The sequence below is a fragment of the Candidatus Pantoea formicae genome, from assembly GCF_011752625.1.
In the GTDB taxonomy this organism is placed as follows: Bacteria; Pseudomonadota; Gammaproteobacteria; order Enterobacterales; family Enterobacteriaceae; genus Pantoea; species Pantoea formicae.
The window spans coordinates 576,717-634,387 of the sequence record NZ_VWXD01000004.1; the positions used below are offsets into that span (position 1 = coordinate 576,717).

At 52.6% G+C, this 57,671-nt stretch carries 56 protein-coding genes and 1 pseudogene (2 of these 57 cut by a window edge); 21 read left to right on the forward strand and 36 right to left on the reverse strand.

Annotation, left to right across the window (positions count from 1 at the left end):
* From murP to gltP, 5 genes are all read right to left on the reverse strand, one after another.
* Positions 1–1,052, reverse strand: partial view of a PTS N-acetylmuramic acid transporter subunit IIBC gene (gene murP, locus F3J38_RS15225; RefSeq protein WP_167139715.1) — the 5' portion only. 388 nt of this gene lie to the left of the window's left edge; 1,052 of the gene's 1,440 nt are visible here — the first part of the coding sequence; it begins with the start codon at positions 1,050–1,052; its stop codon lies beyond the left edge, outside the window.
* Positions 1,052–1,963, reverse strand: coding sequence for an N-acetylmuramic acid 6-phosphate etherase (gene murQ, locus F3J38_RS15230; protein WP_167139717.1), 912 nt, complete (start codon positions 1,961–1,963; stop codon positions 1,052–1,054). Before murQ ends, murP begins: the two co-directional genes overlap by 1 nt.
* 148 nt (positions 1,964–2,111) lie before the next feature.
* Positions 2,112–2,516: a type II toxin-antitoxin system HicB family antitoxin gene (locus F3J38_RS15235; RefSeq protein WP_167139719.1), complete on the reverse strand. Its 405-nt coding sequence runs from the start codon at positions 2,514–2,516 to the stop codon at positions 2,112–2,114.
* Positions 2,517–2,624: 108 nt separating this feature from the next.
* Positions 2,625–2,801, reverse strand: a complete 177-nt coding sequence (locus F3J38_RS15240) for a type II toxin-antitoxin system HicA family toxin (RefSeq protein ID WP_097118966.1) — start codon at positions 2,799–2,801, stop codon at positions 2,625–2,627.
* A 224-nt stretch (positions 2,802–3,025) separates the two neighbouring features.
* Complete coding sequence (gene gltP / locus F3J38_RS15245; RefSeq protein WP_167139721.1) at positions 3,026–4,327, reverse strand: glutamate/aspartate:proton symporter GltP; 1,302 nt, start codon at positions 4,325–4,327, stop codon at positions 3,026–3,028.
* 581 nt (positions 4,328–4,908) lie between these two features.
* On the opposite strand from gltP, the gene acs reads away from it, so the two are divergent.
* The 3 genes from acs (at position 4,909) to actP (ending at position 9,140) form a co-directional block, all read left to right on the forward strand.
* Entirely contained in the window at positions 4,909–6,864 is a 1,956-nt protein-coding gene (gene acs, locus F3J38_RS15250) for an acetate--CoA ligase (protein WP_167139723.1), read from the forward strand.
* 297 nt (positions 6,865–7,161) lie between these two features.
* Complete coding sequence (locus F3J38_RS15255; RefSeq protein WP_167139725.1) at positions 7,162–7,491, forward strand: DUF485 domain-containing protein; 330 nt, start codon at positions 7,162–7,164, stop codon at positions 7,489–7,491.
* Complete coding sequence (gene actP, locus F3J38_RS15260; protein WP_167139727.1) at positions 7,488–9,140, forward strand: cation/acetate symporter ActP; 1,653 nt, start codon at positions 7,488–7,490, stop codon at positions 9,138–9,140. Before F3J38_RS15255 ends, actP begins: the two co-directional genes overlap by 4 nt.
* Before the next feature lie 82 nt (positions 9,141–9,222).
* Here the strand turns inward: actP and F3J38_RS15265 are convergent, their stop codons facing one another.
* The 3 genes and pseudogenes from F3J38_RS15265 to F3J38_RS15275 form a co-directional block, all read right to left on the reverse strand.
* Positions 9,223–9,768 (reverse strand): YfaZ family outer membrane protein, encoded by a 546-nt coding sequence (locus tag F3J38_RS15265; RefSeq protein ID WP_100704310.1) that lies wholly within the window; start codon positions 9,766–9,768, stop codon positions 9,223–9,225.
* A gap of 120 nt (positions 9,769–9,888) precedes the next feature.
* Positions 9,889–10,583 (reverse strand): annotated as a pseudogene (locus tag F3J38_RS15270) (LrgB family protein).
* The gene (locus F3J38_RS15275) at positions 10,576–11,001 is read right to left on the reverse strand and encodes a CidA/LrgA family protein (RefSeq protein WP_034826883.1); all 426 of its coding nucleotides are present in this window, start codon (positions 10,999–11,001) and stop codon (positions 10,576–10,578) included. The pseudogene F3J38_RS15270 and the gene F3J38_RS15275 overlap by 8 nt, the downstream one beginning before the upstream one ends.
* A gap of 105 nt (positions 11,002–11,106) precedes the next feature.
* On the opposite strand from F3J38_RS15275, the gene F3J38_RS15280 reads away from it, so the two are divergent.
* Positions 11,107–12,009: a LysR family transcriptional regulator gene (locus F3J38_RS15280; protein WP_167139729.1), complete on the forward strand. Its 903-nt coding sequence runs from the start codon at positions 11,107–11,109 to the stop codon at positions 12,007–12,009.
* A gap of 182 nt (positions 12,010–12,191) precedes the next feature.
* Here F3J38_RS15280 and F3J38_RS15285 read toward each other — a convergent pair whose 3' ends face one another.
* From F3J38_RS15285 to soxR, 5 genes are all read right to left on the reverse strand, one after another.
* Entirely contained in the window at positions 12,192–13,841 is a 1,650-nt protein-coding gene (locus F3J38_RS15285; RefSeq protein ID WP_167139731.1) for a Na+/H+ antiporter, read from the reverse strand.
* 139 nt (positions 13,842–13,980) lie between these two features.
* Positions 13,981–15,330 carry an NCS2 family permease gene (locus F3J38_RS15290; protein WP_167139733.1) on the reverse strand — a complete coding sequence of 450 codons (1,350 nt, stop codon included), beginning with the start codon at positions 15,328–15,330 and terminating at the stop codon, positions 13,981–13,983.
* 192 nt (positions 15,331–15,522) lie between these two features.
* Entirely contained in the window at positions 15,523–15,930 is a 408-nt protein-coding gene (locus F3J38_RS15295) for a hypothetical protein (RefSeq protein ID WP_167139735.1), read from the reverse strand.
* A 326-nt stretch (positions 15,931–16,256) separates the two neighbouring features.
* Positions 16,257–16,919, reverse strand: coding sequence for a glutathione S-transferase family protein (locus F3J38_RS15300; RefSeq protein WP_167139738.1), 663 nt, complete (start codon positions 16,917–16,919; stop codon positions 16,257–16,259).
* 42 nt (positions 16,920–16,961) lie between these two features.
* Positions 16,962–17,438, reverse strand: a complete 477-nt coding sequence (gene soxR, locus F3J38_RS15305; protein ID WP_084936088.1) for a redox-sensitive transcriptional activator SoxR — start codon at positions 17,436–17,438, stop codon at positions 16,962–16,964.
* A gap of 100 nt (positions 17,439–17,538) precedes the next feature.
* Between soxR and soxS the strand changes: the two genes are divergently transcribed.
* Complete coding sequence (gene soxS / locus F3J38_RS15310) at positions 17,539–17,967, forward strand: superoxide response transcriptional regulator SoxS (RefSeq protein WP_167139740.1); 429 nt, start codon at positions 17,539–17,541, stop codon at positions 17,965–17,967.
* A 258-nt stretch (positions 17,968–18,225) separates the two neighbouring features.
* Positions 18,226–18,507: a YjcB family protein gene (locus F3J38_RS15315; protein WP_167139742.1), complete on the forward strand. Its 282-nt coding sequence runs from the start codon at positions 18,226–18,228 to the stop codon at positions 18,505–18,507.
* A 55-nt stretch (positions 18,508–18,562) separates the two neighbouring features.
* Here the strand turns inward: F3J38_RS15315 and F3J38_RS15320 are convergent, their stop codons facing one another.
* Together F3J38_RS15320 and F3J38_RS15325 are read right to left on the reverse strand one after the other, a co-directional pair.
* Positions 18,563–19,513 carry an ATP-grasp fold amidoligase family protein gene (locus tag F3J38_RS15320; RefSeq protein WP_167139743.1) on the reverse strand — a complete coding sequence of 317 codons (951 nt, stop codon included), beginning with the start codon at positions 19,511–19,513 and terminating at the stop codon, positions 18,563–18,565.
* Positions 19,514–19,521: 8 nt separating this feature from the next.
* Positions 19,522–20,778 (reverse strand): MATE family efflux transporter, encoded by a 1,257-nt coding sequence (locus F3J38_RS15325; protein ID WP_167139745.1) that lies wholly within the window; start codon positions 20,776–20,778, stop codon positions 19,522–19,524.
* A 527-nt stretch (positions 20,779–21,305) separates the two neighbouring features.
* Between F3J38_RS15325 and F3J38_RS15330 the strand changes: the two genes are divergently transcribed.
* Positions 21,306–21,701: a transposase gene (locus tag F3J38_RS15330; RefSeq protein WP_167139747.1), complete on the forward strand. Its 396-nt coding sequence runs from the start codon at positions 21,306–21,308 to the stop codon at positions 21,699–21,701.
* An 899-nt stretch (positions 21,702–22,600) separates the two neighbouring features.
* On the opposite strand, the gene F3J38_RS15335 is transcribed toward F3J38_RS15330, so the two are convergent.
* Complete coding sequence (locus F3J38_RS15335) at positions 22,601–23,554, reverse strand: DMT family transporter (RefSeq protein WP_167139749.1); 954 nt, start codon at positions 23,552–23,554, stop codon at positions 22,601–22,603.
* A 72-nt stretch (positions 23,555–23,626) separates the two neighbouring features.
* On the reverse strand, positions 23,627–24,457 hold the full coding sequence (locus tag F3J38_RS15340) for an AraC family transcriptional regulator (RefSeq protein WP_167139751.1): 831 nt from the start codon (positions 24,455–24,457) through the stop codon (positions 23,627–23,629).
* 124 nt (positions 24,458–24,581) lie between these two features.
* On the opposite strand from F3J38_RS15340, the gene F3J38_RS15345 reads away from it, so the two are divergent.
* The 3 genes from F3J38_RS15345 to F3J38_RS15355 all read left to right on the forward strand — a co-directional run bounded on the left by F3J38_RS15345 (position 24,582) and on the right by F3J38_RS15355 (position 26,083).
* Positions 24,582–25,109, forward strand: a complete 528-nt coding sequence (locus tag F3J38_RS15345; protein WP_167139753.1) for an isochorismatase family protein — start codon at positions 24,582–24,584, stop codon at positions 25,107–25,109.
* Positions 25,110–25,181: 72 nt separating this feature from the next.
* Positions 25,182–25,625, forward strand: coding sequence for an Xre family toxin-antitoxin system antitoxin (locus F3J38_RS15350; RefSeq protein ID WP_167139755.1), 444 nt, complete (start codon positions 25,182–25,184; stop codon positions 25,623–25,625).
* A complete protein-coding gene (locus F3J38_RS15355; protein ID WP_167139757.1) occupies positions 25,622–26,083 on the forward strand; it encodes an RES family NAD+ phosphorylase in 462 nt (153 codons plus the stop codon). Before F3J38_RS15350 ends, F3J38_RS15355 begins: the two co-directional genes overlap by 4 nt.
* A 138-nt stretch (positions 26,084–26,221) precedes the next feature.
* Here the strand turns inward: F3J38_RS15355 and ssb1 are convergent, their stop codons facing one another.
* Positions 26,222–26,773, reverse strand: a complete 552-nt coding sequence (gene ssb1 / locus F3J38_RS15360) for a single-stranded DNA-binding protein SSB1 (protein WP_034826920.1) — start codon at positions 26,771–26,773, stop codon at positions 26,222–26,224.
* A 222-nt stretch (positions 26,774–26,995) separates the two neighbouring features.
* Between ssb1 and uvrA the strand changes: the two genes are divergently transcribed.
* Positions 26,996–29,827, forward strand: coding sequence for an excinuclease ABC subunit UvrA (uvrA, locus tag F3J38_RS15365; RefSeq protein WP_167139759.1), 2,832 nt, complete (start codon positions 26,996–26,998; stop codon positions 29,825–29,827).
* Between the two features lie 290 nt (positions 29,828–30,117).
* Positions 30,118–31,182 carry an NAD(P)-dependent alcohol dehydrogenase gene (locus tag F3J38_RS15370; RefSeq protein WP_034826924.1) on the forward strand — a complete coding sequence of 355 codons (1,065 nt, stop codon included), beginning with the start codon at positions 30,118–30,120 and terminating at the stop codon, positions 31,180–31,182.
* On the opposite strand, the gene F3J38_RS15375 is transcribed toward F3J38_RS15370, so the two are convergent.
* From F3J38_RS15375 to dnaB, 5 genes are all read right to left on the reverse strand, one after another.
* Complete coding sequence (locus tag F3J38_RS15375) at positions 31,183–31,539, reverse strand: MmcQ/YjbR family DNA-binding protein (RefSeq protein ID WP_167139761.1); 357 nt, start codon at positions 31,537–31,539, stop codon at positions 31,183–31,185. It abuts the gene before it with no gap.
* A gap of 188 nt (positions 31,540–31,727) precedes the next feature.
* On the reverse strand, positions 31,728–32,921 hold the full coding sequence (locus tag F3J38_RS15380; RefSeq protein ID WP_167139763.1) for an amino acid aminotransferase: 1,194 nt from the start codon (positions 32,919–32,921) through the stop codon (positions 31,728–31,730).
* A 48-nt stretch (positions 32,922–32,969) separates the two neighbouring features.
* On the reverse strand, positions 32,970–33,584 hold the full coding sequence (locus F3J38_RS15385; RefSeq protein WP_167139765.1) for a YitT family protein: 615 nt from the start codon (positions 33,582–33,584) through the stop codon (positions 32,970–32,972).
* A 230-nt stretch (positions 33,585–33,814) separates the two neighbouring features.
* Positions 33,815–34,306: an Lrp/AsnC family transcriptional regulator gene (locus F3J38_RS15390; protein ID WP_084936103.1), complete on the reverse strand. Its 492-nt coding sequence runs from the start codon at positions 34,304–34,306 to the stop codon at positions 33,815–33,817.
* Positions 34,307–34,434: 128 nt separating this feature from the next.
* The gene (gene dnaB / locus F3J38_RS15395) at positions 34,435–35,841 is read right to left on the reverse strand and encodes a replicative DNA helicase (RefSeq protein WP_167139767.1); all 1,407 of its coding nucleotides are present in this window, start codon (positions 35,839–35,841) and stop codon (positions 34,435–34,437) included.
* A gap of 75 nt (positions 35,842–35,916) precedes the next feature.
* On the opposite strand from dnaB, the gene F3J38_RS15400 reads away from it, so the two are divergent.
* Entirely contained in the window at positions 35,917–36,900 is a 984-nt protein-coding gene (locus tag F3J38_RS15400; RefSeq protein WP_167139769.1) for a quinone oxidoreductase, read from the forward strand.
* Between the two features lie 184 nt (positions 36,901–37,084).
* Here the strand turns inward: F3J38_RS15400 and pspG are convergent, their stop codons facing one another.
* From pspG to F3J38_RS15415, 3 genes are all read right to left on the reverse strand, one after another.
* Positions 37,085–37,351 carry an envelope stress response protein PspG gene (gene pspG, locus F3J38_RS15405; RefSeq protein WP_167139770.1) on the reverse strand — a complete coding sequence of 89 codons (267 nt, stop codon included), beginning with the start codon at positions 37,349–37,351 and terminating at the stop codon, positions 37,085–37,087.
* A 243-nt stretch (positions 37,352–37,594) separates the two neighbouring features.
* Positions 37,595–38,590: a tRNA dihydrouridine(20/20a) synthase DusA gene (gene dusA, locus F3J38_RS15410; RefSeq protein ID WP_167139772.1), complete on the reverse strand. Its 996-nt coding sequence runs from the start codon at positions 38,588–38,590 to the stop codon at positions 37,595–37,597.
* A 95-nt stretch (positions 38,591–38,685) separates the two neighbouring features.
* Positions 38,686–39,936 carry a conjugal transfer protein TraF gene (locus tag F3J38_RS15415; RefSeq protein ID WP_167139774.1) on the reverse strand — a complete coding sequence of 417 codons (1,251 nt, stop codon included), beginning with the start codon at positions 39,934–39,936 and terminating at the stop codon, positions 38,686–38,688.
* 453 nt (positions 39,937–40,389) lie between these two features.
* Here F3J38_RS15415 and zur point away from each other — a divergent pair, with 453 nt between their 5' ends.
* Positions 40,390–40,908: a zinc uptake transcriptional repressor Zur gene (gene zur / locus F3J38_RS15420; RefSeq protein ID WP_167139776.1), complete on the forward strand. Its 519-nt coding sequence runs from the start codon at positions 40,390–40,392 to the stop codon at positions 40,906–40,908.
* A gap of 70 nt (positions 40,909–40,978) precedes the next feature.
* On the opposite strand, the gene F3J38_RS15425 is transcribed toward zur, so the two are convergent.
* The 4 genes from F3J38_RS15425 to F3J38_RS15440 all read right to left on the reverse strand — a co-directional run bounded on the left by F3J38_RS15425 (position 40,979) and on the right by F3J38_RS15440 (position 43,898).
* Positions 40,979–41,191, reverse strand: coding sequence for a CsbD family protein (locus F3J38_RS15425; protein WP_167139778.1), 213 nt, complete (start codon positions 41,189–41,191; stop codon positions 40,979–40,981).
* 164 nt (positions 41,192–41,355) lie between these two features.
* Positions 41,356–42,678: an MATE family efflux transporter DinF gene (gene dinF / locus F3J38_RS15430; protein WP_167139780.1), complete on the reverse strand. Its 1,323-nt coding sequence runs from the start codon at positions 42,676–42,678 to the stop codon at positions 41,356–41,358.
* Between the two features lie 131 nt (positions 42,679–42,809).
* A complete protein-coding gene (gene lexA, locus F3J38_RS15435; protein ID WP_167139782.1) occupies positions 42,810–43,424 on the reverse strand; it encodes a transcriptional repressor LexA in 615 nt (204 codons plus the stop codon).
* A gap of 105 nt (positions 43,425–43,529) precedes the next feature.
* Positions 43,530–43,898, reverse strand: a complete 369-nt coding sequence (locus F3J38_RS15440) for a diacylglycerol kinase (RefSeq protein WP_167139784.1) — start codon at positions 43,896–43,898, stop codon at positions 43,530–43,532.
* 127 nt (positions 43,899–44,025) lie between these two features.
* Between F3J38_RS15440 and plsB the strand changes: the two genes are divergently transcribed.
* Complete coding sequence (gene plsB, locus F3J38_RS15445; protein WP_167139786.1) at positions 44,026–46,449, forward strand: glycerol-3-phosphate 1-O-acyltransferase PlsB; 2,424 nt, start codon at positions 44,026–44,028, stop codon at positions 46,447–46,449.
* Positions 46,450–46,513: 64 nt separating this feature from the next.
* Here plsB and ubiA read toward each other — a convergent pair whose 3' ends face one another.
* From ubiA to F3J38_RS15465, 4 genes are all read right to left on the reverse strand, one after another.
* Positions 46,514–47,380, reverse strand: coding sequence for a 4-hydroxybenzoate octaprenyltransferase (ubiA, locus tag F3J38_RS15450; protein WP_205298279.1), 867 nt, complete (start codon positions 47,378–47,380; stop codon positions 46,514–46,516).
* Positions 47,381–47,404: 24 nt separating this feature from the next.
* On the reverse strand, positions 47,405–47,923 hold the full coding sequence (gene ubiC, locus F3J38_RS15455; RefSeq protein WP_167139791.1) for a chorismate lyase: 519 nt from the start codon (positions 47,921–47,923) through the stop codon (positions 47,405–47,407).
* Positions 47,924–48,015: 92 nt separating this feature from the next.
* The gene (gene psiE / locus F3J38_RS15460; RefSeq protein WP_167139793.1) at positions 48,016–48,426 is read right to left on the reverse strand and encodes a phosphate-starvation-inducible protein PsiE; all 411 of its coding nucleotides are present in this window, start codon (positions 48,424–48,426) and stop codon (positions 48,016–48,018) included.
* 68 nt (positions 48,427–48,494) lie between these two features.
* Positions 48,495–49,193 carry a UTRA domain-containing protein gene (locus F3J38_RS15465; RefSeq protein ID WP_167139795.1) on the reverse strand — a complete coding sequence of 233 codons (699 nt, stop codon included), beginning with the start codon at positions 49,191–49,193 and terminating at the stop codon, positions 48,495–48,497.
* A 224-nt stretch (positions 49,194–49,417) separates the two neighbouring features.
* Here F3J38_RS15465 and F3J38_RS15470 point away from each other — a divergent pair, with 224 nt between their 5' ends.
* From F3J38_RS15470 to F3J38_RS15495, 6 genes are all read left to right on the forward strand, one after another.
* Positions 49,418–50,479 (forward strand): ABC transporter substrate-binding protein, encoded by a 1,062-nt coding sequence (locus F3J38_RS15470; RefSeq protein ID WP_167139797.1) that lies wholly within the window; start codon positions 49,418–49,420, stop codon positions 50,477–50,479.
* A gap of 116 nt (positions 50,480–50,595) precedes the next feature.
* Positions 50,596–51,405 (forward strand): alkaline phosphatase family protein, encoded by an 810-nt coding sequence (locus F3J38_RS15475; RefSeq protein ID WP_167139799.1) that lies wholly within the window; start codon positions 50,596–50,598, stop codon positions 51,403–51,405.
* Positions 51,405–52,253, forward strand: a complete 849-nt coding sequence (locus F3J38_RS15480; RefSeq protein ID WP_167139801.1) for an ABC transporter permease — start codon at positions 51,405–51,407, stop codon at positions 52,251–52,253. Before F3J38_RS15475 ends, F3J38_RS15480 begins: the two co-directional genes overlap by 1 nt.
* 3 nt (positions 52,254–52,256) lie before the next feature.
* Entirely contained in the window at positions 52,257–53,042 is a 786-nt protein-coding gene (locus F3J38_RS15485) for an ABC transporter permease (protein WP_167139803.1), read from the forward strand.
* A gap of 2 nt (positions 53,043–53,044) precedes the next feature.
* Positions 53,045–54,037: an ABC transporter ATP-binding protein gene (locus tag F3J38_RS15490; protein WP_167139804.1), complete on the forward strand. Its 993-nt coding sequence runs from the start codon at positions 53,045–53,047 to the stop codon at positions 54,035–54,037.
* Between the two features lie 169 nt (positions 54,038–54,206).
* A complete protein-coding gene (locus tag F3J38_RS15495) occupies positions 54,207–55,832 on the forward strand; it encodes a Na/Pi cotransporter family protein (RefSeq protein WP_167139807.1) in 1,626 nt (541 codons plus the stop codon).
* Between the two features lie 85 nt (positions 55,833–55,917).
* On the opposite strand, the gene gntU is transcribed toward F3J38_RS15495, so the two are convergent.
* Complete coding sequence (gntU, locus tag F3J38_RS15500) at positions 55,918–57,258, reverse strand: gluconate transporter (protein WP_167139809.1); 1,341 nt, start codon at positions 57,256–57,258, stop codon at positions 55,918–55,920.
* A 2-nt stretch (positions 57,259–57,260) separates the two neighbouring features.
* Positions 57,261–57,671: the 3' portion of a gluconokinase gene (gntK, locus tag F3J38_RS15505; protein WP_167139811.1), read on the reverse strand. The gene runs 126 nt beyond the window's last position; only the last 411 of its 537 coding nucleotides appear in the window; the start codon falls outside the window, past its right edge; the stop codon is at positions 57,261–57,263.

Here is a 57,671-nt window from a genome sequence, read left to right on the forward strand (position 1 = left end):
TGGCCCGCACCCGCCATTGCTAGAATCGGGAATAACGAGTTAAAGCCCTGGGTTTCCATCAATGCGAAATAGACCGGAATAAAGCCTTGATGAATACCGAACATCACCGCAATCAAAAACAGCCCAGCCAAAATCGCGCAGCCAAACGGATTGTTATTCAGATGAATAAACAACCACGACATGCCTTTAAATAACTCACCGCCAATCGGCATAATCACCATAAAGGTCACTGCCCCGGTAATTAATAACGTGAGTAATGATGTCAAAATCATATCGAGATTATCGGGGATGATTTTGCGCAGCTGTTTTTCAATCCAAGCACCGAATATCGCCGCCAATAGCACACCAATAATATTGCCGCGCGGGTCAATCGCCATGCCAAAGAAATCTGACATACCGCTGTAATAGCCCACCGTGGCTTTTGGCATATAACCGAGCACAAACAGTGAGGCGATAATGGCACCATTCACACCGGTGCCGCCAAAGGCTTTCTGCGCGTTGTAACCAATCAGAATGCTCAGGAAGGTAAACAGCCCCTTACCGAACACTTTCATGTAGGCCACGGTGTCCAGCAGCCACTGCGCATGTTCGCCGGGCTGGTTGAGGTGGAAAATCTGCTCAATCAGCGTGGCAAACCCTAGCAGCAAACCCGCACCGATAAAGCCGGGGATCAGTGGCGTGAAGATGGTGGCGAAACAGGAAAGAAAACGGTGCAGTGCGCTGGTTTGCTTCGCTTTCATCTGCTGCTTTTGAGCGGCGGCAAGGGTGCTGAGATCCTGCGGCTTTTCCGTTTCATCGTTATTCAGTAACCCCTGCATTTTCTCTGCGGCGGTTTGCGCTTTGCCGGGGCCAAGAACGATTTGCAGCTGCGCATCGCTGTCGATCACGCCCAATATGCCAGGCAGCGTTTTTAGACGCGCATGATCGACTAATGCGGCATCGGCTAACGAGAGGCGCAGGCGCGTCATGCAGTTACCGCACTGCACGATGTTATGCGCACCTCCCACTGCTTGCAGGATTTCGCGTAATAAACCTTCGGTGATGGCGGCCATTATTGCGCTCCTGCGTCGCGCAACGCCTGACGGATAAAGCCGCTGTTTTGCTTCAACAGCGCTTTAGCTTCGGTGGCATCCAACCCTGCCAGCACCATCACAATCGCCGTTTTGCAGTGCCCCTGACACGCGTTCAGCGCCTGCTGTGCGGTGGCATCGTCACAGTCGGTGGCCTGTTTGACGATGTTGATTTGGCGCTGCACCAGCTTCTGGTTAGTCGCCTCCACATCCACCATCAGGTTGCCGTACACCTTGCCGCTACGGATCATTGCGCCGGTGGTGAGCATATTCAGCACCAGCTTTTGCGCTGTACCCGCTTTCATACGTGAGGAGCCGGTGACAACTTCTGGCCCCACGACCGGGGTGAGCGCCACATCCGCGGCTTGCGACATGGGACTGTTGGGATTACACGTTAACGCTGCGCTAAAAGCGCCCTGCTGTTTCGCATAGGCTAATGCGCCCAATACATAGGGCGTCCGGCCACTGGCGGCAATCCCCACCAGCACATCATTAGCGTTGAAATCGATGTCCTTTAAATCCTGTGCGCCCTGCTCGACGTTGTCTTCCGCATTCTCCACCGCCTGCAAAATGGCAGTGTGACCGCCAGCAATCAACCCCACCACTTGCGAGCGCGGCGTGCCGAAAGTCGGCGGACACTCGCTGGCATCGAGAATACCGAGACGGCCCGAAGTGCCCGCGCCGCAATAAATGAGGCGTCCGCCTTTGCTGAAGGCTGCGGTAATCGCATCCACCACATGTGCGATCTGCGGCACAATCGCCTCTACCGCCAGTGCCACTTTTTTGTCTTCATCATTAATGACGCGCAGCATCGCTTCGGTGGAGAGTTCATCAATGTTCTGGCTCGCTGGGTTACGCCCTTCGGTGATCATCTGGCTGAGGTCGATCTGCATTACGCACTCCTTGAAAGAATAATTTATTCAAAAAACTATATACCATTTTGAATTGTTAATTCCTGTTCGGTCATCAAGTTTTTGTGCTTTTTGCTGCGGCAGGCGAAAAAAACCCGCCGGATGGCGGGTAGATATGTAGATGTGTTCGTTACGCGTTAGCTAATTCTTTGCGCGCTAACTCCGCCAGAAAACCGCTGCGCGAACCATATTCGCGGTGGGATTCGACATAACTATCAATTTTGCTGAGTAGATTTTGTGGCAAAGTGATATTGAGCTTTACCGCTTTACCTTCATAGCGACTCAGATCGATCTCCACAAATGCCCAGTAACCTCCCTGACACGCTTCATCATAAATATGCGTCTCAATATCTGCCGCTTTAGGGATGGCTTTGCCGGCATCCGCTAAAGATTCTACGTGAACATCAATCGCGTTAAATGCATCGCGCAGCGCATCATCTACGCTTTTGCCTGCAAAAAAACATCCCTCCACATCCGGCACAAAACCTGACCAGCTATTGTCCTCTGTCTTATGAAGATAAACGGGGAATCTCATGTTCAGTCCTCACTAAAAAGAAATATTCAGGTAGGAATTCATTGCAATGTCTGCTGCAACTGACATTGCTAATTTTTTCCAAATCGGGGGCATTGCCCCCGTCTACATTTAGTCCATTAACTTCATTAACTTACGTAATGTTCCAGTTGCCAGGTCTTTTTCAGGATGAGGAAGTGAGATGTGATACGGCTTATCTGCTCTCACAAACACATGGTGGCTGCCTTTTACTCGGTCTAAAACCCAACCGCGCTCCAGCAACATCCTGATCAGCTCCCTGCTGCTCAATCAAACCTCCGGTTAACTTAGCGCTAATAATATACCCACCATAACCACAAAATAAAATCATTAGTGGTTATGGTGGATATAAAATTAATCACAATTCCGGCGGCCAAACATCCAGGACACGTCTTGAATTGACATAAAAAAACCCGCCGGATGGCGGGTTTCGTTAACTACGCATCAAGGTGCAGTACGCAGCTGAAGTCGTCATTTCGTTACGGCTGATGGCCTCAACTGGCTTTCTGTGTACGCAGTTGCAGCTCGTAGGCTTCGGCTTGTTTGACGTCGAATTGGTTTTCCCAGCGCGCAATCACCAACACAGCCAATGCATTACCGATCACATTCAGCGCAGTACGCGCCATGTCCATGATGCGGTCCACACCGGCGATAAACGCCAGGCCTTCCAGTGGAATACCCACGCTGCCCAGCGTCGCCAGCAGCACCACGAAGGACACGCCCGGCACGCCAGCAATCCCTTTCGAGGTCACCATCAGCGTCAATACCAGAATGATTTCATCGGTCAGCGACAGATCAATACCGTACAGCTGCGCGATAAAGATCGCCGCGATGCTCTGATACAACGTTGAACCATCCAGGTTAAACGAATACCCGGTCGGTACCACGAAGCTGGTGATGGCTTTCGGCGCACCGTAGGCTTCCATCTTCTGCATGATTCGTGGCAGCACGGTTTCTGAACTGGAGGTGGAATAGGCCAGAATCAGCTCATCTTTCAGGATGCGCATCAACGTGGTAATACGCAGTTTGCACATGCGCGCGACCGTACCCAACACCACGAAAGCAAAGAACAGAATCGCCACGTACACCAGCAACACCAGCTTGGCCAGCGGAAAGAGCGAGGCAAAACCAAAGTTGGCGATAGTGACCGCAATCAGCGCGAAGACGCCAACCGGCGCATAGCGCATGATCATGTGCGTCACTTTAAACATGGTTTCAGACACTGAACGGAACACAGTCACCAGCGGATCACGATGCTCTGAAGGCAGCGCTGACAAGCCCATACCAAACAGCACCGAGAAGAAGATAATCGGCAACATGTCGCCTTTTACCAACGAGGCAAAAATGTTCTGCGGGATCAGCGACAGAATAGTGGTCACCAGGCCGTGAGGCGCACCCTGTACCGCTTGGGTTGTGGCTTCGTATTTAGAGATGTCCACCGTTACCAGCGTAGACATATCAATGCCGCTACCGGGTTGGAATACGTTGGCAAGCGTGATGCCGACCACAATGGCAATGGTGGTGATCACTTCAAAATAGACAATGGTTTTGACGCCAATACGTCCGAGCTTTTTCGCATCGCCGACGCCAGCAATGCCCACAATCAGAGAGGAAATCACAATCGGCACCACAATCATCTTGATCAGATGAATAAAGATGTCGCCTGCTGGGGTGAGAATGTTAGTGATTAACCATTCACGATCGTCTGGCTGATTATGCAGCACGGTTCCGACAACGATGCCGAGAATCAGGGCAATGAGAATTTGCCAGGCAAGGGTGAGTTTAAAACCTTTCATAACGCGTTATTTTCCTCAGTAAAAACCCCTTTGCTCCGCTGCGAAGGTGCAGAAGATATGTCACACAGGGAAGTGAGCAAAAGCCCGATAAAATAGAGGGTTATAGTGGACCGCATCCATTACCGCTGCACAGGCATTTTGCGCCTGCGCGATGATGCAGCCTGAGTAGATACCTGCTGAACAGGGGCGAGATAAGTACCATTTTCACTACGGTAAATGCAACCCCTGGGGGCTTAGCTTAATTCCTGCGCAGCTGAGTAGCATAAAATGCTGACATTTACTTTTAGTCATAACTCGCTGTTATGAAAAGTGTTAATTCGATAATTTTCCGCATAGCTATTCAATATCGGGCAAAAAATCCTCCGGCGCGTTTGCTGATTTTTTAACCTCCCATCCTCTCTGTTTTGCGTCAATGCCAGAGATTGGCACCTATTTCTTTCGGTGATAAACAGTAGGAATTTAGGCGCATTTCAGGCATACAAAAGGTCGTGATCCAGACTACAAAACAGAAACAAAGCCCTGTCGAGCTCTTCAATTAACCTTTGATTGACATATGATTAACAACTTCAAGGAGGTCAGCCATGAGCCAAATACATAAGCATCCTGTACCCGCTGCCGTCGCAGCGAATGCCCTGATTAATGCCGATCAGTATGCGGCGCTCTATCAACAATCGGTTGACGATCCTGACACCTTTTGGGGTGAACAAGGCAAAATTCTCGACTGGATGAAGCCTTACAGCAAAGTGAAAAACACCTCCTTTGCCCCTGGCAATATTTCGATTCGCTGGTATGAAGACGGTGCACTGAACCTCGCCGCCAACTGCCTCGACCGCCATTTGCAGACGCGTGGCGATCACCCGGCCATTATCTGGGAAGGCGATGACGCCAGCGAAAGTAAAACCCTTACTTTCCATGAACTGCATGGCGACGTTTGCCGCTTTGCTAATGTGCTGCTGAGCCTCGGCGTCAAGAAAGGCGACGTGGTCGCCATCTATATGCCGATGGTGCCTGAAGCCGCCGTCGCGATGCTGGCCTGTGCACGTATTGGCGCGGTGCATTCGGTGATCTTCGGTGGCTTCTCTCCGGAAGCCGTTGCCGGTCGCGTGGTCGATTCCAACGCCAAACTGGTGATTACCGCTGATGAAGGCGTACGCGCTGGACGTAGCATTCCACTGAAAAAGAACGTTGACGATGCACTGAATAATCCCAACGTCACCAGCGTGAAAAACGTGGTGGTATTTAAGCGCACCGGTAAAGACACCGGCTGGCGCGAAGGGCGCGATCTCTGGTGGCATGAGCTGGTGGCGAAAGCCAGCGATCAGCATGAACCTGTCGCCGTTGATGCCGAGCATCCGCTGTTTATTCTTTATACTTCCGGTTCGACCGGGAAGCCAAAAGGCGTGCTGCACACCACCGGTGGCTATCTGGTGTATGCGGCCAGCACCTTCAAATATGTGTTTGATTACCATCCAGACGATGTTTACTGGTGCACCGCCGATGTGGGCTGGATCACCGGTCACAGCTACCTGATTTACGGTCCGCTGGCTTGCGGCGCCACCACCCTGATGTTCGAAGGCGTGCCAAACTGGCCGAAACCGAGCCGTATGGCAGAAGTCGTCGATAAACATAAGGTGACATTGCTGTATACCGCGCCAACCGCGATTCGTGCGCTGATGGCCGAAGGTGATAAAGCGATTGAGGGCACCAGCCGCAGCAGCTTGCGCATCATGGGTTCCGTCGGCGAGCCAATCAACCCAGAAGCCTGGGAGTGGTACTACAAGAAGATTGGCGATAGCCGCTGTCCAATTGTAGATACCTGGTGGCAGACTGAAACCGGTGGCTTCATGATTACCCCACTGCCAGGTGCGATTGAGTTGAAAGCCGGTTCGGCGACCAAACCCTTCTTTGGCGTACAGCCCGCGCTGGTGGATAACGAAGGCAATCCGTTAGAAGGCGCGACCGAAGGTAACTTGGTGATCAACGACTCCTGGCCTGGTCAGGCGCGTACTCTGTTTGGCGATCACGAGCGCTTTGAACAAACCTACTTCTCCACCTTCAAAAATCGCTACTTCAGCGGTGACGGCGCACGCCGTGACGAAGATGGCTACTACTGGATTACGGGTCGCGTCGATGACGTGCTGAACGTTTCCGGCCACCGCCTCGGTACCGCAGAGATCGAATCGGCGCTGGTGTCACATCCTAAGATTGCTGAAGCGGCGGTTGTGGGCATTCCTCACAGCATTAAAGGCCAGGCGATCTATGCTTATATCACGCTGAACCACGGTGAAGAGCCGTCGCCAGAGCTGTATACCGAAGTACGTAACTGGGTACGTAAAGAGATCGGCCCGATTGCCACGCCGGATGTGTTGCACTGGACCGACTCACTGCCGAAAACCCGCTCCGGTAAGATTATGCGTCGTATTCTGCGCAAAATCGCGGCGGGCGATACCAGCAACCTCGGCGATACCTCTACCCTGGCCGATCCAGGCGTGGTGGAGAAATTGCTGGAAGAGAAGCAGTCCATCACTATGCCGTAAACGGCATTGACGCGACGGAGAGTGTCAGCCTGTTCACGGCAGGCTACTCTCCGTCATTCCCGCCTTACGCCGTACGCTTTTCACCATCGCATAACCTATACCCAAAATAATTCGAGCTGCAGGAAGGCGGCAAGAATGAGAATTCCAGGAGCTTACTGAAGTAAGTGACTGGGATGAACATACGCAGCCAACGCACCTGCTGCTCGAAAGATGAAGGGTATATATAACTAGAATATTCAGCAGCTTAAATCATTTAACCGTGAGATATCTGCCTGCCTTTCCTCTGGAGAAACTGTGATGAACGAAGCCCTAAATCAACAGGAAGCAGTCTGGCAACAAATCGAGAGCAACCCGCGTTTTCAGGAATTGGTGCACAAGCGCCAGGCCTTTGCGCTGTTGCTCAGCATCATCATGCTGGTGCTTTACGTCGGCTTTATTTTATTAATTGCTTTTGCCCCCGCCTGGCTTGGCACGCCCCTGCATGCAGGTACCAATGTCACACGCGGAATACCCATCGGCGTTGGCTTAATTGTGGTGTCGTTTCTGCTCACTGGCGTCTATGTCTGGCGCGCCAACGGTGAGTTTGATCGCCTGACCAAACAGATTCTGGGCGAGGTGAAATCATGAAGCGTCTGTTCTCCACTTTGCTAGCGATTGTGCCCGCCAGTGTTTTTGCCGCCGATGCCATTACTGGCGCGGTGCAAAAACAGGCCACCAACTACGAAGCCATCATCATGTTCGTGGTGTTTGTGGTGGCGACGCTCGGCATCACCTATTGGGCCTCCAAACGCACCCGTTCACGCAGCGATTACTATACCGCTGGCGGCAACATCACTGGCTTCCAGAACGGTCTGGCTATGGCCGGTGACTTTATGTCTGCCGCCTCTTTCCTCGGTATCTCGGCACTGGTTTACACCTCGGGCTACGACGGGTTGATCTACTCACTCGGCTTCCTGGTAGGCTGGCCAATGATTCTGTTCCTCATTGCGGAACGCTTACGTAACCTCGGACGTTACACCTTTGCTGATGTGGCGTCCTATCGCCTGCAGCAAAAACCGATTCGTACCCTGTCGGCCTGTGGCTCGCTGGTCGTCGTGGCGCTGTATTTGATTGCGCAGATGGTCGGTGCAGGCAAACTCATCCAATTGCTGTTTGGTCTGGATTACCATATCGCCGTGGTACTGGTGGGTATATTGATGGTGATGTACGTGCTGTTTGGCGGCATGTTAGCCACGACATGGGTACAGATCATCAAAGCCGTGCTGTTGCTGTTTGGTGCCAGCTTTATGGCGATTATGGTGATGAAAGCCACGGGTTTTAGCTTCAACACGCTGTTTACCGAAGCGATGGCGGTCCACCCGAAAGGTGCCGCAATTATGCAGCCGGGCGGCCTGGTGAAAGATCCGATATCGGCGCTGTCTCTCGGCCTTGGATTGATGTTCGGTACCGCGGGCTTACCGCATATCCTGATGCGCTTCTTTACCGTGGCGGATGCGCGTGAAGCGCGTAAAAGCGTGTTCTGGGCCACCGGCTTTATGGGCTACTTCTACTTTCTCACCTTTATCATTGGCTTCGGTGCCATCTTATTGGTGGGAGCTAACCCGGCCTTTAAAGATGCCACAGGCGCGCTGATTGGCGGCACCAATATGGCGGCGGTGCATTTGGCGAATGCGGTGGGGGGCAGTCTGTTCCTCGGCTTTATCTCGGCGGTTGCTTTTGCCACGATCCTGGCTGTTGTTGCCGGACTGACGCTGGCTGGGGCTTCTGCGGTATCACACGATCTCTACGCCAGCGTGATCCGTAAAGGCCAGGCGACCGAGCGTGATGAGCTGCGCGTCTCGAAAATTACCGTACTGATTCTGGGTGTGGTAGCGATTGTGCTGGGTATCGCGTTTGAGAAACAGAACATCGCCTTTATGGTCGGTCTGGCCTTCTCGATTGCGGCCAGCTGTAACTTCCCGATTATTTTGCTCTCGATGTACTGGTCGAAGCTGACCACTCGCGGCGCGATGATTGGCGGCTGGCTGGGGTTGATTACGGCGGTGGTGCTGATGATCCTCGGTCCGACCATTTGGGTCCAGGTGTTGGGGCACGCCAAACCGGTCTATCCGTATGAGTATCCGGCACTGTTCTCAATGGCAGCGGCGTTTATCGGTACCTGGCTGTTCTCGATTACCGATCACTCGCGCCAGGGTGCTGAGGAGCGCGCAAAATTCCGTGGTCAGTTTATTCGTTCACAAACGGGCGTAGGGATTTCGCAGGGCAAATCACATTAAACAAAAATGCCGCCCTCAAGGGCGGCATTCAGTTTGTGCGATGATGAATCAGATGCGCCATGAGGGGCATTGAGTTCGATCATTAAAAACGCAGTGACGCACCCACGTACGGGCCATCAACCAGCACGTTATCTTTACGATCGCCTTTGTTGTTCAGCTCGATGTACTGATAGCCCACACGCAGGTTCAGCAGTGAAATCGGCGTGAAGCTCAGACCACCCGATGCTTCAGTGTAGCTATCCAGACGATCGGAGAAGGCTTCTGGCGCATAGTAGTATTCGCCGTACAGGCCCCACATGCTGTTGAAGTTATATTGTGCACCGGCACCCACGGCAACGGTGAAGCCATCACGACCATCTTCCGGATGGGTGAACAGGGCTTTAGCAGTAGGTGCAATGCGGAAATCACCCAGGTCGATGTTGTAACCCGCGCCCAGACCGTAGGTGCTGCCATCGTGATCGCTGCGCAGCCAGTTGCCTTTCAGGAACAGGCCAGGAGAAGTAGTGCCGAGGCCAAGGTTCAGGTTGGTGCTGTGCTCACCCACGTCAACACTGCCCTCAATCGCCTGCGCGCCGCTGCTCAGCAGTGCCAGACCCAATACGCTTCCAGTAACAAGTTGCTTAAACATATGATTCCACTCCATGAAGGACAAATAAGTCGGCGCAAAGGGTAACAGCCTGGCAGCAGGAGACAACTTTATTTGGAAACCTTTACGTAAAAATCGATGACAGTGCGCAAAAAGCGACCATCAGGCCGCCCACAGCAAGTGGCTCAGCAATGGAGCCAGTATCACCGTGACCACGCCCGACAGCATCATCACCAGACTCGATACCACACCCTCTTGCTGGCCTAATTGATAAGCGCGTGCAGTGCCTGCACCGTGTGAAGCGGCACCAAAACCAGCGCCTTTTGCCACGCCCTGTTTGATGGCAATACGCAGAAACAGCACATCGCCTACCGCCATGCCAAACACCCCAGTGATCACCACAAACAGCGCCACCAAATCCGGCTGGCCGCCAATCGGCAGTGCGCTGCGAGGGCAAACGGCGTGGTAATCGAACGCACAGCAAGGCTGCGCTGGATGGTTTCCGGCAGCATCAGCAGCCGTGCCAGCCATACCGAACTGCACACCGCCACCAGCGTGGCCGTTAACACGCCGACACTCAACGACAGCCAGTGACGCTTAATAATCTCCAGGTTCTCATACACGGGCACGGCAAACGCCAGCGTTGCCGGGCCCAGCAGCCAGATTAGCCAGTGGCTCTCGGCAATATAATCCTTCCAACTAACGTGCGTCAGCAACAGCAGCGCAACCAGTACCACCGGCGTCATCACCAGCGGCATCAGCAACAGTGTTTGTTTGCGGCGATAGAGGCGTTTATTGATGTAATAGACCAGCAGCGTCAGTGCCAGACAGAGCAGACTAATGATGAAATCAGCCATGATGCGCCTGCTTACGCGCCGCACGCGCCAGTTCGAAGCGGTACAGGCGATCGACCACCAGCGAGGTCGCCGCCAGCACTAACAAAGTACTGACCGCAATCACCACACAGATACGCCAGCCTTCACTGCGCAGTAAATCGCTATAATTGACCACCGCCACCACCGCCGGAATAAAGAACAGCAGCATTTCTGCCAGCAGCCAGTTGGCACCGGCTTTCACCCAACGCAGTGGCACCACGCGCGTCATGATTAACAGCAACAGCAGCACCATCCCCACCACATTGGCGGGCAGCGGCAGGTGCAGCCAGCTCACCAGTTTGTCGCTGGCCATAAACAGGCCGATATACAGCACCAACTGCAATGGCACGAAAACACGTTGCAGGATGTCCGTTCTGCGCGGACTCAATGCAAGCGCCATTTTTCTTTCTCCCCAGAATTAAACGTTGGGCTTAGTATAAATCCGCGCCAAACTGCGAAAGAAATGAATTAAAATCATTAAAACTATGCCAAAAAGGAATGATTTATGGACGTCCGCGCCCTGCGTTATTTCACCGAGGTGGTAAGACAGCAAAGTTTCACGCGTGCTGCTGAAAAGCTCTATGTCACGCAACCCACCATCAGCAAAATGCTGCGCCAGCTAGAGGAAGAACTTGGCTGTACGCTGCTGCTGCGTGAAGGCCGCAAGCTGCATCTCACCGACAGCGGCCAAGCGGTGTATCAGCGTGGTTTGGCGATTCTACAGGAGTTTCATCAGCTTGAAGCGCAAATCGGCGATATCAATGAATTGAAAACCGGCGAACTGCGACTGGGTATTCCGCCCATGGTCGGGATGCAGATCGCCGGTTCGATCTCCGCGTTTCGCCGCCGCTATCCGGGCGTGCAGTTGAAGATTGTCGAGTCCGGCGGTTTAACCGTGCAGCAGGCCGTGCTGAACGGCGGACTGGATATTGCGCTCACCGCGCTGCCGGTTGATGCCGATTTGCCGCTTAAAACGCTGGAACTGATGCGTCATCCACTCTGCGTGTTGTTGCCACGCAACGCACAGTGGCTCAACCGCAGCAGCCTTGGGCTGGCAGAACTCGCAAACCATCCACTGCTGATTTTGAATGAAGAGTTCTCACTCAACCGCCAGCTAATGAAAGCGTTCCAACGCCTGGGATTAACACCGGACATTGCCGTACGCAGCGCGCAGTGGGATTTTCTGGCCGCGATGGTACAAGCGGGAATGGGGCTGGCGATTCTGCCGGAGCCGATTTGCCAGCGGCTGGATAAACAATCGCTGCTATGGCTGCCGCTGGAATCGGAGTTGCAGTGGAGCCTGGGATTGATTTGGCGTAAAGGAAGTTATTTGTCACGCAGTGCGCAGGCATGGATAGAGTGCTGCCGCGAACATTGGCCGGACGAGCCACCCAAGTTGTCGGTGTAGCTATGTGCCCCATTTGCCAGGAGCGCATAAATGCGCCCCTACAAATTTCCGGTTACACCTGAGTTTATGGCAGCACAACCTTCCCATAGCGCCGCCATTTATGGCGATACAAAATTTTCCGTAGGGTCTCCGTTTATGGAGACCTGACGAAAGACAACTCGATGTCCAACAGACCGCCGGATTTACTCCTCTTTCTCGATCAGCAATGCTTCTAACAAGTCGAGATCGCGCAGCAGCTTCTGCATCGTTTCATTGGAAATCTCCTGTGTCGCGCGCAGGTGGTAAACCTCGGCACGCTCAGCACGCAACGCAGTCAGGCGGAAACGGCGCTCAAGGTTTTCGGCATACAGCGCCTGCTCAACTTCGTCTTTACCCACCACTCGACGGCGCAGATTGCCGATCACGCGTAAGCTCACCTCTTTTAACAGCTCAGGATCGATGTTCTCTTCGGTATCACTTTCCAGTCGCTGCTCCATTTTATGTAGGCTTTCGATAGCCACATTCGCCATCGCCGCACGCGCATGCTGCACTTCCCGCCGATGCCCCGATTTGTCATGGCTCTCCATGCCGCGCAGCAGAATCGGTAACAGGATTACCCCCACAAACAGTGAAAACAGAATCACCCCTGTCGCGATGAAGACCAGTTCGTAACGCGCAGGGAAAGGATCGCCATTGCTCAGGAACAGCGGAATTGACAGCACACCCGCCAACGTAATCGCCCCACGAACCCCCGCAAACGAGGCTACCAACAACTCCCGGAATGAGTAGTTGGAGAACTCCAGTGGCTTCTTCTTCAGGAAACGCAGGCTGGTACGCTGCATGATCCACAGCCAACCAAAACGGACAATCATCAATGCGCCATACACCAGCGCAACATCGGTGAACAGCACCCACAGCTCGACGTTGGGATCGGCATTAGCCTGCGCGACGGACGTTTCAAGAATGTCCGGCAATTGCAGACCCAGCATCAAGAACACCATGCCGTTAAACACAAACTCCAGCATCTGCCATACGCTGTTTGCACGCAAACGCATCGCCAGGGGTGCCTGGCGGATAATGCCAGAACGGGTAATGGTCATCCCTGCTGCCACTGCCGCGAGGATACCGGACACGCCGAGGTGTTCCGCAATCAGATAAGAGGCAAACGGCAGCAGCAACAGCAGCACAGTCTGTGTTGCCGGATCGTCACCGCTCCAGCGGCTCAATAGTCGCAGCGAGCGACCATAGAGCCAACACACCACCACGCCTGCAACCAGACCGCCCACGGCGACTTTAAGAAACTCAACGCTGGCACCGCCCCAGGTGAACACCATGGTGCCCATCGCCACGGCGACCGCAAACTTCAGTGAAACCAGGCCAGATGCGTCGTTCATCAAGGCTTCGCCCTGCACAATCGACATGATTTTTTTCGGGATGCGTCCCTCGCCGACAATGCCAGAAAGGGCCACGGCATCGGTGGGCGACAGCACTGCTGCCAGTGCAAATGCGGGTATCAATGGAATGCCCGGCACCAGCCAGTAAATCAGGTAACCAATCCCGACCACGGTAATCAGCACCAGCACCAACGCCAGGCCGATGATTTCGCGTCCATGATGGAGGAACTCGTTAATCGGCGTTTTCCAGCCATCAGCAAACAGCAGCGGCGGGATGAACAGAACGAGGAAGAGTTCAGGGTCAAAGTCCACATGCAGGCCGAAGCTCGGCAAAGCCAGCAGGGCACCGGCGGCAATTTGCACCAACGGTAACGGAATTTGGAACGGCAGTATGCGCGCCGCCACGCCGGAGAGTGATACCACCAGCGTCATAATGAGAATGGTAAAGAAGATTTCCATGCTTTCCTTAGGCGAATCGTATTTATTCAAGCGATGTTGTTGCGAAGGAAAGTGTAAAACAAAACGCCGCACGAAGGGGCAACCCTGCGTGCGGCGTGGACCAGAAAGAGACTTATCTGGAAATCAGTGGTTATAAAAGTTAAATAGCCCAGCCACCGGCATAGAAAGTCACCAGCGCAATCGCAATCACTACGGTCCCGACATTCAGTTTGCGCCACTCACCCGCAAACACCCGACCAATCACCAACGAACCAAAGCCCAGCATAATGCCGGTCACGATATTGCACGTCAGGACGATGAACACTGCGGTGACTAAACCTGACATGGCATCGACAAAGTCATTAAAATCGATTTTTGCTACGTTGCTCAGCATTAACAGGCCAACGTACATCAACGCGGGTGCCGTGGCATAGGCAGGCACCAGATAAGCCAGCGGTGACATAAACAGAATCAGTAAGAACAACAGGCCAACCACAATCGCCGTCAGGCCCGTTTTACCGCCAGCGGCTGTTCCGGCGGCCGACTCGATATACACTGCCGCAGGCGAAGCACCGACCAGACCGGCAAACAGGCTGCTGACAGAGTCAGTGGTCAACGCGCGGCCACCGTTAATAATCTGACCGTCTTTATCCAGCAGATTCGCCTGCCCCGCCACTGCGCGGATGGTGCCCGTCGCATCAAACACCGCGGTCATCACGAGCGCCAGCACACTTGGCAGCACCACCGGTTGCAGTGCACCCATGATATCAAGGCTGAACATAGCCGACTGACCGTTCGCATCCTTCAAACTTGGCATCGCAAACAGGCCCTGATAGGTCACAGCCGGATCGAAGATCAGACCCACCACCGAAATCGCCACGATGGTCAGCAAAATGCCGCCCGGCACACGACGTTTCTCAAGACCAAAGATGGCAGCGAGACCAATCAGTGCCATGATCACCGGGAACGAGGTGAAGTGGCCGAGTGCCACTGGCAAGCCCGGCGCCGGGTTCTTCACAACCAGGCCGATGCCATCCGCCGCAATGAGCAGCAGGAACAGACCAATACCTACGCCCGTACCGTGCGCCACGCCCATCGGCAGGTTACGCAGAATCCATGCACGAATCCCGGTGACCGAAATCAATGTGAACAGCAAGCCCATCAGGAACACCGCGCCCAGGGCAACCGGTACACTGATGTGCTGGCCGAGCACCAGACTAAACGCGGTGAAAGCGGTAAGCGAAATCGCACAACCAATCGCCATGGGCAGGTTGGCCCACAATCCCATGATGATCGAACCAAAGCTAGCGACGAGGCAGGTGGCAACAAACACAGCTGTCGGTGAGAAGCCGGCTTTACCCAGCATGCCAGGTACCACAATCACGGAGTAAACCATGGCTAAAAAGGTGGTCAGCCCCGCTAAAATTTCCTGACGCACGCTGCTGCCGCGTGCCGAGATGTTAAACCAGGCGTCCAGTTTTCCACTGGCCGGGCGTGATTCGCCAGACATAGTCAATCCTCTGCGTTTTTTAAGATGTAATGAGCCGCACGGCCCGCGTTTGCGCATCATCCTGGTGAGGGTTTCTCAATGAGAAAAGAGGCAAACGTTTACGTGGCCGCGTATTCCAGGTCGTAAAAGGGGGACACGGAAAAAGGCAAACGATTATCTGGCGTTTGCTATGGGGTTTTCAACTATTAATCGCTAATCAGGCAGGATAAAGCGCAGACTGGCGCGGGTTAACAATGTGGTTACACTGATTTTGGCGAAACTTAAGGGATCGGAACTGGCTGGAAAATATCGACATTTCCCCTTTATCGCATAATTTCCCTCAACAACCGCACCAGAAGTATGAGGTTGCTGCGACTTGAAGCGATGACCAACTTGAGGCCCAGCAAAGGCCCGTCCGAAGAGCAAAGCGTCCACGCCATGGGTGCCTGGAGAATCACGGCCAGTTCCATTTATCGCATAGTTTTCCTCACCAACTGCACCAAAGGTATGAGGTTGCTGCGACTTGAAGCGATGACCAACTTGAGGCCCAGCAAAGGCCCGCCCGAAGAGCAAAGCGTCCGCGCCATGAATGTCTGGAAAATCGCGGCCTATTCCATTCATCGCATAATTTTCTCACCAACGGCACTAAAGGTATGAGGTTGCTGCGACTTGAAGCGATGACCAACTTGAGGCCCAGCAAAGGCCCGCCCGAAGAGCAAAGCGTCCGCGCCATGGACAAAAACGCCGGGAGCGTTTTTGAACAATGCGAAGCATTGGCCCGTTTACGGGTGAGCCCCATGGATGGGGCGAATATCCGCGCGGCCGATCTGCATGGATGCATGATTTCTTTGCGATCGGGCGGGCCTTTGTTGGGCATGGCACCCAACCCACAGCAACTAATCCACAGCACCCAATCAACAGCAACTAATCAACAGCAACTAACCAAATTAGCTGAACGAGATAACCCCACCCTGCTCAATCGCGCGTTGCCACGCAGCACGCTGCTCCATCGCTTCGAGCCAGCGTGCAGTGGCGGGCATCTCTTTCAGCGATCCCCGCATCTGCAACGCCAGCAACGGGAAACTCATCTGCACATCGGCGATACTAAATCGCGAACCGGCGAAATAGCGATGCTGGCTAAGATGCTGCTCAATCACGCCACCATGCAACTTGAGCTGTTTATTCAGCCACGCCTTCTGAATCCCTTTGCTCAATGCCGCGCCTGCCGGACGCAATAACCACGGCACCGGCCTCTTCCCTAACTGACCAAACACCAGCTTCATCACCAGCAACGGCATCAGCGACCCTTCGGCATAATGCAGCCAGTAACGCGCCTGAATCTGCTCATCCTCGTCGGTCATGGCAAACAGATGTTCAATGTCATATTTTTGCTGCAGATACTCGAGAATCGCGCCAGATTCGGCGATCACCCGATTGCCGTCGGTAATCACTGGCGATTTACCCAACGGATGAATTTTCTTTAATGACTCCGGTGCCAACAGCGTATCTTCACGCTGATAACGTTTGATTTGATACGGCACCGACAGCTCTTCCAACAGCCACAGCACGCGATGTGAACGGGAGTTTTCCAGATGGTGGACGGTGATCATGCGCTTTTCCTTGCTGGAGAGTCTTCCGGCAAGTATAGCGGATTAGCTTTTATGCTCATCCTGCTCGGGGTCGAGTAACACCGCACCGGAGCCTTGCTGTGCCAGACGGTCGCCAGGGTTGCGTAATGGGCAATCTCGCATCGACAAACATCCACAACCAATACAGCCATCAAGATCGTTGCGCAGGCGCGTCAAGGTTTCGATGCGCTTATCCAACTCTTCGCGCCAATGCTGCGTCAACGCATCCCACTCCTGAGTGGACATACGCTTGTTCGCTGGTACGTGCATCAAACTGTCGCTCACCGTCGCCAGTGGAATGCCGATGCGCTGAGCAATTTTAATGATCGCCACTCGACGCAGCACATCACGGCTGTAACGACGCTGATTACCCCCATTACGTGAGCTGAAAATTAACCCTTTAGTTTCATAGAAATGCAGCGCTGAAACCGCCACGCCGCTACGTTTGGCCACTTCACCGGGGGTCAGCACCGGTTTTGGATAATTGCGCTCTTTTTTCATTTTGGGCCTTTACCTCAAGTTAACTTGAGGAATTATACTCGCTCCCCAACAAAACTTCGAATTTCAAAACCAGGTAAAAAACCTTCAGAAGGATGAGGCTATGATGCAACAGGAAATCATTCATTCACTGACTCACTGGATCGATGAGAATCTGGATAAAGCACTGTCGATCGATGAAGTGGCGGCAAAATCAGGCTACTCAAAATGGCACCTGCAACGTATGTTCCGTACCGTGACGAAACAAACGCTGGGTGGCTATATTCGTGAACGCCGCCTGACGCTAGCTGCTGAAGCCCTGCGCCAGACACAACGCCCCGTGTTCGACATTGCCATGCAATACGGCTACGACTCGCAGCAAACTTTCTCACGCGTGTTCCGTCGTCAGTTTTCACAAACGCCAACGGCCTATCGCCATAACATGCGTCGCCAGGCCATGATTCAGCACCCGCGCCTGCTAAATTTTGACTGCACTGAAAACATGAACAGCTTTGCCCAGCGTACTACCGGTGAGTGCTGCCCGGTTCGCTAATCTCTCTGCGCGCCCTTCGCGGGCGCACCTTAACCCATCTCCTTCTTTTTTCTGATCCCCCGCTTCGATAAAAATTTTTCTACCATACCAGGTATAAATTTTGTTCAAACTTTCAAATCGAGTGATATAATGTGAGCCAAGTCACAGTTTCCATGCGTAGTTAGACGGCCAGAAGGGCCTCCCTGACCTTCCTTCTTTGCCGCCAGTGATGTCCAAACAATGTCAGGGATATCACTGATTTCAAGAGGTTTTTTGCAAATGGCTACTTTAACCACCAGCTTGATCGTCATGCGCTGGGAACTCCTTAGCGCCGTAATGATGTTCTTCGCCAGCACGATGAAGATTAAATTGCGTCAGAACAGTCATCACGTGATGGCACTGATGTTCGGCGGCATTGGCGTGGGGATGTCCTGTTGGTTTGTGACCGGCCTGCTCGGTATTACCTTGAGCATGGAAAACCTGCACAATTTCATGGAAATTTCCAAACATGCCTTTATTGAGGTGATGAGTCAGACGCCAGCTGATTGGCCAATGCCTTAATATCGACCAATAAAAAACCCCGCGAAGCGGGGTTTTTTATGTTGCCGTGTGATACTCAAATTTTCTTCAAAACGGCAGGAAGCGAAACTTCCGTCACCGTAACACCCGGTCTCTGCGCACCGCGGCGGTCCTGGATCCACATATCACCCATCATCTTATTCAACCCTCGATCCAGCCCAGTGACCAATCCCGCGCCAGGCGTGAACGTCAACTCACCGAAATAAATCTGTTCACCATCGATGTACCAATCGACGCGGACATAATCAAAATCACTCGCCAGCGTTTTACTCAGTGCCAGCGCGTGTTGCAACTGTGCCATCATCGGCGATACATCCAAACCGGTATCGCGAATCTTGTGATATGCCTCATTGAGGTTGTTGACATAAAAGTTCATCGACAATAACGGGTTACATCGGTTGTAGATCACCTGCAGCACATACTCGAAGTTGCCATCGCGCTTATTGAACATGTGAAACTTGTAATCAATCGGTGCCGTTTTGCCATCACCAATGTATTTTTCAACCAGGATACGCGGCTTGATATAACGGTAATGGATTTCACGTGCCTCATTGGCGAAATCGGTTTTCAACCAGCGGTGGCAGTCACTGATGATTTGCTGCTTCTTCAATGCATCAGGTTCTTGCAGCAGAATCTCCACCATATTTGAACCGTGATTCGGCTTGATAACCGTATTCTTCCAGCTCGGCAGAGTGTGCAACGAGTGAGGATCGCTCGTCTCGTACACCAGCGGGATCAGATATTCACTGCCCACTTTCTCGGCGATGTACTCGCGTACCGAATATTTATCCGACAGGCGACCATAGATTTGATAGTCGCCAAAAACGAATTTACGGTATAACACTTTCTCATTGAACACTTTCGGCTGACGCAGGTTAGGCAGCTTACGGAATTTGTGAAAATAGTAGATGCGGTCTTGGTAGGCCCAAGGCATCTTCTTAATGAAATATTGCACACTTCTTCTGAGTTCATCTTTCAACTTGAGCATATCGGACCTCATTTGTAGGTTTTGTAGTTGAGTGAGGAAACTTGAATCTTCTGAATGACGCCGTTATTGAAGAAGTAATTCATTACGGTGAGGGACAGGAGTTCAGAGATAAAGACGCTCCAGGCGGCACCCATGATGCCGTAGCCTTGGATCAGCCACCACGACAGCGGCAAACTGATCACCATCAGGCAAATAATCTTCTTAAGCAGATAGTTGAATCCGCCCTCTTTCACCATGTAGCGATACGCTACGGTCCCCATTGCCGAGAAGCAGGTGGCTAACGACAACAACGTAATGAGACTCCCTGACTGTGTGTACTCGTGACCATATAAAGCGATGATGATTTTTTCGCCATACAGCGCTATCACCGCTAATAACAACAATGAAACACCCATAACATAGCCGTTCAGCCGCGCAGTGAGCTTGATGGCGGCTGCTCCACGCTCCCGGAAGATCTCCGAGAAGCAGGAAGTGATGATGGCAACCGGGATGAAAATCCACGAAGCCGAGATAGTATTGGCAGCGGCAAACAGGCCAAGATCGCGAGCTGATGCAATGCCAGCGAGAAACATCTGTGCCGCTTTCACCTGCACGGAGATGAAGATGCTGGAGATGGCCAAGGGCAACCCGGCGTACAGTAAATAACGCAGATAGGTATTGCGCTTCTCCTGGGGTGGAGCGATGTCCTGGTTTTCGCGATAGAAATTGAATCGCTTAATGACGTAGGGCACCAGCGTCACCGCCACAATCGACAAGGTCAACCACAGCGGATTGAGATGTAACCAGGCAATCGTGAAACTCATGCCAAAGCCCAGCAGCAGGCCGACCGAGTTAGCCACCGTATTCAGGCGGGATGCCAGTCGCGCATTGTTATATACGCTGAACGTATCCTGAGTGACAAACACCGATGAAATAAACGAGGCCAGCGCAAACGCGAGGAAGTTTTCCTGCATGTTGTACCATACCCAGATCAACACTGGGATTGAGGTAAGCAGCAACAAGACCAGCCGCATAGTGCGCGCCACGGTCATCAACCGCAGGCCTTTCGGTGCACTTTTGCTGATGCGTTTAAAGAGGATGGTTTCCGTGCCAAAAATCGCCACGGTCTGCACCATCGAAAACAACGAGGTAGAAAACGCCATTTGACCGAAAATCGTTGGGCCAAAGGATTTTGCCACGTAGGAGGTCACAAATATGACGCCGAAAACCGAGACGATTTTCTCAGACATCATCCAGGCGGCATTAGACATTACGCTCAATTTCATTGACTGATCCTTAGTATTACTTACAGCAACTGCCTTTCGGTACAACGTCCTTGAAATGAATTAACAAGCGCTCAGTGGGCCTGGCGTGAATTAATAACTTCAAACCAAACTGGTCCGAAAAATGAGACTCGTGTCAGGATTCTTTTGATGAATTCAGGAAAATTCCGATTAAACCTGGCGCGAAACTCTGCGGATGTAAACGATTTCAACGTAAATCTGAAGAAAAAGTTTGCTGGCACACCCCGTATTTTGAACAAACAGGTTATGCCGGATTTCCAATGATTGTAGTATTTTTCTGCATTTGGGATGGAATGAATCTATATCAAAAACCTAAAGCCAGGAAGGCGTTCGGCGGCATTCAGAATAAAATAAGATTTATCCCATGATGATATTTATTCTAAATAACTTAATTTAACCCTCGCAATTCTAATCGCGCACTTTAATACTGCATTAATACTCTTTTTGCAGTACCAGATATTAATACAGTAATTCTCATCCACTAATTGATAAGAAAGGTAAGAGCATTTATGAGAAAGTCACGATATAGCGAAGAGCAAATCACAAATGCCATTAAAGCTTCTGAAACAGGAGTGAAAGTCAGGGAGATTTGTGAGGAGCTGGGCATCTCCGAGGCCACCTTCTACAGCTGGAAGAAAAAGTTTTCTGGGCTTTCTTCTGAGGAGGGACGTAAAATCAAAGAGTTAGAGGAAAAGCTGCAAAACCTCTCTCGTGAACTGCAGGCATTGAGTTCCGATAAGGAAATGCTGCAAAGCGTACTGAAAAACTTCTTTACCACAAATGAAAAGCGTCAGGCAGTTAACTTCCTGCAAACCACCTTCGACATTGGAACACGTCGTAGCTGCCGCTTGTTGGATATTAGCCGCAGCGTTTACCACTATCCTTCAGGCTCCGATAATCGCTAACTCCATTAAGACCGTTGTTATTTGACTTAATGCTGAGATTTGTTCTTACCAGAAGAGATGAAGATCATTTAATTCGGCGTTCGCAACATAACAATTCGCACCATTTTTTCCTGATGATTATCATCGCGGAATTGCTTCCTTTTTTGCGGTAAAATTGATTCACATCAGCAAAAGTCTCGCTATTCAAGCCATTTAGACGCAGCCCAATCTCATTACGGTGAGATTGGTGCTGCGTTTATTACTTTACCAATATTAATATACAGACCTAAATGCAGATAATTCTGTTAAGCAATCATGAACAACGGCATGTAACCGCTCACACAGTGACTCTCTTTTTAATTGGATCTGTCACTTTTCGCAACTATCAGACTATACATTTCGCGTAGACGCTATCCCGCATAACAACACCAGGAATGATCCGGAACGAAAAGGTTATTACTCCTAAACAATAACGGTAAAATACGTAAAGAAACTCAAATACTGCCTCTCAATTCATCGCTGTCTTTAATCATTTTTTTCTACGAGATGTGCGGATGTTTCTCACTGCGAGAGCAGGATCTTAAGCAAAACATGGCTTTGAGCCGCAAATTTCAGTGCCAAATCGCAGTAAAAGTGCAGATAAAACACCTTTTCAGGTCGCTATTCACTCACTCTTTCTCCCTGAACAGACCGTTTCACGGCCATGATAGCCCCCTCATCGGGCTTTAACCGTCGCGAACTGAAGCATCTGTTATGCCAAAATGAGGCAAACTTGCCGCTGGAAAACAGAGGAATCGTTATATTAGGGGAGCGAGACCGGCAAGAAATGACGCGACATAGGGTAAAAAGGATTGGTCAAATTCTTAAAAACAATGAAGAAAGCGCTGCTGGTCACCTCGCCAGCAGCGATAGAAGAAGCGTTAAATGGCGCTGACCTGAGGCTGTGGTTTGATACGCATAGCATAGATAACCCCGACGATCAGGCAACCTATGCCGATCCCGGTCAACAGCGGCGGCCAGCTTTGTCGCCATAGAAAAGTCCACAGCAGTCCAGCCAAGGTTTCGAACACAATTAACGGTCCCATGATCACCGTTGGCACGCGCTGACTGGCCGCATTCCAACATAGCGTACCGAGCCAAGAACAAATCAGCCCAATTCCCATCATTAAAAGCAGATAACGCGTTGGCTGCGGCCCGAACGGCAGCGCAAAGTCAGGCTGCTGCCAATGCAGCTGACCACAAACCAACAAATAGAACACTAACGCCAAGGGTAACGTCACCAATCCTTGCGCGGTCGCCCAACTTGCAGGTTTGTGCTGGGCATGAGATCGAAGCCAAATACCGTTGCGCAGTGGGTACCATGTCCAGCATGCCACCGCCAATACGGCCAGCACTAAACCCGAGAGATAACGCGCCCAGTCAACATTCGGCCCCTGCATCTGCAATTCAGCGGTATTCACACACGCCAGACCCGCGGCGATGATCAGCAATGCAGGGAACAGCTTGCGCCAGGAAAGCCGCCCTTCAAGGTGGCCATAGCAAAGATTCGCCGTCACCGTGATCACTACCGGTAGTGTGCCAATAATCATGGTCGAAATGGGTGCGCCGGTACGCTGAATCGCGCTGGCGAGAAACGCGTAATAAAGAAGATTGCCGACCAGAGACAATTTCAGTGCTTCCAGCCAATCCCTGCGCGCCAGTTGCCGTAGACGACGGCGATCTAACCATGCCAATGGCAGAACGACCAGACCAAAAGCCACATAGCGCCCAGCCGACTGCAACGTGCCTGGATAGTCCGGTATCAACAGCGGCCCAATGAAAATCAGCCCCCACATCAGCCCTGCGGCAAGTGCAAACAAGATTCCAGCAAACATTCTCTTTTCCTTTATGATCTTTCCGCCGCAGTGTGGCGTAACCAGAGAATAAAGGCTTGTAGCAGATTGCGGTTAACGTGACGGGAATACTTGCTTTTGATAGCGCCCTGGCGTGATGCCATAGCGATGGGCAAAAGCGCGCGTGAGATGTGCCTGGTCGGTCAATCCAACGGCTGCTGCGACCGAAGCCGCACTTTCTCCTATCCCTAAACGTTGCTTCGCGTCGAACAGGCGAAAGGCCATCAACATCTGATGCGGCGTGACATGGAAATGTTGTTTGAAACTGCGAAGAAAATGCCACGGCGACAGCGACGCCAGTGCGGCCAGCTCTTCAAGACGAACCGGCTCCGCCAGGTTTTCGCGCAGATAGGCTTTTACACTATCAAAGCGGTGGGCGCCCTCTTCAGGTCGGGATTTTCCCTGATGTGCCAGCGGACGTAATAGCTCCAGCAGTTCCAGCAACAGGCTCTCGCGCTCCAGCGCGCTGGTGGCTTGCCACATCTGCGCCAGTCGCTGGGAAAACGGCTGTGCCAGACGGGCATCTGTGCGCAGCGCTTCACTAAACCACCAGTGACGATCGCCCGTGAGTCGCTCCATCTCCAGTGGATCAATATAGATCATGCGATAACGCCATCCCTCATCACAAGCCGATTCCCCGGTATGCAGCTCATCAGGATTCATCATCACCAGCGAATGCCGGGGTGCCGTGTAATGCGTACCGCGATAGCGAAAGCGCTGTGCACCCGATTCAATGGTGCCGATACCAAAAGCTTCGTGCGTATGCGGCTCAAAGGCGTAACGTGAGATGTGCGCCTGATACAGCTCGATACCGGGCAATTCAGCAAAATGCTGAAACTGCGCTTGATCGCACTTATCAGGAAAGATTTCCGGAACCACCTTCATGTCACACCTCTCAATAACAGGCTAATTAGCATGCGCGGCAGCGAGCTGAAATGCAAAGCAGAATTGCTTTACCTGCATACGTAACAATCGCGATACTGTCATCCAATCTATAAAGGAGGCGGTGATGGCTAATCGGGTTGTAGTGGTAGTGGATATGCAAAACGGCGTGCTGGCTACGCCACGTTTCGATCGTGACGGGCGTTGTCAGCGCATCAATCAACTGACGGCAGCGGCCGATCAGGTGATTTTTATCCAGCACGTTGAGCCAGGCCTCGAAGTGAACAGCGAAGGCTGGCAGGTCGTGCCGGAATTGGATCAGCCAGCCAACGCGATCTACGTTAACAAGACCGCCTGTGACAGTTTTTGGCAAACCGACCTCGCAGCTCAGCTTGATCAACATGGCATCGAGAGCTTTGTGGTTTGCGGTTGCGCGACCGATTACTGTGTGGATACGACGATTAAGGTTGGCGCGAGCTTGGGCTATCACATCACCGTTGCCGCCGATGCGCACACCACGGCCGATCGTACTTATGTCTCGGCACAACAGCAGATCAATCAGCACAATGAAATCTGGGCGGATTTGATTCTGCCGGGCAACCCGGTGTTAGTGCGTGATACTGAGGTGATTTTGCGGGTGTGGCGGCCGCATTAGAGGTTCAGCTATTGAAAATTCCCGACAAGTGTCAATAATAGAACATGACACTTGTCAGGTCAGGAGATTTCAATGCGAGCTTATATTCCAGGACGTGAATCACAAGATAATGCGCTATGGCGCTATGCGGGGCTTCCACCGCGCGGGCTGGAATTGACCCGCATGCTCGAAGCGGGTTTGCCTGTTGCGGTGATTGACGATATTCGTCACTGGTCAGCTATGACCCGGGCCGACGTCATGAAATACACCGGAATCAATGAACGTAATATCGCTCGCCGCAAAAGTGCAGGAAAAAGCCTGTCTCCGGATGAAAGTGAGCGCATTGCACGCTTCGTACGTGTAATGGATGCAGCTGTGCAATTGTTTGGTGGCCGCAAAGAGGAAGCAACGCATTGGCTCAGCCACCCAGTTAAAGGCTTAGGGAGTATCGCACCCATTACGTTGCTGACGACCGAGAGTGGCGCACTTGATGTGCTAGACCTGATTGGCCGGTTAGAGCATGGTGTGTTTTCGTGATTTTTTATCGCCTGACTAAAACTCAATATGCTAGTGAAGCCTGGACGGGCTATGGCGCAAAGCTTTATGGGGGCCGCTGGAATCACAAAGGGTATCCCGCCATTTATGTTGCCTCTTCCGTTTCTTTGGCCGTGTTGGAAGTACTGGTGCATGTTTCCAATGAAGCGATTCTGGAAGAGTATACTTTATTCAGTATCGAGATCCCTGATGACCAGGTTGCCTATGTGGCATCAGAGCACTTACCCCCTGACTGGCGCAATGATCCGGCTCCATTATCAACGATGGAGTTGGGTACTGGATGGTTGCAGTCTGGCGAAGGGACAGCGTTGATACTGCCATCAACGATTATCCCAATGGAAAAGAATGCAATTTTGAACCCCTCAGATGTGAGTTTTCAGCACTATCTCAACAGTGTGGTAACGCTGCCGTTCTTTTTCGATAGTCGATTAATAAAGTAGCCAGCGCTTTTTCTACTTTATTAGCGTTCACCATTTCGGTTGAATTGCCCTCAAGCCATTCTTGTTAAAGATGATTTTTAGACACAAAAAAGCCCCGTAAAACGAGGCCTTAGTGAAAAGTTGTGCGTGCGCGTGGAATTAGAACGGGATGTCGTCGTCAAAGTCCATTGGCGGTTCGTTGTTCGCCGGTGCGCTCTGCTGCTGCGGACGCTGTTGTGCGCCGCCGCTGAACTGGTTGCCGCCCTGAGGCTGCTGCTGAGGTTGCTGTGGCTGGCCCCAACCGTTGTTGTTGCCACCGCCCTGACCACCCATCGGTGCGCCGCCTGCGTTCGCGCCCTGCTGACGTCCACCCAGCATCTGCATGGTGCCGCCAACGTTAACGACCACTTCCGTGGTGTACTTTTCCTGGCCGCTCTGATCCTGCCATTTACGAGTACGCAGCTGGCCTTCGATGTAAACCTGAGAGCCTTTACGCAGGTATTCGCCTGCCACTTCAGCCAGTTTGCCGAACAGCACAACACGGTGCCATTCAGTAATCTCTTTGTTTTCACCGGTTTGCTTGTCGCGCCAGCTCTCTGACGTGGCCAGCGTAATGTTGGCTACCGCGCCACCATTAGGCATGTAGCGCACTTCCGGATCCTGACCCAGATTCCCGACAAGAATCACTTTGTTTACGCCACGACTGGCCATGTTGCTGTCTCCCGATGAGTTGATGCTAAAAGTCTAAGCGAAAAATTGTATCACGTCACAATCACGCTGCCCACTTCAGAGCAGGCTCCCAATTTTTCTTCGGCACGCAGAATAGCAAAAACACTGGATATTTATTCAGTTTATTTTTTGTGCCATACTAACGCGTTTCTGCTGGTCGTGCTGGCAAGGCATGGCGAGTGTTGTTCAATCCGGGAAAGGTGAATGGATAAGATCGAAGTCCGCGGTGCTCGCACCCATAATTTGAAGAATATCAACCTGATCATTCCTCGCGATAAGCTGATTGTAGTCACCGGTCTGTCGGGTTCCGGTAAATCTTCGCTGGCGTTTGATACGCTGTATGCTGAAGGTCAGCGCCGCTATGTTGAATCACTCTCGGCTTATGCGCGCCAGTTTCTTTCATTAATGGAGAAACCAGATGTAGACCATATTGAAGGTCTGTCGCCCGCCATCTCCATTGAGCAAAAATCAACGTCGCACAACCCGCGTTCAACGGTCGGTACCATTACCGAAATCCATGACTACTTGCGCCTGCTGTTCGCCCGCGTGGGTGAACCGCGTTGTCCCGACCATGATGTACCGCTGGCGGCGCAAACCGTGAGCCAAATGGTTGACCAGGTGCTAGCGCAGGAAGAAGGCCGCCGCCTGATGTTACTGGCGCCGGTGGTGAAAGATCGCAAAGGCGAGCACACCAAAACGCTGGAAAACCTCGCGGCACAGGGTTACATCCGTGCCCGTATCGACGGCGAAGTCTGTGATCTCTCTGATCCGCCAAAGCTCGAGCTGCAGAAAAAGCACACCATCGAAGTCGTGATCGATCGTTTCCGCGTGCGTGACGATCTCGCCACTCGTCTGGCGGAATCGTTTGAAACCACGCTGGCATTAAGCGGCGGCACGGCCATCGTAGCGGATATGGACGACAATAAAGCGGAAGAGCTGCTGTTCTCCGCCAACTTTGCCTGCCCAATTTGTGGCTACAGTATGAGCGAGCTGGAACCGCGCCTGTTCTCCTTTAACAACCCGGCCGGTGCCTGCCCGACCTGTGATGGTTTAGGCGTGCAGCAATATTTCGATCCCGACCGCGTGGTGCAGAACCCCGAACTGTCACTGGCGGGTGGCGCAATCCGTGGCTGGGATCGCCGTAACTTCTATTACTTCCAAATGCTGCGCTCACTCGCTGAACATTTGGATTTCGATGTCGAAGCGCCGTTTAACAGCCTGAGCAACAAAGCGCGCGAAGTCATTCTCTACGGCTCCGGCAAAGAGAATATCGAATTCAAATACATCAACGATCGCGGTGACACTTCGGTTCGCCGTCATCCGTTTGAAGGTGTGCTGCACAATATGGAACGCCGTTATAAAGAGACGGAATCCAATGCAGTGCGCGAAGAACTGGCGAAATTCATCAGCAATCGCTCCTGTACCAGTTGTGAAGGTACGCGTCTGCGTCGTGAAGCGCGCCATGTGTTTGTTGAGAACACTAACCTGCCGACCATCTCTGAGATGAGCATCGGCCATGCCACCGACTTCTTCCGCAACCTGAAACTGAGCGGACAGCGTGCGCAAATTGCCGAAAAAATCCTGAAAGAGATCGGTGACCGCCTGAGTTTCCTGGTCAACGTTGGTTTGAATTATCTGTCGATGTCGCGTTCCGCAGAGACCCTCTCTGGCGGTGAAGCACAGCGTATACGTCTAGCAAGTCAAATCGGTGCAGGTCTGGTCGGCGTGATGTATGTGCTGGATGAGCCATCAATTGGCCTGCATCAGCGCGATAACGAACGTCTGCTTGGTACGCTGATTCATCTGCGCGATCTCGGCAACACCGTGATTGTGGTCGAACATGATGAAGATGCGATTCGTGCCGCTGACCACGTGATTGATATCGGCCCTGGCGCGGGTGTGCATGGCGGTCAGGTGGTGGCTGAGGGTGACGTGAATGCCATTATGGCTAACGAAGCCTCGCTAACCGGTCAGTATCTGAGTGGCAAGCGCGAAATCGCCATTCCGCAACAGCGCGTGAAAGGCGATCCGGCAAAAGTGCTGAAACTTACCGGCGCGCGCGGCAACAACCTGAAAGACGTCACATTGACGATTCCGGTTGGCCTGTTTACCTGTATCACCGGCGTCTCCGGTTCCGGTAAATCCACGCTGATTAATGACACGCTGTTCCCGATTGCGCAGCGTCAGCTCAATGGCGCGACCACCACGGAGGTGGCGCCGTATCGCGAGATCGCGGGCCTGGAACATTTCGATAAAGTGATTGATATCGACCAGAGTCCCATCGGTCGCACGCCGCGCTCGAACCCGGCCACTTATACCGGTATCTTCACCCCGGTGCGTGAGCTGTTTGCGGGTGTGCCGGAAGCGCGTTCCCGTGGCTATAATCCGGGGCGCTTCAGCTTTAACGTGCGCGGTGGACGCTGCGAAGCCTGTCAGGGCGATGGCGTGATCAAGGTCGAAATGCACTTCCTGCCGGATGTGTACGTGCCGTGCGATCAGTGCAAAGGCAAACGCTATAACCGCGAAACGCTGGAGATTAAATACAAAGGCAAAGGCATTCATGAAGTGCTGGATATGACCATCGAAGAAGCACGCGAGTTCTTTGATGCCGTCCCTGCGCTAGCGCGTAAGCTGCAAACACTGATCGATGTCGGCTTGTCTTATATCCGTCTAGGCCAGTCAGCCACTACCCTTTCTGGTGGTGAAGCACAGCGCGTTAAGTTGGCGCGTGAACTGTCGAAACGCGGTACTGGGCAAACGCTCTATATCCTTGATGAGCCAACCACCGGTCTGCACTTTGCTGATATTCAGCAGTTGCTGGAAGTGCTGCATCAGCTGCGCGATCAGGGTAATACCATCGTAGTGATTGAGCACAACCTCGACGTGATCAAAACGGCTGACTGGATTGTCGATTTGGGTCCGGAAGGCGGCAGCGGCGGCGGCGAAATCCTGATTTCAGGCACGCCAGAAACCGTGGCAGAGTGTGAAAAATCCCACACTGCCCGCTTCCTCAAGCCAATGCTGAAGAAGAAGTAAAATTGAAGGCCCGCAGTGCGGGCCTTCTTATTTCTTTCAATGCGCAGGCGCCGCTTACGCCAGCTTAACAGCCTAATATTGCAGTGAGTCGGGCCTGATACCTCGCTGTCAGATTCCGCAGCAAAATGCAGAAACAGGCAAGAATCAGACAACTTCAGGCATATACGCATCTCATCCTGCTGACTATCCTTACACAGTTCCTTTTTGGCGTAGCTCGTTACGCCTTTGCCCCTTCAGCTCGCTGAACGGGATCCCGCAAAACACTCACGACACACCCGATTGGAGACACCATGAATATTACGCATGCCTATGCCGCACAGGACGCGAAAACTAAACTCGCCCCGTTCGACTATAAGCCGCGCGAGCTGCGCGCTCATGATGTGCAGATTGAAGTGTTGTACTGTGGCGTTTGCCACTCTGACCTGCATCAGGCGCGCAACGAATGGAAAAACACCATCTTCCCGGTGGTGCCAGGCCATGAGATCGTTGGACGCGTTACCGCCGTTGGCGGCCACACTCACAAATACAAAGTGGGCGATCTGGTCGGTGTCGGCTGTATGGTTGACTCCTGCCGCAGCTGTCCAAGCTGCCAGGAAGGACTGGAGCAGTATTGCGAAAACGGTTTTGTTGGCACCTATAACGGTGAAGATCGCGAAACCGGCGCCATCACCTACGGCGGTTACTCCACCAGCATGGTGGTTGATGAAAGCTTTGTGCTGCGCGTGCCGGAAAACCTTGAGCTGGCAGGCGTTGCCCCGCTGCTGTGTGCCGGTATCACCACTTACTCACCGCTGCGTCACTGGAACGTCGGTCCAGGTAAGAAAGTGGGCATCGTCGGTCTGGGCGGCCTAGGCCATATGGGCGTGAAAATCGCTCATGCGATGGGCGCGCATGTGGTGCTGTTCACCACCTCACCATCGAAGATTGAAGACGGTAAGCGCCTGGGTGCTGATGAAGTGGTGATTTCGAAAGATGCTGATCAAATGGCGCAGCACAACAACAGCTTCGATTTCATCCTCAACACCGTGGCCGCTCAGCACGATCTCAACCCGTTTATTGCCCTGCTGAAACGCGATGGCAACATGACGCTGGTGGGCGCGCCAGAGCACGATCATCCGGCTCCACAGGTCTTTAATCTGATCTTCAAACGTCGCAGCATCGCTGGTTCACTGATCGGTGGTATCGCTGAGACACAGGAGATGCTGGATTTCTGCGGTAAGCACGGTATCACTTCCGATATCGAACTGATCGCTATGAACCAGATTAACGAAGCCTACGAACGTATGCTGAAAAGCGACGTGAAATACCGCTTCGTGATTGATATCAACACCCTGCGTGAAGAGTCAGCGGCTTAATTAGCGCGCGTCTTCATCATGGCTGACGCCCGCCGCGCGCGTGGCGTCGGCCTGTTGCCAGGAAGCGTCGACCAGATAATAAATCTGCGAATCCTTTAGGGATCCATCCAGCCACAGCGTGCTCCAGTGCGACTTATTTAGATGCTCGCTCGGGAATACATCACTGTGCTCTTCGCGCAATAAATCAGCCAGCGCAGGCGAGGTTTTCAACGAGAGCGCCGGACGCCCTTTCACCTCATGCACCATGGCAAACAGTACGCCTTCGCTTTTTACCTGTGTGGCATCCCATTCATTTTTATAGCTCTGCTCCGCACCCGATTTGCCCATGCAGTAGGTGAGGAGATCCGAAATGTTCATGCGGTATTCTCCTTGGTAGAGGCCGATGTGAGGCCCGATGACGTCTGCCATCGGCTTCATTACAGACGTCATGACACCGTTTAAGTGTGCAGCAAGTCAGCCAAAGGTAAAGGCGATGCCACCAGATTACGTGCATAAAAAAACCGCCAGCCCGAAGGCATGGCGGTTTTCTCCCGCTGCGCAGTGCGTTACATCACGGCAGCAAAGGCTTCAGCCACTTGATTAACGTTACGGCTGTTCAAGCCCGCCACGCACATACGGCCACTGGCGATCAGGTAGACGCCGAACTCATCACGCAGGCGATCAACCTGCTGTGCGCTCAAACCGGTGTAGCTGAACATACCGCGCTGCTTCAGCAGATAATCGAAGTTTTTGCCTGGCAGCTTGGTGCTCAACACATTGACCAAGGCCTGACGCATTTCGATGATGCGCAGACGCATCGCTTCTACTTCAGCCAGCCAGTTGTTCAACAGCGCCTCATCGTTCAGTACGCAAGAAACCACCTGCGCACCAAAGTTTGGAGGGCTGGAGTAGTTACGACGCACGGTCGCTTTCAACTGACCCAGCACGCGTGCGGACTCTTCTGCGCTCTCGCACACAATCGACAAGCCGCCAACGCGCTCGCCGTACAGCGAGAAGATTTTCGAGAATGAGTTGCTGACCAGCGCTGGCAAGCCCGCAGCCGCAATCGCGCGAATCGCGTAAGCATCCTGCTCCATACCGGCACCAAAGCCCTGATAAGCGATATCGAGGAACGGAATCAGTTCCTGCGCTTTCAATACTTCGGTGGTTTCATCCCACTGTGCGTTCGTCAGATCCGCACCCGTCGGGTTGTGGCAGCATGGATGCAGCAGCACGATTGATTGCTTCGGCAGCGTTTTCAGCTTGGCAATAAACGCATCAAACTTCACGCCGTTGGTTTCTTCGTCGTACCACGGATAAGTCTGTGCGTCGAAACCAGCACCGTTGAAAATCGCGATGTGGTTTTCCCAGGTCGGATCGCTCACCCAGACATTTGAGTTCGGGAAGTAACGCTTGAGGAAATCCGCCCCTACTTTTAATGCACCTGAGCCACCCAACGTCTGGATGGAAGCAATGCGACCGGCTTGCAGCATCGGGTGTTCTTTGCCAAACAGCAGCGGTGCAATGGCGTTACGGTATGGGCCCAGACCTTCCATCGGCAGGTAAAGCGATGCCTGATGCGGCTGCGCCTGCAGGCGTTCTTCTGCGGCAGCCACGGCTTGCAACTGAGGAATGATACCCGCCTCGTTGTAATAGAGGCCAATGCTCAGATTCACTTTATTGTCACGTGGGTCCTGTTTGAAGGTTTCCATCAGCGACAGAATTGGATCGCCAGCATAAGCATCAACGTTTTGAAACACGGTGCAGATCTCCATGATTGGTCATAAATAGTCGGTAAAGAGGCGTCATCAAACCATGTAGCGGCCGGGACGGTGATTCATAGCGATGATGAGATTGAGGATCACCGCGCCCGCGATAGAGGCCAAAAGTATCGGCAGCGACACCACGAACAGCGATGCGAGTACCACGCAGGTATCCACCGCCATTTGCAGTTTACCGGCGCGCAGACCGATACGGTCTTGCAGCCAGAGCGCCAAAATGTTGATACCGCCGAGGCTGGCTTTGTGACGAAACAACACTATAAACCCAATCCCCATCACCACGTTACCGAACAATGTCGCATAAAACGGATTTAGCGCAGAAAAATGGATGAACATCGGATGCAAGTGTGTGAACAGTGAAACCAGCCCCACCGCGCAGAACGTTTTAATAGTGAATTCCCAGCCCATGTGTCGCACTGCCAGCCAGTAAAACGGCAGGTTGATCAGGAAAAATGCTGTACCAAAAGAGAGGTGTGTCAGATAGCTGATTAAAAACGCGATACCTGCGGTGCTGCCGGTCAGCGCGCCCGCCTGTTTCAGCATCATCACGCCAAAGGAAACCATTAAAGTGCCGAGCACAATCGCTAGCGCATCTTCAATACGCGAATGAGGAATTTTAGTGGGTTGAACAACGTTATCCATGGATTAATCTCAGTGCAAATGATGCGGTTCAAATGCAAAAAACGCACCACATAGGCCGCGTTAAGTCGCCACCTATGTGGTGCCAGCGATTATCCAATTGATATCTAAGGCGCTTTTATTGCAGGTTTTTGTGCATCAACCAATTAAAGCATAATCAATTCATGCACAAATCTGTTTTCTGGTGCGCGTTTTTTGCATATTAAAGCCTTTAATTGCACCAGATTAGCACATCATGCACTTTTTTGGCGCGTTTTGTGCTCAGGAATTATCATCAGGCCATTCTCTTTTAAACGGCTTAAAACCACTGAAGTTTTCACGTGGGCCACGCTTTGATGGCCAGCGACGAGTTGGCTGATCAGCGCACTAAGTGAGGCTAAATCGGCAACTGCCACTTTTAGCAGATAATCCGCATCGCCTGTGGTTTTGAAGGCATCAACAATGGCATCCTCCTCTTCCACCATACGATGAAAACTCTCTTCATAATCTGGGGTGTGATTCTTTAAACGTACTTCAATTAAGCCAACCATACCCAAGCCGACGGCATCTGGCGAGAGCCGTGCGTGATAGCCGAGGATGAGGTTTGCTTGTTCGAGATTGATACGGCGGCGTGAACATTGTGACGCCGAAAGACCGACTAAATCACTGAGTTCCTGATTGGTAAGGCGGCCGTTAGATTGTAATAGTGTCAATATCTTAAGGTCGTAATCATCTACCTGAGTCATTCTGTTTCCACAGCGTTATAGGGTGCGCTTTGGTACAGATAACCTGATTAAAGCCGGGGTTGTCCAACACTATTTTCTGATGACGTGAAATGCATGCACAAATCGTGCATGCATTGGATGAAAGAGGATTATTCGTCGTCGTAGGACGGTCCAGCATAGTTATCGAAACGCGACCATTGCCCGTTGAAGGTCAATCGTACTGTGCCAATCGGCCCGTTACGCTGCTTACCCAGAATGATCTCGGCAATGCCCTTGAGATCGCTGTTTTCGTGATAAACCTCGTCTCGATAGATAAACATGATCAAGTCAGCATCCTGCTCGATCGAACCGGACTCACGCAGATCCGAGTTAACCGGACGTTTATCCGCACGTTGCTCCAACGATCGGTTCAGCTGCGACAGCGCCACCACCGGTACATTGAGCTCTTTCGCCAGCGCTTTGAGCGAGCGCGAGATTTCTGCGATCTCCAGCGTACGGTTATCCGACAATGCCGGCACGCGCATGAGCTGCAGGTAGTCGATCATGATCAAACTCAAGCCGCCATTCTCACGGAAAACGCGGCGAGCACGGGAGCGCACTTCCGTCGGCGTCAGCCCGGAAGAATCATCGATATACATGTTCTTCTTTTCGAGCAGAATTCCCATAGTGGCCGAGATGCGCGCCCAGTCTTCGTCTTCCAACTGACCGGTACGGATGCGCGTCTGATCCACACGGGACAGCGAAGCCAGCATACGCATCATCAACTGTTCGCTGGGCATCTCCAGGCTGAAGATCAACACCGGCTTATCCTGCAACATCGCGGCGTTTTCGCACAGGTTCATGGCAAAGGTGGTTTTACCCATCGACGGACGCGCCGCCACGATGATCAAATCTGAACCCTGCAAACCGGCGGTCTTTTTGTTCAGATCCTGATAGCCAGTATCCACTCCGGTGACACCATCGTGCGGGGTCGATACCAGCGCTTCAATACGCGAGACCGTCGCTTCCAGTATTTGCTCAATATTCTGCGGACCTTCATCCTTATTGGCACGCTGCTCGGCGATTTTAAAGACATTGGATTCGGCAAAATCGAGCAAATCTTCACTGCTACGTCCCTGTGGGTCATAGCCAGCGTCAGCAATCTGATTGGCCACTGAGATCATTTCACGCACAACCGCACGTTCACGTACGATATCGGCATAAGCACCAATGTTTGCGGCGCTGGGGGTATTTTTCGCTAATTCAGCAAGATAGGCAAAGCCACCTGCCATCTCCAGCTCACCCAGCGTTTCCAGCGATTCTGACAGTGTAATCAAGTCAATTGGCTGGCCCATTTCCAGCAAACGCTGCATCTCAGAGAAGATCATACGGTGTGAGCGGTTAAAGAAATCTTCCGCCACCACGCGTTCAGAGACGTTATCCCAACGTTCGTTATCCAGCATCAACCCACCGAGCACCGACTGCTCCGCTTCAATGGAGTGCGGCGGCATTTTCACGCCTTCCAGCTGCCGATCGCGGGTTTCGTTGGATTTGTTGGTGGGTTTATTTCCTGCCATAGTGAATGCATTACCGATCGTGAAAAGGGGACGCGCAAGTATAACGTCCCAGGATGAACAATCACAGGAGTCAGAATGGCAAAGCGAATTCAGTTCAACCAACACGGTGGCCCGGAGGTACTGCAATGGGTCGATTTTGAGCTGGCCGATCCCGCCGAACATGAAGTACAGGTCGAAAACAAGGCGATTGGCATCAACTATATCGATACTTATGTACGCAGCGGGCTCTATCCGGTGGCAGCTTTCCCGTCAGGGCTGGGTACAGAGGCCGCAGGCGTGGTGAAACGTGTTGGCTCAGGCGTAACGCGCTTTAAGCCCGGTGACCGCGTTGTATATTGTCAGGCTGCGCTGGGTGCCTATAGCGAAGTGCATAACGTGGCGGAAGATCGTTTGGTGATCCTGCCGGAGAGCATCAGCTTCGAACAAGGCGCGGCATCGTTTTTGAAAGGGTTAACCGTGCAATATTTGCTGCGCCAGACCTATAAAGTGAAAGCCGATGAGATCTTCCTGTTCCATGCCGCAGCGGGCGGCGTGGGTCTGATTGCCTGCCAGTGGGCTAAAGCGTTGGGCGCACATCTGATTGGTACCGTGGGCTCCGCCGAAAAAGCGCAGATTGCAAAAAATGCCGGCGCCTGGGCAACCATTAACTATCGCGAAGAGAATATCGCACAGCGCGTCAGTGAATTGACTGACGGTGAAAAGGTCGCTGTGGTGTATGACTCGGTCGGGAAAGATACCTGGGAACCTTCACTCGACAGCCTGCGTCGTCATGGCTTAATGGTGAGTTTTGGTAATGCCTCTGGCCCCGTTACCGGCGTTGATCTTGGGATTCTGAACAAGAAAGGTTCTCTGTTTGTCACACGCCCTTCGCTGTTTGGCTACATTACCAATCGTCAGGAGCTGGATAACGCCAGCAACGAGTTGTTCTCGTTAATTGCCAGTCGTGCGATTCAGTTGAAGGTGCCAGAAGAGCAGAAGTTTGCTTTGTGCGATGCGGTTCGCGCGCATCAGGTGCTGGAAAGCCGTGCAACCCAAGGCTCAAGTTTGCTGATCCCTTAAAATGGTAAGGGCTTCCCGAAGGAAGCCCTTTTTCTTTCTTTTTTATAGTTCGCGCTGGTGTAGGGTCAGCGGCGATGAATTCGTTTGAATTACTTTACGCATCCTGACAGAAAACATAAGTAAAAAATATGTTTAAATGCAGATTCGTACTAAGCAATTATTGAGTCTGTGATCGCTCCCGCATTTAACGCCAACCGCCTCTCTCTAACTTACTGATTTTTCTTTTCAGCTTATTCAATTTGACCTCACCCGATGGTGTCGTGAAAGCGCGATAGAGCCAAACCACCACCACCGCCAACACTAACCATGGCAACAATTTAATAACAATAGCCAATAATCCCCCCAAGAACATCAATACGGTGGCGACAATCAATGCGGCGATAACGCCCAGCAGCGAGACGCCAGTCAACAGCAGCATCAGAAAAAAGCCGATAACAAATAAAATTTCCACGAAGGCTCTCCTATGTAAGTCACATAGAGTGCATTACAAGATGCGTGCCAAGGTAGATGTCGCATTAATTCATTGAATTTTATGGGAGATTCAAAAAGCAGAATAGCGGCGCGTGATGAAATTCACTAATAGGTGGTGCAATAAAAACCTCTGTCAAAGAGCGGCACGGTGCATTGCGTTGCTATTAGCGTATTGCCGCAATAAGCAAGCGCGATAAATCGCGCTGCTACGAGAATTTGGCAATTACGCTTCCTGTGGGATTTTATCTGCGACCAGTGCCAGCGCCGCTTCCAGCACACGCACGTCAGCGCCCGGCTTATGGGCATTTTCGCTTAAATGACGGCGCCACTGGCGTGCGCCTGGAATGCCTTGGAACAGACCCAACATATGACGCGTAACGTGACCCAGATAGGTCCCTTTGCTCAGTTCAGCTTCTATGTAAGGATACATTGAACGTACCACTGCGACGGGGTCGACTAACGGCGTATCACGGCCAAACAACTCACGATCCACTTGCGCCAGAATGCCAGGGTTTTGATAAGCTTCGCGGCCCATCATCACGCCATCCATGTGATGTAAATGCACTTTCGCCTCTTCCAGCGTCTTAATGCCCCCATTGATGGCCATGGTAAGTGCAGGAAAATCACGCTTCAGTTGGTAAACACGCGGATAGTCCAGCGGTGGAATTTCGCGGTTCTCTTTAGGGCTCAGTCCAGAAAGCCAAGCCTTGCGGGCATGAATAATAAAGGTGTCACAGTTGCCTCTATCAGCAACTGTACCAATGAAATCACACAGGAATTCATAGCTATCCTGCTCATCAATACCAATGCGGGTTTTCACTGTCACCGGAATGCTCACCACATCGCGCATGGCTTTGATGCAGTCAGCCACCAAGGCTGCATCCCCCATCAGGCAGGCGCCAAAACGACCATTCTGGACGCGATCGGATGGACAGCCCACATTGAGGTTGACCTCATCATAGCCCCGCTCCTCAGCCAGCTTCGCGCACTGCGCTAACGCCGCAGGATCGCTGCCGCCGAGCTGTAGTGCGAGTGGGTGCTCCGCTTCGCTATAGGCAAGATAATCGCCTTTGCCGTGAATGATGGCGCCGGTTGTCACCATTTCGGTATACAGCAGCGTATCGCCGCTTAGTTGACGGTGAAAATAACGACAGTGGCGATCGGTCCAGTCCAGCATCGGGGCGATTGAAAAACGTTGCGAAGAGAAAGTATCGGTCATGAAACGCAGCAAATCCGGTGTTAGTTAAATGATGAGAAACTGCGCAATCATATCACAGCTAGAACGGGCGACACAGCCGCCCGTTTGGAAGGGATTTAGAAGTTAAAGCCGAGCTGCAACATGCCGCCCCAGGTATTGTCGTCGCCCACGGAACCGGCAAGATCCAGATGCACCGTATTGTTGAAAGGTGAGACACCTAAACCAGCAGTGAAGACATTGGTATCATTTGATTTCATATCCGCTCGATAACCGGCACGCAGCGCCAGCCAATCCAGCACCCGATATTCAGCACCGACACCCGCATACTGGCTGCTCTCTTCAGACTTAAACCTTTTGGTTTCAGTCAGATCCACATCACCAGCCAGCGTGAACGCACCATAATTCCATGCCACACCGGAAGTCACCAGCGGACGGATCTGGTAAGTATCGCGATAGCCTTCTACGGTTTTGGTTTCAAGATCGCGCGAAATCAAGTTCTGGCCGGTCACACCGACAGTCCAGTGTTCACCAAAATCAGTCGCAACACCCGCATCGATGTTGAAACCGGTATCTGAACTGCGGAATTCACTGTTGTTGATGTTACTTTTATCGAAGTTATAAATACTGGCGGTGTAGTTGTAGAGCCAGGTTTTTTGCAGCTTAGGTGTTACGCCAACGGAAACGGGATGGCCGGCGATATCAAACTCATGCGCTAGTGCAATACCATAGTCGGTGACCAACGCCGCCAGACCATGACCGCTTGAGCTCAGTTTATCTTGATCACCTGGCACGGGAATCACTGTGCCATTAGCAACACCGCGCAGATAGGTAATATCACTATCCACCACGTTAGCCTGCACACTGGCTGTACCGTAGGCTTTGGTAATGAAGGCAAAAGGCAGCGTTTCATTCGGTACCGTAACGGCAAAAGCGACACCCGCAGTACCGTGCGCTTTATCACCTTTTAAGCCTTCAAGCTGATTCGCCATATCACCAGCAGCAGCCTTTAACTCCGGATAACCTCTTAAATAGTCTGCAAAAGTCAGGTTGTCGACCACATCTTTATAGCGATCAACACTGTCTGAAATGTCATCCACTTTGTTAATTAATTTGTCTTTATCCGTAACCTGAACACCGGCTGAAGGGAAAATGATGCTGACGTTATCTTCAGGTTTGGCTTTGGTCATCAATGCCGGGTTAGCCAGCACTGCGGAACCCCAGGTGGAGGAGGCTACGCCAGTGCCTCCCATCGCATCGTTACGTGCGTCATACCATGTACCCGCTGCCAGAGCTGAAGAAGAAAGAAATACTGCATTCAAACCAATAAGATAAGCTACTTTTTTGCGCCTGAATAATGTCTTCACCATGAGCCTGCCATCACCTTTGAAATGTCGCTGAATAACTCAGAAACGAAACAGTTTAGTTAGCCACTATTCTGAACGCTGGCTAACGCATCATTGCTGTGAATTAAAAGGAAATAGCGCTGCTATTCGCAGAATTGGCTGCAGAGTCACCATTCTGCTGTTTTGTTATGCAGAAAAATAAACAATGAGTAAATTGAGACCAAACATTACTTAAGGTCTTTTGAACCTTAGACGCTAACTTGGTGAGTTGCAAAGCAAAAAAAGGACAAGTTTTATGCTATCTGGCTGATTTATTAGAGAGGACGAAATATGAGTGTGAGACGACATTGAAATAACCGTAAAGTTAATCTTTTGATTAGAAGGGATTTTTCCGACTCATTTCAGGGTAAAAAGCAATCACAGCAGGGTAAAAGTTTGTGTGATAAAATAACATCGCCTTCAACCTGGAGAACGCTTATGTCTAACCTCACGCCCGAACAACTGCTCACTCAGGCAGAATCACTTTGCCTTGACCGTGGCGTGCGCCTGACGACTCAACGTGCGGAAGTACTGCGCCTGATGGCTGAACAAAACGGTTCGATCAGTGCCTATGATCTTTTAGATCAGTTACGCATCAGCGAGCCGCAGGCAAAACCACCGACGATTTACCGCGCCTTGGACTTCCTGTTAGAACAGGGTTTTATTCACCGGGTCGAGTCCAATAATAGTTATGTCGTCTGCCACCACTTTGATGAGCCCGCTCATACCTCTGTCATGCTGGTATGCGATGGCTGCGCCGCTGTCAGTGAGAAACATGCTCACGGGGTGGAGAAGATTATTTCTGGGTTAGCAGATCAGGCAGGGTTCTCGCTTAGACACACCGTAATTGAAGCGCATGGATTATGCGAAAATTGTGCAGAGAGAGCCGCTTGTAAGCACCACGATAGCTGCGATCACGATCATGACGTGGAAAACAAAAAGAAGCCCAGGAAGTGATGGATGGCACATCCTTGTGCCGTGCCGACGGGTGATCGGCGGGGTAGGAACACATCATATTCAGGCTGAGTTACCAGCGATAATCCTTGTTGTGACTTTCCCAGTCTTTCACTTCGCTCTCAGCTTGATCTTTAGCGTAGCCATATCGTTCCTGAATTTTACCGACAAGCTGGTCACGCTTACCTTCAATCACGGTAAGATCATCATCCGTCAGCTTGCCCCATTTTTCCTTAAACTTACCTTTAAACTGCTTCCAGTTACCGCTTGCTTCGTCTTTGTTCATAATAATCCTCCACGTCATCCTGAGTGAGATGTGATGAATCCCTAAGAAAACAGGGAAACACCCATACAACGCGCTACTCATTTGCGCCGTTTGAGATAATTATAGTAGCCAGCCGGCATTGCGCAAAAAAATACAGAATAATCTGTATGTTACGCTTCGCTTATTCATGCGGTGAACCAACTGTCGCGCTGCCAGTGACGACGCCAAACCCACCATAAGGTTAATCCACGCAGTGTGAGGAAAACCGTCACCGCCAGCCATAAGCCATGGTTGCCAAGCCATGGCAGCGTCAACAACGCGAGACCATATCCGACTGCCGCCATCACCATGCTATTGCGCATTTCACGCCCGCGTGTTGCGCCGATGAACATGCCATCCAGCAAATAACACCACACCCCCACCAGCGGCATAATCACCTGCCAGAGCAAGTAGCGGTCAGCCATTTCTCGTAATGGCTCAATCGATGTCAAAAGAGCCACAATGTACGGCCCCGTGAAGGCATAGATCACAGCAAACATGAGTGCGACTATGCCCGCCTGGCGGCAAGCTGCATGCCAGATCAGTAACAAACGACTGCGATCTTTCGCACCGACGGCCTCACCCGAGCAGGCTTCCACTGCATAGGCAAAGCCATCTAGCGCGTAAGCAGTAAAAGTCAGGAACATCAGCAGTACGGCGTTGACCGCCACCACATCTGGCCCAATACGCGCCCCTAATAGAGTGAGAGAGGCAAAACAAATTTGCACCATTAATGACCGCAACATGATGTCGCGATTCAGGCGAAAAAGACGTGCCGCATCGCCACGCCAACTGTTCTTCAACAAGTTAAAATGAACACCACGCATTTTCAGGACGCGCGCGACCATCCACAAGCCCACCCCCAGCGTGACGTACTCTGCTAGCGCGGTCGCCCCAGCCGCCCCTGCCACGCCCCAATGGAGCTTCAGCACGAACAACAAATCAAGCAGGATATTCACCAGGTTACCGACAATCAGCAGCACCATAGGTGCACGGGCATATTGCACACCTAAGAGCCAACCCAGGATCACCAAATTAGCCAGCGTGGCGGGCGCACTTAACCAGCGAATCTCGATAAAGATCTGTGCCTGTTGTTGCACCTCTGGGCTCCCTCCCATCAGGGTTGCCGCAAGGCTACTGGCGGGTGTACGCAGCAACACAAACAACACACCGGCAACCAGTGCAATCAGTAATGGCTGTGTTAACGCACGCGCCAGCGCAGTTTTATCATTCGCGCCAAAGGCCTGCGCCGTTAAACCGGTGGTACTCATACGGAGGAACAGTAGCAACATAAAGATGAAGCTGGTCGCCGTCGTGCCAACCGCAACCCCACCGAGGTAAATTGGGCTATCAAGATGGCCGATGACTGCTGTGTCAACGACTCCCAGCAAAGGGACCGTGATATTGGAGAGGATCATCGGCAGCGCCAGCCGCCACAAAGCTTTATCAGAAGAGGAAAACAGCCGCATCCGCCCGTTCCATGATTGCGAGGATCAGTCTGATTGCGCCTGTAGCAGCGTTAGAGACTGATGTGGATACTTAAAACAGTAGACTGCGGTCAGCCAAGGGACTCACCGCAGCGGGGGAATTCAAAGAACGATCAGAGCCACTCACCGTTGCGCACGATGCCAACAGCCAGCCCTTCTACGGTCAGCGACTGTTCGCGGGTATCCACGATAATCGGCTGGAAATCCGTGTTTTCTGGCAGAAGATGGACAATCGCACCCTGTTTCTTCCAGCGCTTTACCGTCACTTCGTCATCGATGCGGGCGACAACGACTTGGCCGTTGCGCACTTCTTGGGTTTTATGCACGGCGAGCAGATCGCCATCCATAATCCCGATATCTTTCATCGACATTCCGCTGACACGCAACAAGAAATCCGCATTCGGTTTGAAGAGATTGGCATCAACTTGGTAGTGGGCTTCAATGTGTTCCTGAGCAAGCAGGGGTTCACCGGCGGCGACACGGCCAATCAACGGTAAGCCTTCAGCAACCTCTTCTTCCATCAACAGGCGAATCCCGCGAGAAGCGCCTGAAACAATTTCAATAACGCCTTTACGCGCCAGTGCTTTCAGGTGTTCTTCAGCAGCGTTGGGCGAGCGAAATCCCAGCTGCGCGGCAATTTCAGCACGCGTTGGCGGCATGCCCGTCTGGTTTATATGGTCGCGAATCAGGTCATAAACCTGCTGCTGCCTTGCTGTTAACGCTTTCATCCCGCCCCCTGGTTGTTTATACAGTCGCTGTGAGTATATACAGGTATTGGCGAAATGAAAACCGAAAGTGAGGGAAATATCAGCGGTTTGACGTTTGTGGAAGGCCTATCGCAAATGCGACCAGAGCACTGCGATCCAGACAAAAATCGCCAGTATAATGGTCAGCAACACAGCCGCGGAGCCCATATCTTTTGCCCGCCCCGCAAGTGGATGCCGTTCCTGACCGATGCGATCGACTACCGCTTCGATGGCGCTATTAAGGATTTCCACAATGATCACCAACACGACAGAACCAATCATCAGTACGCGGGAAATGGCATCCACATCTAGCCAACAGGCCACAATGATCGCCACGATAGCCGCCATCGCTTCCTGTCGGAATGCAGCTTCATGTTGCCAGGCCGCACGCAGCCCCTGCCAGGAATAGCCGGCAGCATTTATAATTCTTTGAAAACCGGTGACGTTATTTGCCATGCTCGTGGAACCCTTGGTTTATTTTGACGTCAATGTCTGGGCAGCCTGAAGTCGTGTCACCACAGATCTTCGCTGCACTTTCTGGTATGCTTGCCGCGCTTTGCTAACAAGAGGCTTTAAGTTGTCTATGTCAGGTTGGCGTAAACTCTATTACAAATTATTGAATTTACCACTATCATTTTTGGTAAAAAGTAAGGTCATTCCGACCGATCCTATCTCAGAACATGGGATCGATCCGACACGTCCTGTGATGTATGTTTTGCCTTATGATTCAAAGGCCGACTTGCTCACACTACGGGCGCAATGTCTTAGTCATGACCTGCCCGACCCTCTGGCTCCGCTGGAGATCGATGGCACTCTGCTGCCGCGCCACGTGTTCATTCACGATGGCCCGCGTGTATTCCCCTATTTCGTGGCCAATCCAGAGTCCGTGAAGCTCTTTCACGACTATCTCGATCTGCACCGCAGTAACCCTGATCTTGACGTCCAAATGCTGCCGGTTTCGGTCATGTTTGGCCGCGCACCGGGCCGTGAAATTCAGGGTGAAGACACTCCGCACCTGCGCATCCTGAATGGGGTGCAGAAGTTCTTCGCCATTTTGTGGCACGGCCGGGATAGTTTTGTACGCTTCTCACCGACCGTTTCACTGCGTCAGATGGCAACAGAACACGGTACTGACAAGTCGATCGCACAGAAACTGGCACGAGTGGCGCGCATACACTTTGCTCGACAACGTCTGGCTGCCGTTGGTCCGCGCCTGCCAGCGCGTCAGGATCTGTTCAACAAGCTGCTGCAATCGAAAGCCATTGAAAAAGCGGTAGAAGATGAAGCGCGCAGTAAAAAGATTTCGCATGAGAAAGCCCAGCAGAATGCCGTCGAAATGATGGAAGAAGTGGCAGCTGACTTCTCATACGAAGCGATTCGCGTCACCGACCGCGTGATGGGCTGGCTGTGGAGCCGCCTCTATCAGGGCATCAATGTCAACGGTGGCGAGCGCGTCCGCCAGCTGGCGCAAGATGGCCACGAGATTGTCTATGTGCCCTGCCATCGCAGCCACATGGATTATCTGCTGCTCTCTTATGTGCTCTATCATCAAGGCTTGGTGCCTCCGCACATTGCGGCTGGGATTAACCTGAACTTCTGGCCAGCAGGTCCGATTTTCCGCCGCCTGGGTGCCTTCTTTATCCGTCGTACCTTCAAGGGCAATAAGCTCTACTCCACCGTATTCCGTGAATATCTCGGCGAATTGTTCAGCCGTGGTTATTCGGTAGAGTACTTTGTAGAAGGTGGACGCTCGCGTACCGGCCGTTTGCTGGATCCCAAAACCGGCACCCTGTCGATGACGCTGCAAGCGATGCTGCGCGGTGGCAGCCGCCCTATCACTTTCGTGCCGATTTATATCGGTTATGAACACGTGATGGAAGTTGGTACTTACGCGAAAGAACTGCGTGGAGCAGCCAAGGAAAAAGAGAGCTTCCTGCAAATGGTGCGCGGCCTGCGCAAGTTACGCAATCTTGGCCAAGGCTATGTCAACTTCGGCGAACCTTTGCCGTTGATGAACTATCTGAACAAGAACGTGCCGGATTGGCGTGATGCGATAGATCCTATCGAGCCACAGCGTCCGGCGTGGATGACGCCAACAGTGAATGATATTGCGGCACGTTTGATGGTGCGTATCAATGAAGCCGGTGCGGCCAATGGCATGAACCTGTGCGTGACTGCATTGTTGGCATCACGTCAGCGCTCACTCACCCGCGAGCAGCTGATTGAACAGCTCGAATGCTACACCCAATTGCTGCGCAATGTGCCTTATTCGCCGGAAGCCACCGTACCGGATATGAGCGCCGAGGCGTTGCTTGATCACGCCATGGGCATGAACAAGTTTGAAACCGAGAAGGACAGCATCGGCGATATCATCATTCTGCCGCGCGAGCAGGCGGTGTTGATGACCTACTATCGCAACAACATTCATCACATGTTGGTGATGCCGTCGCTGATCGCCGCCATTGTGCAGCAGCATCGTGAAACCAGTGAAGCCGAACTGCTGCGCCAGGTCAGTCTGGTCTACCCGATGCTGAAGAGTGAGTTGTTCCTGCGTTGGGACACTTCAGAACTCCCTGCGCTGTTGGATGCGCTGTGCGCAGAAATGGCGCGCCAGGGTCTGATTACCTTGCAGGAAGGTCAGTTACGCATGAACCCGGCACGTCACCGCTCACTGCAATTGCTGGCGGCCGGCATTCGCGAAACGTTGCAGCGTTTTGCTATCACCTTTGCCATTCTGAGTGCTAAGCCGACAATCAATCGTGGCACGCTGGAGAAAGAGAGCCGTACGCTGGCTCAACGTCTGTCAGTGCTGCACGGCATTAATGCACCGGAATTCTTCGATAAAGCCGTGTTCACGACCTTGGTCCTGTCACTGCGTGACGAAGGCTACATCAGCGATTCCGGTGATGCTGACGCGGAGCGTACTCATATCATGTGGCAGATGCTGGCGGACCTCATCACCAGCGACGTCCGTCTGACCATTGAAAGCGCGGTTACCCACGATTAATTATCTGGGCCAGCACGCAAAAGGGGCGACCATTTGGTCGCCCCTTTTTTATTGTCTCTACCGCTTAGAACAGATCAATAAACGGCTGAGTATTCAATAAAATTCCAATAAACAGTACCAAACCAACATAATTGTTGTTCAGGAACGCCTGGAAACAAGGATCACGCTCGCGCTGAGCAATCAGCTTTTGCTGATGCACAAACAAGCCACCCGCTAATAACAACGACCAGTAAAATGCGCCATTCAGATTGAGCATCATGCCCACCAGCGCCATAAGACCGAGCGTAGCCAGCTGCAACAAGCCAATGATCAGTTTGTCGTAACGACCAAACAGAATCGCCGTGGATTTCACACCAATTTTCAGGTCATCATCTCGGTCCACCATCGCATATTGCGTATCATAGGCCACTGTCCAACAGATATTCGCCAGGAATACTAACCAGCAAACAAAGGGTAAGGACTCACTCACTGCTGCCCATCCCATTGGGATAGCCCAACCGAACGCCGCACCCAATACCACTTGGGGTAAATGGGTAAAGCGTTTCATAAACGGATAGACCCAGGCTAACGCTAGCCCACCAAACGAGAGCAGAATCGTCATACGGTTCATAGTCAGCACCAGTGCAAATGCCACCAGCCCCAGCACCACGAACAAAATTTTGGCCTCTTTTTCGCTTACAGCACCACTCGCCAAGGGGCGTGAAGCGGTGCGTTTCACGTGTCCATCGACTTTGCGGTCGGCATAGTCGTTGATCACACAACCCGCAGCACGCATCACATACACACCAAGTACAAACACCACCAGCACTGACAGAGGAGGTACGGCCATGCCCGAGAGCCACAGTGCCCACATGGTCGGCCACAGCAGTAAGAGCGTGCCGATCGGCTTATCAATGCGCATCAGGCGGCGATAAGCCTGCCATTTGGTCATGGTTAAGGTCTTTTCCACAATCCTTTATCCTTGCTCCAGCGCACGATACAGCGGCGACGCTGGAAGAAACAGTTCAGTTAACATCAGCGGTTTACCCGACAAACGCAAGCGCGAGCGACGGCCCCATAAATCATCCACTTGGCCGGGATCAATAAAATCACGGCTAAGCGTTGAAGAAGCAAACAGATAACGTCCTAGCGGGCGCGTTCCCAAATTCTGCAGCATCATTTCTGGCCCATTCAGCGTGCTTTCTGGCACCACGGTGCGTCCGATTAACCAAGGCTCGCCATCGCCACATAGCACGATCTCACGCAGCCAAAATCGTTCATCGGCTGGCAGAAACTCTGCTTCTTGCGCCATCTCATCGGCACCAATAAAGCTTTCGCGGATGAGCTCAACTGTCACTTTCTGGCAATGCTGCTCAAAGCGACGCGTCATGGAATCCTCTTCCAGTAACCAGTCGAGTAAGGCGGGCGAAAGTGAAGGGGAAGTGGCTGGCAGCCAGTGCAGTGCGCGCAACTGGCGCAGCGCTTGATGCGACATCAGGACATCTCCGGAAAAAAAGTTGCCCTAGTTTAACGCAGAGAAACGGACGTGGCACTGTTGGTTATGCCACGTCAGAGAAAGAAGATTTATTATTCGCGTTTCAACCGATTACTGTTTGCCAGCCACAAGGTGATCACTAAAATCAAGATCGCTGCCGAGTAGTAAAGCGTGTCGAATGGGTTTTTGTGGTCGACGATGATCAAACGAATGATCGCGGTGATGCCGATATAAATGAAATAGCGCAGTGGGAAGTGATAGCCCGACTGGAAGTATTTCACGATCAGCGCGATAAACTCGAAATAGAGAAAATAGATAACGATGCCTTCAATCAGCAGATAGGAAGACGCCTGTTCACCGGTGCTGAAGAGCACGTTGGCTAAATGGATGGTCTCTTTTCCAAGAAACACCACCAGAATGATGGCCAGCGTGACCAGGCCAATGTTTAGAACCCACTGCAAAACCGAAGCAATTAGCTGCCCCGGCGCTGATTTTGTTGTCATTTTTGCGCCTTAACGTACGAGAACTCACTGGCGCTATCATGCTGTAGCGTGATCAAAATCACAATACACTACACATCAACATCCACACAGAGCGCGTCATAGCGCCAGTACTCACAATCGCAGTCAATAACCCGTCCCTGAAGGTCGCGGTTGATGCGTGTGATCAACAGCCCTGGCGTACCACTGGCAACATTAAGCGTTGGTGCGGCACGCGCAGGCAGCGGCCCCGGTAAAATAGTAAAACGCGCGCCGCCGTAGCGAATGCCGTAACGCTGATCATAGAGGTCGGTCAGCGAGCGTGTCAGGTCTTCCTCAAGCAAGCCGGGGAAAAATGCCGGATTGAGGTAGTGCTCGACATAAAGCACCGCGCGGCCATCGATGCGACGCAGACGGCGAATCCGGTACACCACATCCCCTTCCAGCAAAGCCAGATGGCGGGCAATGGCCAGTTGCGCCGGCACTTCACGTGCCTCAATCACTTCCGTTGTGGCAATACGCCCTTGTTCTGCCGCCATCGCATGAAAATGGCTGTGATGGGCCGGGTTGTATACCAGCCGCGGCGGCGCGAGAAACCAGCCGCGCCGAAGTTCGCGATAGATGATGCCCTGCGCTTCCAGCAAGCCCAGTGCTTCGCGTAGCGTAATGCGCGTGGTGGAATAGTGTTCACTTAAGCTGCGCTCAGCTGGCAAGCGCCCGCTGGCAAATTCACCGTTTTCAATACGTTCACTTAGCGCCGCAGCAATCACATCCACTGTCTTTGACGACATTTCTTTAGCCTCATTTTGGGGCAAATCTGCACTATGACAGTTCGATGACGACAATATGACAGGCATACCCCACGCTTTCGTGCGCTGTATCCGCATGTGGAGCTGCGCGTCACGCCACATTTCACCACCATGGTCATAAAACCTTCATCTACACGGGCTACATTGGCTCGGTTCTTGCTGGACTAGACCAAGATGTCCCACAACTTACACCCGGAGCAACCGAGATGAAAGCGTTTATCTCCTCTTTAGTAGCCAGTGCCGTACTGCTTGCGCTGCCCGCCGCGCACGCCGCCGATAACGACCTTGCCGCGCTGGAAAAAGCCGCGCGCGCTGAGGGCCAGGTCAACAGCGTCGGTATGCCAGACAGCTGGGCGAACTGGAAAGACACATGGAATGACATCAGCAGCAAATATGGCCTGAAGCACAGCGATACCGATATGTCATCGGCGCAGGAGCTGGCTAAATTTGATGCAGAGAAAGAGAACGCCAGCGCGGATATCGGTGATGTGGGCGCAGCTTTTGGCCCTATCGCGGTCACCAAAGGCGTGGCACAGCCATATAAACCGACCCATTGGGATCAAATCCCAAGCTGGGCGAAAGATAAAGAGGGTAACTGGATGCTGGCCTATACCGGTACCATCGCCTTCTTGATCGACAAACAGCAGGTAAAAGATGCACCGCACAGCTGGGCCGATCTGAAAAAAGGTAAGTATGTGGTCACTATCGGTGACGTCGGCGTCGCAGCTCAGGCCGCTAACGGCGTACTGGCCGCTAACTACGCCATGGGCGGTGATGAAAAGAACCTGAAACCGGCATTGAGCTTCTTCGGTGAGCTGGCAAAAGAAGGCCGTCTCGGTGTGACCGATCCCGTGATTGCCAACATCGAGAAAGGTGAGATTCAGGTTGCCGTGGTGTGGGACTTCAACGGTCTGAACTACCGCGACCAGATTGATAAGAACCGCTATGAAGTGGTGATCCCTTCTGATGGTTCCGTGATTTCCGGTTACAGCACCATCATCAACAAATATGCCAAGCACCCTAACGCCGCCAAACTGGCGCGTGAATACATCTTCTCTGATGCCGGTCAGATCAACCTGGCGAAAGGTTATGCACGTCCAATCCGCGCTGAGCATTTAACGCTGCCAGCCGATGTGCAAGCCAAACTGCTGCCGCAGTCTGAATACAAAAATGCCCGCCCAATCAAAGATCAGGCTGCATGGGATAAGACGTCCAAAATGCTGCCGCGCCTGTGGCAAGAGAACGTGATTATTAATATGAAGCAGTAATGTTCTGTGGGGTCTCCTTTTATGCGCGCCCGCTTGAACGGTCGCCATAAATGGCGACCCTACGTATGATTGATTTCGTAGGGTGCGCATTTATGCGCACCTGGTAAGGAACGGGAATGAAAACAATCCTGGTGGTACTGGATGGCCTGAGCAATCAGGTGGCACAGCATGCGATGGGCTATCTGTTTGCCGAATGCAAACAGGGCAACGGCCAATATTACACGCTCACCTGCGAACTGCCTTCGCTGTCGCGACCGCTGTACGAGTGCATTTTGACCGGTATTCCGCCGGTGCAGAGCGGCATTATTCATAATGGCGTCAATCGCTTGAGTAATCAGCGCAGCATCTTCCATTACGCACGTGCCGCCGGATTAACCACCGCCGCTGCCGCCTATCACTGGGTAAGTGAGCTTTATAACCAATCCCCGTTCAACAATGCACGCGATCGCCACACCGTCGCTCCCGATTTGCCGATTCAATACGGCCACTTTTACTGGGACGACAGCTATCCGGATTCACACCTGTTTGAAGATGCTGAGAGCCTGCGTCTGAACCACGATCCCGACTTTTTGCTGATTCACCCGATGAATATTGACGATGCCGGACATAAGCACAGTTTGTCATCGCCGCAATACCGCAACCGTGCACGTATGGCCGATGGCTATTTGTCACAGTGGATGCCCGGCTGGCTCGCCGCGGGCTACCAGGTGATTGTCACTGCCGACCACGGCATGAACGATGACCGTTCACACGGCGGCATTTTGCCGGAAGAGACGCAAGTCCCGCTGTTTGTGTTTGGCACAGGCTTCTCGCGCCAGCCCGACCTCGAACCGCAGCAAACTGAACTCTGCGGCATTGTTTGTACGCTGCTTGGCGTTGAACACGATAAACCGGTCTGTCACGGTTTGCTGGCGGAGCCGCGTTAATGAAGGGCAAAACGCTCGCCACCCTGCTATTGCTGCCCTTTACGATTTTCTGGATCGCCTTCCAGCTCGCGCCGCTGCTGTGGATTGCCATCAACAGCTTCTGGAGCGACATGAATGAACGTTGGGGCATCGATAACTACACCGATATCCTGACCTCACCGTTTTATCTACAGGCATTTCGCCTGTCGCTGGATATCTCCATCTGGTCGAGTATTTATGGCCTGCTGATTTCGCTGTTTGCCGGCTATTCACTACATCAGTTGGGCAGCGGCCGTTTTCAACGCTTCCTGATGTCATTCACCAATATGACCAGCAACTTCGCGGGCGTCCCGCTGGCCTTTGCCTTTGTGATTCTGCTGGGCATGAACGGTTGCCTGACGCTGCTGCTGCGCCATTACGGCATGATGGAAGGGTTCAAGTTGTTCTCGCGTGATGGCATGGTGCTGGTTTACACCTGGTTCCAAATTCCACTCGGCATTCTGCTGCTCTATCCGGCATTTGATGGGCTGCGCAAAGATTGGGAAGAGTCGGCGGCTCTGCTGGGTGCCAGCCGCATGCGCTACTGGTGGCACATCGGTTTACCCATTCTGTTCCCGGCGCTGCTCGGCACTTTTGTGATTTTGCTGGCCAATGCACTCGGCGCCTACGCCACCATTTACGCGCTCACCACCGGCAACTTTAACGTGGTACCCGTACGTATTGCTGCGCTGGTTTCCGGCGACATCTCGCTCGACCCAAATACCGGCGGTGCATTGGCGATGTTACTGGTGCTGATTATGGCGCTGATTACCGTGGTGCAGCAGTATCTGGTGCGCCGCAGCTATCTCAACGCGAAATCACAGGAGTAGAACGTGTCTCGCGCGGAAAAAATTTATCATCGTCTTATTATCTGGCTGCTGCTGGTTATCCTCGCCGCCCCGCTGCTGGCGACGTTGCTGTATGGCATCTCCACTGACTGGAGTGACACCATTCTGCCGCGGGGCTTCACCTTGAAGTGGTTGGTCGAGTTATGGAGCGATCCACGCTTCTTAACGGCGCTTGGCCATTCACTGCTGATTTGTTTTGGCGCGCTGCTGTTCTCGCTAGTGCTGGTGCTGCCTGCAATGTTTGTGATCGCTTACTATTATCCGCGACTGGATGCGGTGATGAACGTGCTGATTCTGATGCCGTTCGCCGTGCCGCCGGTGGTGTCATCAGTGGGGCTGTTACAGCTTTACTCGTCTTCTCCTTTGATGATTACGGGCACGCCGTGGATCCTCATCGGCTGCTACTTCACCATTGCGCTGCCGTTTATCTACCGTGCGATCGCCAACAATATGCAGGCGATTAACCTGAAAGAGCTGATCGACGCTGCTCATCTGCTGGGTGCCAGCACCTGGCAGGCTGCGCTGTTCGTGGTGCTGCCCAATCTGCGCAAAGGGGTGTTCATCGCCGTGCTGCTCTCCTTCTCTTTCCTGATAGGTGAGTTTGTATTCGCTAACCTGCTAGTTGGCACCCGCTATGAAACCTTGCAGGTATATCTCTACAATATGCGCAATGGCAGCGGCCACTTCACCAGCGCGCTGGTGATCTCCTATTTTGCCGTCGTCCTGCTGGTCACCTGGCTGGCGAATGCCCTCAATCCTGAACGAGGCTGACCATGAGTTACCTGAATGTCACCCAACTGAATAAAAGCTACGGCCCGACCAGCATCTTTGAAAATATCGATTTTAGTGCCGACGAAGGCGAGTTTGTTACCCTGCTCGGCCCCAGTGGCTGCGGGAAATCGACCCTGCTGCGCTGCATTGCTGGATTAACCGATGTCGACAGTGGAAAAATTCTGCTGCAGGGCCAGGATATTGTTCCGCTGCCACCTCAGAAGCGCACCATCGGCATGGTGTTCCAGAGCTATGCGCTGTTCCCGAACATGACGGTGGAGAAGAACGTGGCGTTTGGGCTGAAAATGCAAAAACTGGCAGGCGGTGATATTCAGAAACGGGTCATGGACGCGCTGGCGCTGGTTGAACTGACTGATTTTGCCCGCCGCTATCCACATCAACTTTCTGGCGGCCAATGCCAACGCGTAGCCCTTGCCCGCTCGCTGGTAACACGGCCCCGTCTGCTGCTGCTGGATGAACCGCTATCCGCGCTGGATGCGCGTATTCGTCGCCATCTTCGTGAGCAAATCCGCCATATTCAGCAAGAACTCAAGCTCACTACGATTTTCGTCACCCACGATCAGGAAGAGGCGCTGACACTGTCAGACCGTATCGTGCTGATGAACCGTGGCAAAATCGTGCAAAACGGTAACGCTGAAGCCTTGTATACCCAGCCCGCCGATCTGTTCGCCGCCGGATTTATCGGTAACTACAATTTGTTGAGTGCCGAACAAGCCGCGCAACTCACCGGCCAGACCTTCAGCGGCCAGGTGGCGATTCGCCCTGAATCGATCCGCCTAAGTACGCCACAAGAGGGTATCCCGGCCACTATCCTTAGCCACAGCCTGCTCGGTAACGTCATTCGCTATCGCGTATTGGCCAATAGCGTTGAGCTGTCGGTGGATGTATTGAACCGAAGCGTAGCGGATTTGCACCCTAATGGCATGCAAATTGGTCTACAGTTAGAGATGTCGACGTTGCGCCAGGTCGCTTAATTTTAACAAGAAATTGGCAACGCAACGCGGCGGCATCCTGTTCCAATGCAGCCCTGTTGTCGTTGTAAGAATGGCCTTCGCGCCATTCAGCGGGCGCCTTCAGGCGCGCCCTCACCCTTCGGCGGACAGTGGGTACGATTAAATCCTGAAGGATGAGGAATCGTCTGACGTGTTAACCCTACTAAACCTCTTGTCTGCCGTGGCGTTGCTGGTGTGGGGCACGCACATCGTGCGTACTGGCATCATGCGTGTCTACGGCGCCGATCTGCGGCGCATTCTCAGCCGCAGCGTAGAAAAGAAACCCATGGCGTTTCTCGCCGGGATTGGCGTCACCGCGCTGGTGCAAAGCAGCAACGCCACCACCTTACTCGTCACCTCCTTTGTTGCCCAAAATCTGGTTAGTCTCACGCCAGCGCTGATTGTGGTCCTCGGTGCTGATGTCGGTACCGCCATCATGGCGCGTATTCTGACCTTCGATCTCTCCTGGCTGTCACCGCTCTTTATCTTCTTTGGCGTGGTGTTCTTCCTCAGCCGCAAACAGACGCGCGCCGGACAAATGGGGCGTGCTGCCATTGGCCTCGGCTTAATTCTGTTAGCGCTACAGCTGATCGTGGCCGCTGCTAAACCGATTACCCAGGCGGCGGGTTTACAGGTGCTTTTCTCCACGCTAACCGGCGATGTCATGCTGGATGCACTAATTGGCGCGGTATTCGCCATCATCAGCTACTCAAGCCTTGCGGCAGTGCTGATTACCGCCACCTTGACCGCCGCAGATGTGATTTCATTCAAAGTCGCACTTTGCCTGGTTATTGGCGCCAACCTCGGCAGTGGCTTACTGGCGATGATCAACGCCAGCGGTTCTAACGCGGCAGGCAAACGTGTGGCGCTCGGCAGTTTGCTGTTCAAGCTGATTGGCAGCCTGGCGATCCTGCCGCTGGTGAATTATGTTGCCGATCTCCTCGACAAAATGCCGGTAGACGATGAAGAACTGGTGATCTTCTTCCACGTGTTTTACAACCTGATCCGCTGTCTGATTATGGTGCCCTTCGCCGAGCCTATGGCGCGTTTGTGCCGCCGCATGATTACCGACGATCCTGAAACCGATCTCCATTTGCGGCCCAAACATCTCGACAGAAGCGCCCTGGACACGCCTGCACTGGCGCTGGCCAACGCCGCGCGCGAAACCCTACGCATTGGCGATGTGGTTGAGCAGATGATGGAGTCATTCAACAAAGTGGTGCATGGCGAACTGCGAGAAGAGCGCGCAGTGCGGCGATTAGATGATGATGTCGATGTTTTGTACACCGCCATTAAGCTCTATCTGGCGCGTATGCCAAAAGAGGATCTGGCCGAAGAGGATTCGCGGCGCTGGGCCGAGGTTATCGAGATGGCACTCAACCTTGAGCAGGCGGGCGATATTATCGAACGCATGTGTGCGGACGTGGCGGTGAAATCGCTGAACGCCCGTCGGGCATTTTCCCCCGAAGGGCTGGAAGAGCTGAACACATTGCAGGAGCAGGTACTCAACAATCTGCGCCTCAGTTTGTCGGTGTTTCTGTCGAAAGATATCCCAAGCGCGCGCCGACTACGCCGCTCCAAACACCGTTTTCGCATCCTGATTCGCCGTTTCTCACACGCTCACGTCGAGCGCCTGCATCAGAAGAATGTGCAGAGCATCGAAACCAGCTCCCTGCATTTAGGGTTGCTAGGAGATATGAAGCGTCTGAACTCGCTGTTCTGTGCGGTGGCGTATACGGTGCTGGATCAGCCAGATGATGAGCGAGATGAAGACTGACTGCCAAGTCGCCATTTATGGCGACCCTACAAGACGGAAATATGTGGGTTTTGTAGGGTGCGCATTCATGCGCACCTGGAAAATATTACGACAGCAAACTGAACGCGATCATACCGACAATCGCACCCGTGGTACCTAAGATGGTTTCCATCAGCGTCCAGGTCTTCAACGTTTCACCTTCCGTTGCTCCCGTGAAACGGCCAAACAGCCAGAAACCGGCATCGTTGACGTGGCTGATAATGATGGAGCCACCCCCGATACAAATCGACAGCGCCGCCAGCTGCGCGCCGCTGTAGTGCAGCGGTTCAATCACCGGCATCACTAAACCGACCGTGGTTAAACAGGCTACCGTCGCCGATCCCTGAATCACACGGATCGCACCGGAAAGGATGAAGCACGCCAGCGCAATCGGCATACCGGCACCGGTCAGCGCGTGTCCCAATACCGGGCCGACGCCAGAATCCACCAGCACCTGCTTGAACACACCACCCGCACCGATCACTAGCAGAATAATGCCTGCCGGTTGCAGCGCACTGCCGCACACCTGCATCACCTTCTCTTTGTCCATGCCCTGGCGATAAGCCAGACCGTAGATCGCCACCAGGCACGCCAGCAGGATCGCCGTGAACGGATGGCCGATAAATTCCAGCCACTCATAAAGACGTGAATCGGGTGTGGTGAAGCGCGCACCAATGGTTTTCAGGCCCACCAGCAGTAGCGGGAACAAAATCAACGCCAGGCTGAAGCCAAACGACGGCAGTTTGCCCTCTTCCACGTCCGGTTGATGGTCTTCGGGAGGCGCACTGAAATTGACATGGCGAGCAATAAAGCTGCCAAACAGCGGACCAGCAATCAGCATGCCGGGAATGGCGGCACACAGGCCCAGCAGGATCATCCAGCCAAAGTCCGCGTGCATCTGGGAAGCCAGCAGCATCGGCGCCGGTCCCGGCAGCAGAAACGCCGCTGAGGCCGCCACACCGGCAAACAGTGGAATGACCAACTTCACTAAGTTGCCATTGGTACGACGCGCCACGGCAAAAGCAATGCTGATCAGTAAGACCACCGCCACTTCAAAGAACAGCGGCAGCGCGCAGATCAATCCGGCAATCCCCATCGCGTAGTGCGCCCGGTTTTCACCAAAGGCTTTCAGCATGCGGATAGCAATCTGATCGACCGCGCCGGTTTCATGTAGAATTTTGCCGAACATCGCGCCCAATGCCACCACGATGGCGAGAAATCCGAGCGTTCCGCCCATGCCTTTTTGCATGGTATCGGCAATTTTATCCAGCGGCATGCCAGAGAAAAGACCGGCACCAATCGAGACTAACATCAGGGCGACAAAGGCGTGCATACGTGCTTTCATCACCAAAAACAGCAGCAGCAGGACAGAGCCTGCTGCGGTTAACACCAACGTTGCGGTACTCATCACTAACCCTTGTTGATTGCTTCCTCAATGGTCGCAACCGTGGCCGCAACGACTTCATCCAGTGAATGATTAATATCAACCACCAGTACATCGGGCTCGTCTGCCCCAGGTTCTTGCAAGGTTTCAAACTGCGTGACCAGCATCTGTGGCTTAAAGAAGTGACCTTTACGCGCTTTCAGACGGGACTCGATGGTTTCGAAATCACCCTTCAGATAGATGAATTTCAGGTTCTCGTTGCCCTGGCGCAGGATATCGCGATAGGACTTTTTCAGCGCCGAGCAGACGATAATCGACACAGCTTGGGTGCGCTGCATCGCAAACGCCGCATCATTCAATGCCTGCAACCACGGCTGACGATCGTTATCGTCCAGTGGATGGCCATCGGCCATTTTCATGATGTTGCTACGCGGATG

Bases quoted from the DNA above. Each gene is read 5' to 3' on its own strand.
- plsB (WP_167139786.1), top strand. From the start codon at position 44,026: ATGTCAGGTTGGCGTAAACTCTATTACAAATTATTGAATTTACCACTA.
- F3J38_RS15255 (WP_167139725.1), top strand. From the start codon at position 7,162: ATGAACGAAGCCCTAAATCAACAGGAAGCAGTCTGGCAACAAATCGAG.
- dinF (WP_167139780.1), bottom strand. From the start codon at position 42,678: ATGCGGCTGTTTTCCTCTTCTGATAAAGCTTTGTGGCGGCTGGCGCTG.
- ubiC (WP_167139791.1), bottom strand. From the start codon at position 47,923: ATGTCGCATCAAGCGCTGCGCCAGTTGCGCGCACTGCACTGGCTGCCA.
- F3J38_RS15325 (WP_167139745.1), bottom strand. From the start codon at position 20,778: ATGAAATTGAGCGTAATGTCTAATGCCGCCTGGATGATGTCTGAGAAA.
- F3J38_RS15385 (WP_167139765.1), bottom strand. From the start codon at position 33,584: ATGGATAACGTTGTTCAACCCACTAAAATTCCTCATTCGCGTATTGAA.
- gltP (WP_167139721.1), bottom strand. From the start codon at position 4,327: ATGAAAGGTTTTAAACTCACCCTTGCCTGGCAAATTCTCATTGCCCTG.
- F3J38_RS15300 (WP_167139738.1), bottom strand. From the start codon at position 16,919: ATGATCACCGTCCACCATCTGGAAAACTCCCGTTCACATCGCGTGCTG.
- soxS (WP_167139740.1), top strand. From the start codon at position 17,539: ATGATGCAACAGGAAATCATTCATTCACTGACTCACTGGATCGATGAG.
- uvrA (WP_167139759.1), top strand. From the start codon at position 26,996: ATGGATAAGATCGAAGTCCGCGGTGCTCGCACCCATAATTTGAAGAAT.
- gntU (WP_167139809.1), bottom strand. From the start codon at position 57,258: ATGAGTACCGCAACGTTGGTGTTAACCGCAGCAGGCTCTGTCCTGCTG.
- dnaB (WP_167139767.1), bottom strand. From the start codon at position 35,841: ATGGCAGGAAATAAACCCACCAACAAATCCAACGAAACCCGCGATCGG.
- F3J38_RS15390 (WP_084936103.1), bottom strand. From the start codon at position 34,306: ATGACTCAGGTAGATGATTACGACCTTAAGATATTGACACTATTACAA.
- F3J38_RS15275 (WP_034826883.1), bottom strand. From the start codon at position 11,001: ATGGCGCTTGCATTGAGTCCGCGCAGAACGGACATCCTGCAACGTGTT.
- F3J38_RS15265 (WP_100704310.1), bottom strand. From the start codon at position 9,768: ATGTTTAAGCAACTTGTTACTGGAAGCGTATTGGGTCTGGCACTGCTG.
- F3J38_RS15370 (WP_034826924.1), top strand. From the start codon at position 30,118: ATGAATATTACGCATGCCTATGCCGCACAGGACGCGAAAACTAAACTC.
- F3J38_RS15425 (WP_167139778.1), bottom strand. From the start codon at position 41,191: ATGAACAAAGACGAAGCAAGCGGTAACTGGAAGCAGTTTAAAGGTAAG.
- F3J38_RS15440 (WP_167139784.1), bottom strand. From the start codon at position 43,898: ATGGCAAATAACGTCACCGGTTTTCAAAGAATTATAAATGCTGCCGGC.
- F3J38_RS15465 (WP_167139795.1), bottom strand. From the start codon at position 49,193: ATGTCGTCAAAGACAGTGGATGTGATTGCTGCGGCGCTAAGTGAACGT.
- ssb1 (WP_034826920.1), bottom strand. From the start codon at position 26,773: ATGGCCAGTCGTGGCGTAAACAAAGTGATTCTTGTCGGGAATCTGGGT.
- zur (WP_167139776.1), top strand. From the start codon at position 40,390: ATGTCTAACCTCACGCCCGAACAACTGCTCACTCAGGCAGAATCACTT.
- F3J38_RS15290 (WP_167139733.1), bottom strand. From the start codon at position 15,330: ATGTCTGGCGAATCACGCCCGGCCAGTGGAAAACTGGACGCCTGGTTT.
- F3J38_RS15285 (WP_167139731.1), bottom strand. From the start codon at position 13,841: ATGGAAATCTTCTTTACCATTCTCATTATGACGCTGGTGGTATCACTC.
- ubiA (WP_205298279.1), bottom strand. From the start codon at position 47,380: ATGACCAAATGGCAGGCTTATCGCCGCCTGATGCGCATTGATAAGCCG.
- F3J38_RS15330 (WP_167139747.1), top strand. From the start codon at position 21,306: ATGAGAAAGTCACGATATAGCGAAGAGCAAATCACAAATGCCATTAAA.
- F3J38_RS15470 (WP_167139797.1), top strand. From the start codon at position 49,418: ATGAAAGCGTTTATCTCCTCTTTAGTAGCCAGTGCCGTACTGCTTGCG.
- F3J38_RS15295 (WP_167139735.1), bottom strand. From the start codon at position 15,930: ATGAATGGAATAGGCCGCGATTTTCCAGACATTCATGGCGCGGACGCT.
- F3J38_RS15490 (WP_167139804.1), top strand. From the start codon at position 53,045: ATGAGTTACCTGAATGTCACCCAACTGAATAAAAGCTACGGCCCGACC.
- F3J38_RS15350 (WP_167139755.1), top strand. From the start codon at position 25,182: ATGCGAGCTTATATTCCAGGACGTGAATCACAAGATAATGCGCTATGG.
- F3J38_RS15415 (WP_167139774.1), bottom strand. From the start codon at position 39,936: ATGGTGAAGACATTATTCAGGCGCAAAAAAGTAGCTTATCTTATTGGT.
- lexA (WP_167139782.1), bottom strand. From the start codon at position 43,424: ATGAAAGCGTTAACAGCAAGGCAGCAGCAGGTTTATGACCTGATTCGC.
- F3J38_RS15400 (WP_167139769.1), top strand. From the start codon at position 35,917: ATGGCAAAGCGAATTCAGTTCAACCAACACGGTGGCCCGGAGGTACTG.
- psiE (WP_167139793.1), bottom strand. From the start codon at position 48,426: ATGACAACAAAATCAGCGCCGGGGCAGCTAATTGCTTCGGTTTTGCAG.
- F3J38_RS15480 (WP_167139801.1), top strand. From the start codon at position 51,405: ATGAAGGGCAAAACGCTCGCCACCCTGCTATTGCTGCCCTTTACGATT.
- F3J38_RS15280 (WP_167139729.1), top strand. From the start codon at position 11,107: ATGGACGTCCGCGCCCTGCGTTATTTCACCGAGGTGGTAAGACAGCAA.
- F3J38_RS15340 (WP_167139751.1), bottom strand. From the start codon at position 24,457: ATGAAGGTGGTTCCGGAAATCTTTCCTGATAAGTGCGATCAAGCGCAG.
- F3J38_RS15320 (WP_167139743.1), bottom strand. From the start codon at position 19,513: ATGCTCAAGTTGAAAGATGAACTCAGAAGAAGTGTGCAATATTTCATT.
- F3J38_RS15375 (WP_167139761.1), bottom strand. From the start codon at position 31,539: ATGAACATTTCGGATCTCCTCACCTACTGCATGGGCAAATCGGGTGCG.
- F3J38_RS15335 (WP_167139749.1), bottom strand. From the start codon at position 23,554: ATGTTTGCTGGAATCTTGTTTGCACTTGCCGCAGGGCTGATGTGGGGG.
- F3J38_RS15345 (WP_167139753.1), top strand. From the start codon at position 24,582: ATGGCTAATCGGGTTGTAGTGGTAGTGGATATGCAAAACGGCGTGCTG.
- F3J38_RS15235 (WP_167139719.1), bottom strand. From the start codon at position 2,516: ATGAGATTCCCCGTTTATCTTCATAAGACAGAGGACAATAGCTGGTCA.
- F3J38_RS15315 (WP_167139742.1), top strand. From the start codon at position 18,226: ATGGCTACTTTAACCACCAGCTTGATCGTCATGCGCTGGGAACTCCTT.
- actP (WP_167139727.1), top strand. From the start codon at position 7,488: ATGAAGCGTCTGTTCTCCACTTTGCTAGCGATTGTGCCCGCCAGTGTT.
- soxR (WP_084936088.1), bottom strand. From the start codon at position 17,438: ATGAAAAAAGAGCGCAATTATCCAAAACCGGTGCTGACCCCCGGTGAA.
- murQ (WP_167139717.1), bottom strand. From the start codon at position 1,963: ATGCAGATCGACCTCAGCCAGATGATCACCGAAGGGCGTAACCCAGCG.
- F3J38_RS15475 (WP_167139799.1), top strand. From the start codon at position 50,596: ATGAAAACAATCCTGGTGGTACTGGATGGCCTGAGCAATCAGGTGGCA.
- acs (WP_167139723.1), top strand. From the start codon at position 4,909: ATGAGCCAAATACATAAGCATCCTGTACCCGCTGCCGTCGCAGCGAAT.
- dusA (WP_167139772.1), bottom strand. From the start codon at position 38,590: ATGACCGATACTTTCTCTTCGCAACGTTTTTCAATCGCCCCGATGCTG.